This is a genomic window from Micromonospora craniellae (assembly GCF_014764405.1).
Classification (GTDB): domain Bacteria; phylum Actinomycetota; class Actinomycetes; order Mycobacteriales; family Micromonosporaceae; genus Micromonospora; species Micromonospora craniellae.
In genome coordinates, this window is sequence record NZ_CP061725.1 from 2,072,579 (window position 1) to 2,130,249 (window position 57,671).

At 69.0% G+C, this 57,671-nt stretch carries 40 protein-coding genes and 1 pseudogene (1 of these 41 cut by a window edge); 10 read left to right on the forward strand and 31 right to left on the reverse strand.

Annotated features, from left to right (window positions below; translation table 11 throughout):
* The 6 genes from ID554_RS09500 to ID554_RS09525 form a co-directional block, all read right to left on the reverse strand.
* Nucleotides 1-11,778, reverse strand: partial view of a hypothetical protein gene (locus tag ID554_RS09500; protein WP_147333546.1) — the 5' portion only. The gene continues 8,754 nt to the left of window position 1, outside the view; the window shows 11,778 of its 20,532 coding nt (coding positions 1-11,778); the start codon lies at nt 11,776-11,778; the stop codon falls past the left edge of the window.
* A gap of 164 nt (nt 11,779-11,942) precedes the next feature.
* Entirely contained in the window at nt 11,943-13,322 is a 1,380-nt protein-coding gene (locus ID554_RS09505; RefSeq protein ID WP_117230081.1) for an EsaB/YukD family protein, read from the reverse strand.
* A 25-nt stretch (nt 13,323-13,347) separates the two neighbouring features.
* A complete protein-coding gene (locus tag ID554_RS09510; protein ID WP_117230082.1) occupies nt 13,348-16,089 on the reverse strand; it encodes a right-handed parallel beta-helix repeat-containing protein in 2,742 nt (913 codons plus the stop codon).
* A 7-nt stretch (nt 16,090-16,096) separates the two neighbouring features.
* The gene (locus ID554_RS09515; RefSeq protein ID WP_223884505.1) at nt 16,097-17,743 is read right to left on the reverse strand and encodes a S8 family serine peptidase; all 1,647 of its coding nucleotides are present in this window, start codon (nt 17,741-17,743) and stop codon (nt 16,097-16,099) included.
* Nucleotides 17,744-17,801: 58 nt separating this feature from the next.
* Nucleotides 17,802-18,344, reverse strand: coding sequence for a sigma-70 family RNA polymerase sigma factor (locus tag ID554_RS09520; protein ID WP_223884506.1), 543 nt, complete (start codon nt 18,342-18,344; stop codon nt 17,802-17,804).
* A gap of 164 nt (nt 18,345-18,508) precedes the next feature.
* Nucleotides 18,509-21,574 carry a hypothetical protein gene (locus ID554_RS09525; protein ID WP_117230084.1) on the reverse strand — a complete coding sequence of 1,022 codons (3,066 nt, stop codon included), beginning with the start codon at nt 21,572-21,574 and terminating at the stop codon, nt 18,509-18,511.
* A gap of 163 nt (nt 21,575-21,737) precedes the next feature.
* Here ID554_RS09525 and ID554_RS09530 point away from each other — a divergent pair, with 163 nt between their 5' ends.
* Nucleotides 21,738-22,436 (forward strand): LuxR C-terminal-related transcriptional regulator, encoded by a 699-nt coding sequence (locus ID554_RS09530; protein WP_117230085.1) that lies wholly within the window; start codon nt 21,738-21,740, stop codon nt 22,434-22,436.
* 10 nt (nt 22,437-22,446) lie between these two features.
* Here ID554_RS09530 and ID554_RS09535 read toward each other — a convergent pair whose 3' ends face one another.
* The 21 genes and pseudogenes from ID554_RS09535 to ID554_RS09635 form a co-directional block, all read right to left on the reverse strand.
* Nucleotides 22,447-23,889, reverse strand: coding sequence for a hypothetical protein (locus ID554_RS09535; RefSeq protein WP_147333547.1), 1,443 nt, complete (start codon nt 23,887-23,889; stop codon nt 22,447-22,449).
* Nucleotides 23,890-23,929: 40 nt separating this feature from the next.
* On the reverse strand, nt 23,930-24,631 hold the full coding sequence (locus tag ID554_RS09540) for a golvesin C-terminal-like domain-containing protein (RefSeq protein ID WP_117230087.1): 702 nt from the start codon (nt 24,629-24,631) through the stop codon (nt 23,930-23,932).
* A gap of 9 nt (nt 24,632-24,640) precedes the next feature.
* A complete protein-coding gene (locus tag ID554_RS09545; RefSeq protein ID WP_147333548.1) occupies nt 24,641-24,955 on the reverse strand; it encodes a YbaB/EbfC family nucleoid-associated protein in 315 nt (104 codons plus the stop codon).
* Nucleotides 24,956-25,175: 220 nt separating this feature from the next.
* Nucleotides 25,176-25,409, reverse strand: coding sequence for an NUDIX domain-containing protein (locus ID554_RS09550; protein WP_223884507.1), 234 nt, complete (start codon nt 25,407-25,409; stop codon nt 25,176-25,178).
* Nucleotides 25,410-25,544: 135 nt separating this feature from the next.
* Nucleotides 25,545-25,988: a SitI3 family protein gene (locus ID554_RS09555; RefSeq protein ID WP_117230089.1), complete on the reverse strand. Its 444-nt coding sequence runs from the start codon at nt 25,986-25,988 to the stop codon at nt 25,545-25,547.
* Between the two features lie 234 nt (nt 25,989-26,222).
* Nucleotides 26,223-27,239: an IS3 family transposase gene (locus ID554_RS09560; protein WP_191088746.1), complete on the reverse strand. Its 1,017-nt coding sequence runs from the start codon at nt 27,237-27,239 to the stop codon at nt 26,223-26,225.
* A gap of 5 nt (nt 27,240-27,244) precedes the next feature.
* Entirely contained in the window at nt 27,245-27,676 is a 432-nt protein-coding gene (locus ID554_RS09565; protein ID WP_113974894.1) for a transposase, read from the reverse strand.
* A gap of 123 nt (nt 27,677-27,799) precedes the next feature.
* Entirely contained in the window at nt 27,800-29,260 is a 1,461-nt protein-coding gene (locus ID554_RS09570; protein WP_117231303.1) for a Gfo/Idh/MocA family oxidoreductase, read from the reverse strand.
* Nucleotides 29,154-30,536: a Rossmann-fold NAD(P)-binding domain-containing protein gene (locus ID554_RS09575; protein WP_117231304.1), complete on the reverse strand. Its 1,383-nt coding sequence runs from the start codon at nt 30,534-30,536 to the stop codon at nt 29,154-29,156. Before ID554_RS09575 ends, ID554_RS09570 begins: the two co-directional genes overlap by 107 nt.
* 35 nt (nt 30,537-30,571) lie before the next feature.
* Nucleotides 30,572-31,624, reverse strand: a complete 1,053-nt coding sequence (locus ID554_RS09580; protein WP_117231305.1) for a phosphotransferase enzyme family protein — start codon at nt 31,622-31,624, stop codon at nt 30,572-30,574.
* 178 nt (nt 31,625-31,802) lie between these two features.
* Nucleotides 31,803-32,606, reverse strand: a complete 804-nt coding sequence (locus ID554_RS09585; RefSeq protein ID WP_147333640.1) for an apurinic/apyrimidinic endonuclease family protein — start codon at nt 32,604-32,606, stop codon at nt 31,803-31,805.
* A complete protein-coding gene (locus ID554_RS09590) occupies nt 32,603-33,493 on the reverse strand; it encodes an MDR/zinc-dependent alcohol dehydrogenase-like family protein (protein ID WP_147333641.1) in 891 nt (296 codons plus the stop codon). The genes ID554_RS09585 and ID554_RS09590 overlap by 4 nt, the downstream gene beginning before the upstream one ends.
* On the reverse strand, nt 33,484-33,780 hold the full coding sequence (locus ID554_RS33005; protein ID WP_117231308.1) for an HAD family hydrolase: 297 nt from the start codon (nt 33,778-33,780) through the stop codon (nt 33,484-33,486). Before ID554_RS33005 ends, ID554_RS09590 begins: the two co-directional genes overlap by 10 nt.
* Nucleotides 33,781-33,834: 54 nt before the next feature.
* Nucleotides 33,835-35,535, reverse strand: coding sequence for an IS1634 family transposase (locus ID554_RS09600; RefSeq protein ID WP_117231419.1), 1,701 nt, complete (start codon nt 35,533-35,535; stop codon nt 33,835-33,837).
* A 128-nt stretch (nt 35,536-35,663) separates the two neighbouring features.
* The gene (locus tag ID554_RS09605) at nt 35,664-36,179 is read right to left on the reverse strand and encodes an HAD family hydrolase (protein ID WP_117231435.1); all 516 of its coding nucleotides are present in this window, start codon (nt 36,177-36,179) and stop codon (nt 35,664-35,666) included.
* Nucleotides 36,167-36,880, reverse strand: a complete 714-nt coding sequence (locus tag ID554_RS09610) for a hypothetical protein (protein ID WP_147333675.1) — start codon at nt 36,878-36,880, stop codon at nt 36,167-36,169. The genes ID554_RS09605 and ID554_RS09610 overlap by 13 nt, the downstream gene beginning before the upstream one ends.
* A gap of 120 nt (nt 36,881-37,000) precedes the next feature.
* Nucleotides 37,001-38,347 carry an IS701 family transposase gene (locus ID554_RS09615; protein ID WP_223884508.1) on the reverse strand — a complete coding sequence of 449 codons (1,347 nt, stop codon included), beginning with the start codon at nt 38,345-38,347 and terminating at the stop codon, nt 37,001-37,003.
* Between the two features lie 186 nt (nt 38,348-38,533).
* Nucleotides 38,534-39,277, reverse strand: coding sequence for a hypothetical protein (locus tag ID554_RS09620; protein WP_147333666.1), 744 nt, complete (start codon nt 39,275-39,277; stop codon nt 38,534-38,536).
* Nucleotides 39,278-40,719: 1,442 nt separating this feature from the next.
* Nucleotides 40,720-41,541, reverse strand: a pseudogene (locus tag ID554_RS09625) (IS5 family transposase); the annotation flags it as partial.
* Between the two features lie 25 nt (nt 41,542-41,566).
* Entirely contained in the window at nt 41,567-41,917 is a 351-nt protein-coding gene (locus ID554_RS09630; RefSeq protein ID WP_199489336.1) for a GNAT family N-acetyltransferase, read from the reverse strand.
* 10 nt (nt 41,918-41,927) lie between these two features.
* Nucleotides 41,928-43,058 (reverse strand): orotidine 5'-phosphate decarboxylase / HUMPS family protein, encoded by a 1,131-nt coding sequence (locus tag ID554_RS09635; protein ID WP_147333674.1) that lies wholly within the window; start codon nt 43,056-43,058, stop codon nt 41,928-41,930.
* An 83-nt stretch (nt 43,059-43,141) separates the two neighbouring features.
* Between ID554_RS09635 and ID554_RS09640 the strand changes: the two genes are divergently transcribed.
* Both ID554_RS09640 and ID554_RS09645 read left to right on the forward strand, forming a co-directional pair.
* Nucleotides 43,142-43,573, forward strand: a complete 432-nt coding sequence (locus ID554_RS09640) for a transposase (protein WP_113974894.1) — start codon at nt 43,142-43,144, stop codon at nt 43,571-43,573.
* Nucleotides 43,574-43,578: 5 nt separating this feature from the next.
* Complete coding sequence (locus ID554_RS09645; protein WP_113974893.1) at nt 43,579-44,595, forward strand: IS3 family transposase; 1,017 nt, start codon at nt 43,579-43,581, stop codon at nt 44,593-44,595.
* A 6-nt stretch (nt 44,596-44,601) separates the two neighbouring features.
* On the opposite strand, the gene ID554_RS09650 is transcribed toward ID554_RS09645, so the two are convergent.
* Nucleotides 44,602-45,540 carry a hypothetical protein gene (locus ID554_RS09650; RefSeq protein WP_147333664.1) on the reverse strand — a complete coding sequence of 313 codons (939 nt, stop codon included), beginning with the start codon at nt 45,538-45,540 and terminating at the stop codon, nt 44,602-44,604.
* 29 nt (nt 45,541-45,569) lie between these two features.
* On the opposite strand from ID554_RS09650, the gene ID554_RS09655 reads away from it, so the two are divergent.
* Nucleotides 45,570-46,970 (forward strand): IS701 family transposase, encoded by a 1,401-nt coding sequence (locus ID554_RS09655; RefSeq protein WP_449560072.1) that lies wholly within the window; start codon nt 45,570-45,572, stop codon nt 46,968-46,970.
* A gap of 173 nt (nt 46,971-47,143) precedes the next feature.
* Entirely contained in the window at nt 47,144-48,301 is a 1,158-nt protein-coding gene (locus tag ID554_RS09660) for an ISAs1 family transposase (RefSeq protein WP_117230052.1), read from the forward strand.
* Here ID554_RS09660 and ID554_RS09665 read toward each other — a convergent pair.
* Nucleotides 48,294-49,256, reverse strand: a complete 963-nt coding sequence (locus ID554_RS09665; RefSeq protein ID WP_147333637.1) for a hypothetical protein — start codon at nt 49,254-49,256, stop codon at nt 48,294-48,296. The two genes, ID554_RS09660 and ID554_RS09665, sit on opposite strands and share 8 nt — an antisense overlap.
* Before the next feature lie 744 nt (nt 49,257-50,000).
* Between ID554_RS09665 and ID554_RS09670 the strand changes: the two genes are divergently transcribed.
* Genes ID554_RS09670 through ID554_RS09685 form a run of 4 tightly spaced genes read left to right on the forward strand, consistent with a single transcriptional unit; the run spans nt 50,001 to nt 53,828 of the window.
* Nucleotides 50,001-50,903, forward strand: a complete 903-nt coding sequence (locus ID554_RS09670; RefSeq protein ID WP_158573883.1) for a phosphotransferase — start codon at nt 50,001-50,003, stop codon at nt 50,901-50,903.
* Nucleotides 50,900-52,027, forward strand: coding sequence for a glycosyltransferase family 4 protein (locus tag ID554_RS09675; RefSeq protein WP_117231290.1), 1,128 nt, complete (start codon nt 50,900-50,902; stop codon nt 52,025-52,027). Before ID554_RS09670 ends, ID554_RS09675 begins: the two co-directional genes overlap by 4 nt.
* A gap of 3 nt (nt 52,028-52,030) precedes the next feature.
* The gene (locus ID554_RS09680) at nt 52,031-53,143 is read left to right on the forward strand and encodes a glycosyltransferase family 4 protein (protein ID WP_117231289.1); all 1,113 of its coding nucleotides are present in this window, start codon (nt 52,031-52,033) and stop codon (nt 53,141-53,143) included.
* 16 nt (nt 53,144-53,159) lie between these two features.
* A complete protein-coding gene (locus tag ID554_RS09685) occupies nt 53,160-53,828 on the forward strand; it encodes a histidine phosphatase family protein (protein WP_158573882.1) in 669 nt (222 codons plus the stop codon).
* Nucleotides 53,829-53,945: 117 nt separating this feature from the next.
* Here ID554_RS09685 and ID554_RS09690 read toward each other — a convergent pair whose 3' ends face one another.
* Together ID554_RS09690 and ID554_RS09695 are read right to left on the reverse strand one after the other, a co-directional pair.
* Nucleotides 53,946-54,155, reverse strand: a complete 210-nt coding sequence (locus tag ID554_RS09690; RefSeq protein ID WP_117231287.1) for a DUF397 domain-containing protein — start codon at nt 54,153-54,155, stop codon at nt 53,946-53,948.
* A complete protein-coding gene (locus ID554_RS09695; RefSeq protein ID WP_117231286.1) occupies nt 54,148-55,050 on the reverse strand; it encodes a helix-turn-helix domain-containing protein in 903 nt (300 codons plus the stop codon). The genes ID554_RS09690 and ID554_RS09695 overlap by 8 nt, the downstream gene beginning before the upstream one ends.
* A gap of 477 nt (nt 55,051-55,527) precedes the next feature.
* On the opposite strand from ID554_RS09695, the gene ID554_RS09700 reads away from it, so the two are divergent.
* On the forward strand, nt 55,528-57,228 hold the full coding sequence (locus ID554_RS09700; protein WP_117231419.1) for an IS1634 family transposase: 1,701 nt from the start codon (nt 55,528-55,530) through the stop codon (nt 57,226-57,228).
* Nucleotides 57,229-57,671: the final 443 nt, after the last annotated feature.

The following is a 57,671-nucleotide window of genomic DNA, read 5'->3' on the forward strand; positions in this document are numbered from 1 at the left end:
CACCGCCCAGGCGACGAATCGCACCTGGGCCTCGGTCACGGCGAGTGCGTCCGGCAGATCGGACGTCGACGGCGAGGCGGCATCAGCCGCCCCACGGGGTGGCAGCGGGCCGGCATCGGCCACCACGCCGGGCGCCGCTTGGGATGCGCCCGTTCCGGCCGGTGCCGTGCCGGTCCGGCTCGCGGTCGGCGCCTCGACGGACGCATCACGGATCGCACCGGGTGCGCCACCACGCAGGCGGGGCAGCCACTGCCGGCTCGTGGTCAGGTAGTAGTCGGCGGTGAGTTCACCGGTTTCCGGATGCCGTCCGTGCACACCCGTGTCGTCGATCAGCACCGGCACGAGCAGCCACCGATCGGCGCCCGACACCGACTGCTCGACCCGGATGTGGCTGGTCAAGCCCTCCGGCGTCGCCTCGACCGGCTGGTGCCGGACGATCTCGCTCAGCTCGGCCACACGTTCCCGCAGCCGGTGGAGTTCCGTCTGCGCATGGAGGATCTTGTCCGACAGCTCGGCCATCTGCGCAGCGGCCGCCGTCGGTGTGAGTTCTCCCGAGTCGAGTTCATACTGAAGAGCCGCGTGGTCGGCGTTCAGATCCCTGAGCGCCCTCGCCCTGTCGACCATGGCACGCTGCATCTCACCGATGCGGATGCGACCGGTGCCCGTCGACTCAGCCGGGGTTACCGCGTCCGCGGCCACGAAGCGGTGCGGCACCGGCGCTTCCTCGGCCGTCGGTCGACCCGGTCGGGCCGCCAGGACGGTCGCCCCGACGTCGGGGAGCGGGAGGTTCACCACGATTCGCAACCCGAGCGAGTCCCCACCCACCGCGAGGTCGTCTCCGAGCGGCTCCGACCGGCCTCCGTCCGGCGGGAAGTAGCGGAACTCGCCAGGCTCCGTCCGAGTGCGGTCGACGGTTTGGTTCGGGGCGTAGACCACGGAGGCCGCCGAGACCTTTCCGTCGGCACCCAGGATGATGTCGACGGTGCTGGCGATCACCGGGGTGGCGAAACGGTCCCGGAAACGGCGGGCGAGCGCACCGTGCGGGCCGGACTCGTCGGCGGCCCCGCCCATGACCAGGAGCAGCGGCGGTGATTCTCCGGCGGATTGGACCGCCCAGCGGTCGATCAGTTCCTGGCCGGTGAGGTCGGCTGTCAGGTCGCTCAGGCGCCGGCCGTCCAATCCCGTCACCACGAGTGGCAGACGCGTCGAGTCGGTGGCCGCGTCGTACTCGCCGAAGATCACGTGCGCGGGTTCGATCGCGGTGAGTTGGGCCGGCACCGGGGCGGGGTGGTAGGCCCGGAACAGGTCCCGCTCGACGCGGAGCAGGTGGAGGGTGGAGTGACGTCCACCCGAGAACCGGCGGGCAACCTCGTCCTCCACCACGACCAGGTCGACACCCAGCGCGACGGCGATCGCACCGATGACCTCGTCGATCAGCGCGGAGTCCCACAGGGCCGGGTCACCGATCGCCTCGGGCAACAGGTGTGCGATGTGGCTGGCGCCCGTGGTGCCGTTCCCACCCACACGGCGCAGCATCCATGCCGCGCCGCTGCCCGGCACGGCGACGGCCGTGCCGAGAAGTCTCCGTAGACGCGGATCACGCTCGTTGACCAACTGGGAGATCCGCCGCCGAAGGACGGCCGAATCCAGAGGTCTCGTCGACGTGACCGGCAGTGCCTCGGCCAGGCCGAGGAGCGCCCGGTCGTCGAGGTCTTCGGCGACCAGCTCCCCAATGGTCCGCAACGGGAACCTGCTCGGGTCGTCCTGGACCACCTGCCGTACGTGCCGGATCAGGTCGTCCTCGTCGCGCACCTGCGACGGTAGCCGCAGCCCCTGGGCGCGGGCGCCGTCGAGAACGGCCCGGACCAGGCTGCCGGGTGCGTCGCCCACGTCGTTCGGCACCAGGTGGTGCTCATCGGCACCGACGGGTGCGGGATCCTCATCGTCGAGGAACCAGGTGAGGGTCGTACTCGGGCGGGCGGCGGCGACCAGGGACCCGGGCTGCCGCAGGCGCGCGATCGCCGCCGCCATGACGACGGCAGCGGTCGGCGGATGGCCGATCGACCGGAACGGGTCGACGCGCATCGGCTCGGGTCGGCTGACCCGACGATCCAGTCGCGTCGAGTCGTACGGGTCGACCTCGTACCCCAGATAGCCCAGCAGCTCGGTGCGCGTCGCCGGGCCGCCCGGGAGGAAGATCACCGCGAGCAACGCGCTGACGGCCAGCGGCGTCAGATCCAGTTCCGCGACCCGCGCGACCGGTTCGTAGAACTCGGAGCCGGAGACGGTCGCGGCACCGACACGTGCCCCGTCCCGTTGGAGCGCACGCAGGCCCTCCTCCATCTCCTTCCAGGTGTCGGGGTCATCGGTGAGGAACCATTCCCGCCGCGTCTCGAAACCCGCGAACGCGGCGAAGTCGGCGTCGACCGGTTGTGGCACGCGAACGTTCACGCGAACTGCGGAATCGAACTCAGCCCATTGGGGCATTGGCAGCTCGAGGCGGGCGCCGACGACCTCGTCGACGAATCCGGTCAGCGCCTGAAGCAGGTGTTCGATGTCGTGGCCGTGCCGCGACACGGTGTTGTGGTAGTCCCCGATGAGCCCCGCCTCCGAGGCGGACACCGCGAGGGCTTCCAGGACCTTCGCCCGTTCGTCTCCGGGCAGCGCCGACAGTTCGTCGAACGCCCAGCCGGCCCGCCGCGCCTGCGCGGTCAACGCAGGGTGGAGGCGTCCGGACGCCCAAGCGATTCCGCCGAGCCAGTCGACCCACTCCCTGACCATGCGTGGCAGCACCGCGAGGTCCCCGGTGCGGGCGGGCTCCTCGGCCTCCGGTCGGTCCTGAGGTGCGGGACGGGAGCCCGCCGTCAGTCCGATGGAGTCGGCGGTCAGCCAGAGGTCGACCTCGCCCGCCTGGTACGCCATCTCGACCAGGTCCGTCGCGGAGACGCCGGCCTGCTGCGCGAGAAGGCCCAGGTGTCGCGGTACGACGTCGTTCGAGGCCATCCCGATTCGGAGCAGTTTGCCGGTGAGGGACTCCCCGGGCGCCAGGTTCTGCCCCTTGGCCCGGATCCGCGCGATCGTCCGATCCACCACGACCTGCCGTGGCAGCGAACGCTCCATCATTTCGGTCAACTGCGTTCGGACGGGCTTCGGCACCTCACGCGAGTCCATCCGGAGTGCGTTGGCGAGCAGGAACAGGTAGCCGCCGTCGCGTTTCGTCGCCAGTTCCACCGGCACCCGGCCCACCCGAACGCTGTGGCCGGTGACCAGGTACCTGCTCAGACCGAGCGCGTCCGCCAGGGACTCGATGTCGTGTCGTGCCCAGTGGCCTTCGGGTTCCCGTGCGGCGAACTCGCGGCGTACCAGGTCGACGAGATCGAGAAGCGACCGGAGCGAGACCCCGTCGGCGCCGTCGAGATCCTCGGGGTCCATGCCGAGGATGTCGGCCTCCCACCGAAGAGCCCACCCGTCGAGTTGGCCGGGAGAGAGCTCGGCGAGGGCCGTCGTGCGCACGTCGACGTCGGTGAGGAAGGCGAGCCGACGCCGAGGTGACTTCGCGATCCGGTCGGGCAGCTCGATGCGTTCCAGGGAGCGCTTCACCTGCCGTGGATCCGTGGTCCGGGTCCGTGCGTTCAGCAGGGTCCGGAGCGGCGACAGCAACCGCACCGGCACCGACTCCTCGTTCGCCAGGCGGTAGATGTCCTTGGTTGTCCGTCCCAGGTTCCAGGTACCCAGCAGCTCCGGTGTGCGTTCGGAGAGGTATTCGTTGCGCCGGGTGTACTCGTAGAGCACGGTGGGCGGCACCTGGATCCGGCCAGCCATCTGGAGGACTGCCAGGTGGTCCAACCAGGGACGAAGGTATCTGTCTTCTTCGATCTCCCTCTCGGGTACGTCGATGAGCGTGGCCCAGGTCGGGGCGAGGACGATGTCCGCGCTCCGCTCGTCGGTCTCCGTCCGGCTTCGAGCCTCCGCCTGACCGTCGCTCACGGCTGCGGCCAGTTCGGCCGCGGAGAGGCCACCGGCCAGCCGGTCCCAGGCCGCCACGGTGGCGGCGAGCCGCGCAGCGGCCTCGACCGCCTGGGCCGCGACCGCGTTCGCGATCAACGCCGCCCCGGGCGCAGCGGTGGTGCCGGCTCCCACCACCAGACGGGCGATGTGCGTGGCCGCGACCTCGATCACCATGGCAGCCGTCCGATAGACGTGGCCCACCTCGGTCGTCCGAGTCAACGCGTGGAGTAGTGCGCGCACCCCGGTCAACATCGCGGCCAGGTCGTCCCGACCGGCGGACACCGGGGTCCGCACCCCGCTGGGTGACAGCGCCCGCACCAGGTCGGGAACCCGCACCGGCCGTGCCCGACCATCTCCGGCCGAGGGTATCGGCCGGTCGAGGTGCCGTTCTGTCCAGGCGCGTACGGCGTCGACCACCGCGTCGGTGGCCTGGACGGCTCCCCGAACCACCTCCGCCACGTCGGGTGAGGTGATGTCACGGGTCAGCGCGGGGACTGCCGCCGTCGCCGCCGACGCGACGATCGTCGCCTGCCGGGTCAGCGTTCCCAGGTCGGGGTCGGCGGCGACCTTCTCCGTGTCCTGCCACAGTTCCTCGGCCTCGACGAAACTGATCTCCGCCCACCGACGCAGCCTGTCACGACGATCGCGGACCGCCGTCGGCACGAACGTCCGGAGGCGGTCCAGGACCTCCAGCCCGGCCCCCTCCGGGCCTGAGCCGAGACCGGCTGCCCAGAACAGTGCGGAGGCGTTCCGACGACTCCGACCGGCACCGTCCGCCCTGGTCCAGGTCGAGCGACCGCTGTAGACGAGCGCGGCCAAGCTCGTGTGCTGTGCCTGCTGCTCGTCATCGTCCAGGATGGACAAAAGCGACTCGGACGACGAACTGCGGTCCGAGTCATCGTCGCTGTCAGTTGCGGTCCGGGTGTCGGCCCGGGGCCCGCGTACGCTGGCCGCCGTCTCCTCGGCGGTGGGCCACATCTGGAACTGGTCGTCGTTGTCGAAGTTGTCGTGCCGGTCGAGCAGCAGTCCGTCGGTGAGGTCGGCAGCGGGCTCTGCGTGGTACTCCGCGCCCGCGCGGCCCGGGTCCGCCCAGCGGCCGACCAGTTCCTCGATCTGCTGCATCGACGGTCGGCCCTGGGTGGGCATCTCCGTGATCCGTGCGAACAGCGGACGCAGCGGCATCAGCCTGCGCGGATGGATCTCCCAGTAGCTGGCGAGCCAGACCAGCAGATAGGGAGCCTCTGACACGCCCAGCCGATGGGCGAACATGAGCAGGTCGTCGGCCGACACCCGACCGGTGACCTCGACCAGCCGGACCAGAGCGGCGGCTTGGGCGGGGGGCAACGCGAGGCGGTCGGCCATCGCCGGCAGCGCTCGCCCGTCGACGCCGGGCATGACCAGCACCCGCCGCAGGTAGTAGTCGGGCACGCCGAGTCGCTCCGACCACGCGGCCACCTCGTCCGGGGTGGGCACGGCGGTGTGCTCGGGAGCGATCGGCGCCGGCGCTGCCGCCTCCGGCACCAACGGTAGGAGGACCTCGGCGACCCGGCCCCCGGGCACGTCACCCAGGGCCTCCCAGATGAGACCTTCGAGCATCGGAATCTCGGCCAGCGGGCGGAGCCGGTCCACCGGGAATCCGAGCCGCGCACTCCAGCGCACCCAGCGGTCGAGTCCGGGTCCGGTCGACTCGACCTGGGCCAGGAGGCGGTCGGCGGCCTGCTGTCCCTGCTCCCGGAGGCCGTCCGGTCCCGCGTCCGACAGCGGTGGCGCATCGGAGACGGCCGCCCGCAGCCGGTCGCCGAGGGCCAGGGCGAGGTCGACCGGGGGTACGCCAAGTCGCTCGGCCGCCGCCTGCAACGCGGCCGGGCCGCCCAAGCCGGTATCGGCGGCCAACTCCGTCAGGCCGGTGTCTGCCCGACGCCGGCCGTCGAGCGCGGCCCGGACGTACTCGTCGGGCATCTCGTGCAGCAGTTCCAGCGGTACCCCGACGTCGCGCAGCTCGCCCAACCACCTGCGGTCGGTGGGGGCCAGGTCCATCCGGCGGGTCAGCCGCATCAGCCACACCAGGTCGCTGTTGGTGCGGACCCCGGCGTCGGCCAGTGCCGGCCGGAGCCGGTCGACCCAGGTGCCCTCGTCCGGACCGACCTTGGACGAGCCGTCCGCAACCCGGGCCAGCACATCGCCGAGCGCCGCCGCGTCTGCGGGGGACACCGCCAGTTCACGGACCACACCGAACAGCGGACCGGGCCCGGCGAGCCCCGCCGCCTCGGATCGTTCCCGCAGGTCCAGCGGCACCGTGCCGAGGACCTCGACCAGGTCGACCAGTTTTCGGGCGTCTCCCCCCTCGCCCAGCATCCGCACCACCTGGTCGACCTGTCCCGGGTCGAAGCGCAGACGTCCGCCGGTCACCAGTCGCGCGACCTGGCGGGGTGGGATGGTGTTCGAGGTCAGCCACGTTCGCGTCGCCGGGTCGGCCACCAGGTCGGCGATGACGGGCGCCTTCTCGGACCGGGGTGGCACCAGTTCCACCGGGAAGGCCGGCACGGGCACCGCATCGACCGGCACGGTGCCGTCGTCGGCCGCGACGGAAGGTGGGCCGGGCGGTGCCAGATGCGGCAGGTCCAGCGCCGACGCCAACGCCGTCAGCCGGTCGTGCACGACGCGATAGGCGCTCGCCACCGCAGCAACGTCCCGCCGCGCGCTGTCGGGCTGTCGCTGATCCGGTGCGGTGGTCCCCGCCAACACCTCGCGGTACGTCTCCAGGTCGGCCAACGCCTCGCCGGCACCCGGACGGCCCTCGTCGGCCAACCGCCGCAGCTCGACGAGCCGGTCCGGCACCGCCCAACTGACCAGCCGTGCCTGCGCCCGGGTCACGACCAGCTCGTCCTCGACCCCGTTCGTCCGACCGGGAGCGGGCAGCGGGGCGATCGGTGCCGGACGAGACTCCTGGCTGGTTGCACCGATCGACACCGGCTCCTCAACGGGATCCACCGGACTACCGGTCCACTCCGGCGGATAGTCCGGAACCATCGATCCGTCCGGGGCTCGCCAGCCGTAAGGCTGCCCCACTGTGGACGTTGTCTCGTCGAGGCTCACCTGCGCGAGTGCCGCATCGAGGTCGTCGGCCGGCACCAGGACGACCGGCTCGGCCATCGTCACCCCGAAGGCCAGCCGATTCTCGAAGTCCGTCAGGTACGATCGCAGCCGGTGGCTCTCGACGGGCACGCTCGTCACCGGCACCAGCAGCACCGGTGTGTCCCGCTCCTGCTCGGGTAGCTGCCGCCGCAGCAGTTGGCCCACCCGCACCATCAGTGCGGCACCGCCGGGGATCGGCAGCCCCACCGGAAAAAGATCAGCATCCGCCTCGTACGCGAGCACGAGCGTGCCCTCGACCGGGGCGACGAGGTGCCGCTGCGCCACCGGCCCCAGCCACCAGACCCCGCTGCCGTCCCGCGTACGCCGCGACAGCGCGTGGTCGACCCAACGTCTGTCCTGCCCGAGGACCTGCTGCACGTACTCGGAGGTCAGTCCGTCGGAGGGCCAGGTCGTGTCCGGATGTGCGAGCCATTCCAGGAGTCGGGCCAGTTCCTGCTTGGCGCGACGCTCGTTGTCCTGCGGGACCAAGCGGCGGAAATCAGTGATGAGCCAGCTCATGATGGGCTCACCGGTGACCCCGGGGGCACCCGACTGGTAGTCGTCACCGAAATCGAGTTCGGGCCGATAGCCGGTCAGGGCCAGCAGAGCCCGCGTCACCACGGCCAGGCGTGGCACGGTGACGTGACCGATACCGAAGGCGTACGCCGTGGCGAAGCCCACCGGGAGCAGTTCCTCACGCGTGATGCCGAGCGTGTTGGTCAGGCCGTTGAGCACCTCGACGAGTTGGAACTCCGAGAGCCCTTCCGGTGCCGATTCCACCGCTCCTACCAGAGCGGCGGTCAGCATGAAGGGGTCGATGTCGAAGTCGTCCACGCCCGATGTGTGCTCAAGCTGCGAATCCTGGACGGCGTCCTCACCGAAGGCGCTGATCAGGAGTTGTCTGGTCCACGGCTCGGCGGTCTCATCAGGGGGCAGGTCGGTCAGCTCGGGTGGTTCGAGGACGGGCCGGTGGATCTGCACCAGGTCCGGGTCGACGCGACTGTCCGGGATGGCCATGAGCCGCTCGGCCAGCAACAGTCCGAGCTGCGCGATCTCCCACGGGGTGTCCCGGTCGGGAGCGCCGACAACGATCCTCGGCATGCCGCGATCGGACTCCACCGACGATGGCAGCGCTGTCGGGGACTCGTCGGCAGCGTGCACCCAGAGCGTCTGCCACACCGGCCTGATCCGCCAGTCCGTCTGGTTGATCCGCTGGAAGACCCCGCCTCCGAGGTTGACCAGACGCACGCCGCCGACCCCGAGGTCGAACATGGGCCATTGCGGCTTCGTGTGCACGGTGAAGTAGTCGGCGAAGAGGCTCATCGACTGTGTGTGCCACCGCGAGTACGGGACGAAATGATCGAACAGCGGATCGGCCGGGTCGATCTGGAAACCGGTCGGGAACGAGACCGCCAGCATCTGGCCCGCGCCGACTGTCGAAGCCAGCCCCACCGCCTCGGTCGGCGTCAGTGGATCACTTGTCACCACCTCTACCAGGGCGTTCGCCGGCAGTCGGTGCACGATGCCCGCAAGACGCGACGGGGCGTCTTCGGCTCGACCCAGCTCGAGCACCACGATGGGTCGGGAGTGGTGCACCAGTCGCGCGGAGTGGTCCTGCCGCTCACGCGACCGCCACAGATGTGTCCCGGCCGCGCTGCTCTTCGCCTGATAGCGGGAGAGCGACGGCACACTGGCGGCCGAGACCTCCCGCCAGTCCCGCACGGAGCCACCGGCCCGGAACTCCAGACTCGCACGATATGCCGGGCCTTCCAGACCGAGCCGAACCATCATGGTGTTGAGCACGGAGCTACGTGCCGATCGGCGCATCATCCGCGCTTCCAGCAGGTGCCGTACGGGCGGACCGAACTGCTCGATCTGTCTGACCTTGAGCACCTGGTCCGCGTTCCGGATGGCCAGCCCCTCTGCGTGATGCGCCATCCCCTTGATGTCCTCGTCGAGGGATGAATGGCGTAGCCACCACATGCGCAGTGCCAACGGATAGCGTGGATCGTCATGCGGAAGCGGCTGCGCCCACAGCACGTTCCGCACGTGATCGTTCGCGGTGATCAGGTGCATGGCATCGGGGTCGTTGGAGGCGCCGGCAACAAGCCGGCCCATCAGCACCCACTGCTCGGCATGGACCCCCTCATGCGCAAAGTCCGCGACCTTCTCGTCGACGGGGTCCGGCCTTCCGACCTGCACGGACCAACTCGCGCCCTGGAAGGCGGCTACGTAGGTCTCATCGCTCAGGTCCCTGACTTCAGTGAAGGCCGGCGGTATCCCGTAGCGGGTGCCGCTACCGAGGTACTCGAAGAGCAGGTCGCTCCTGCTCTGCCAGGCGCGGGTCTGGCCGCGCCTGGCACCCAGGGATTCGTACTCCTCCCGGGCTCGACGTCGTAGCTCCGTCCAGTAGGCCGGACTCACCGCCTGCAGCAACTCGTAGTCTTCGGCGACCTTGCTCGGCTTCCACTCCGCACCCCCGCGAACAAGCGTCGTGCCACGGCCCATCGCGAGGTCGACCAGCATGGCGGCGAGCGCACCGTCCAGGTCTGCCAGTCCGGGTGGGGTTACCCCTGGGAAGTACTCACCCTTCCGGCGTGCCGAGAAGTGGGGATTCACCGCCCCTTGACTCAAGATCGTTTCGCCGGTGTCCGGATCCACCGAGACCAGCCACCCTGCGATGACGGTGCTTCCCGGAAACTGCCCCAGGATGTCGGGTGCCGTCATCGGTGACGCCGCTGCCGTGGCCCGGCTCCCCCACACGTCGATACCACCGCGCGCCAGAACTGCGTACACCATCTCGCCGTCGGCGGGCATCCGGTGCAACCGGTCGACTCCGAAGGCCACCAGCCCGTTCGCCATGCCCGCGGTGCCATCGAACACCGGCTGGATACCGCCCGGATCGCCGTCCTGAGTCACGCGCTGCTGCAGGCCGGTGGTGAAGGCAAGCTCCGGCGGGATCGGCACGGAGGCCCAGAGCGTCTCCGTCTCCCAGCCCGGCCGCTGACTCTTGGAATACCAGTCGGGCCATTCCCGGCGTAGTTGTTTCTCGGTGAGCCCCGGGGGCACCACGATGATGGGAGCGTTCGGTGCCGAGCCGGACGCCGCCGTCCCCACCGACGACGATCCCGACCCGCTCCGCCGAGCTGACAACGACCCGGAGCCGCCCCTCCGTGCCGACGACGAGCCCGGCGCGCCACCCAGCACCCGAGGCGTCCACTCCCCGTTGACCAGGCGAAGGTCACCGGTGATCTCGCCCGTATCCGGGTGGATGCTGTGCACCCCCGCCTCGTCCACGACCACCGGGATCCGGACGTATCCGGTCCGGCCCTCCACCGCCTGCCGTACCCAGACGTGGCTGTGCGGAACGCCGTCCGGCGTCTCCTCGATCGGCTCGTGCTCAGTGATCTTGGTCAGCTCGGCGATTCGCGTCCGCTGACGATCGACCTCGGCAGCGATCTCCCACTCCCGTGCCGCCACGTCGGCAGTCCCGGCGGAGGCAGTCGGTTCCTCGGCGTCGCGGCCCCGGTCGACGGCGCTCGGCGCGGAGCGCAACTCCCGGAGCTCGGTGCCCGTCTCGATGAGTACGCGCCGCATCTCGGCCAGGCGTGCGTCCACCTCTGCGGAACGCTGTCCGACCACCGGCGGGTGATCCGCCCACGCTCCGGGCACCTCGGCGGACACGGCGGGTGCGGTCGGGGTGTCGTCGTCCACACTGACCGGTCGGCCGTCCACGCCGACCAGCAGCGCGGTGGTGGTGGCATCGCGCAGCGCCACCATCCGCCAGTCGTCGGTGAGCCGGGTGACGATCGGCGCTCCGTCCGACTCCGGCGACCCGATCCAGAGCACGTCCTCGCCGTCCGGCAGCAGCCACGCCACCGTCGGCCCGCCGCTGGGTGCCAGGAACGACACCAGCGCGGCCGAGTCCGGGGTGTCGCGCAGGGCATCGAGGAGCACGTCGGCGGCGATCGGCTCTGCGGTGCCGCCGACCAGATCCGGCAGGTCCGAGGCGGCGACCGGCAGCACCTTCCGGGCCAGGGTCTCCGCGTCGGCCTCGTTGCCCGCCCGGGCCAGGTGCACGGCAGCGGCCAGACTCCCGGGCGGAATCGTGTCCCGCAGCGCCAGTTGGATCTCTGCCAGGTCCGCCAACAGGGCGTCGACCCGCTGGCGGCCCGGCTTCTCCCCGGCCCTGATCCGTCCGTACGCACTCTGCAGCCCTGCCCGCCCGGCCACGTGTGACCACGGCAGCACCCGTACCGACGTGGCGTCGTCCCAGGACGTCTCGCGGCCACGCACGTCGACCGGTACCAGTTGCGGTGCGCGCGCCTCGCCCACCGGCACCTGCACCTGGAGGCGGTAGAGGTCGGCGAGGCCACCGAGGCCCGCCGGGTCGTCCGGGAGCGGCTGCCCTCCGCTGGCCCAGCGGTCGAGGTTCCCCGGCACCAGCACCAGGGCGTCGGGGAACGGCTGTGCGCGCAGGTAGTCCAGGCTGGCGGCGGAACGCGGCGTCTCCTCGATCAGGTGGACCAGCGTGCCGTCGTCAGGTGCCGGAGTGGTGACCGCGACCGCCTGGGCGACCAGGTTCGCCGTCTGGGTCATCGCGCCGGTGAGCACGAGTCGGCCGGGAACGGCCATGATCTCCTTGCAACCGTCCCCGCCGGGCACCTGATACCTCGCCTTGTCGCGACCTCATGCGGGTCGGCGCCACTGCGCCACGCCGCACCCGTCGTACACCATGGCACCCCGAAGCGGGATGCCCGAAAGTCCCCATTCGGGCCGTGGTCTCGTCCCCACGGGGGTCAGAAGATGCTGCGTCCCACCTCGACCATGTGCCGGAAGGCGCCGAGCACGCCCAGCGCCAACGGCACCATGAGCAGACTGGTGATCACCCCGAACACCTCGGCGCGGCTGCGGCGACGGGCCGAGGGGTGCACCATCGGCCCGTCGCGCGGCGGCTCGGGCGTCGAGGGACGCAACAGGCTCAGCGCCACCCCGGCTCCGGCGACGCCGAGCCCGGCCAGCACGAGCACGACCAGCGTCGCGCCGGGGCCCGCGCCGAGCATCCCGACGACCGCGAGGATCAGGCTGAAGCAGCCGACCAGTGCGGCGGTGCCGAGCAGGAGCAGTTCGGCGGAGAACGCCACCAGCCGGCAGCGGGCCATCAGGGCGATGCTGGCCACCGCGGTCAACGCGACCGCCCAGCCGCCGCCGTTCCAGGCCAGCACCGGGAGCGCTGCGGCCAGCGCGAGCGCCGGACCGACGAGCACCACCGAGAGCAGGCGGTGGGAACGGTCCACCAGGCCGACCGTGACCGGCAGGGCGGCCGTCTGGTCGGGTGGTCGGCGCTGTCCCCAGGACGCCACGGTGGCGGCGATCCGCCGGGCCACCGCGATGATCCCCATCGCCGTCACGGTGACCATCGCGGCGGCACCGGCGCGGTCGGTGTCCAGCGCCCGGATCAGGGACACCAGCGCCAGGCCGACGGTCAGGTGCAACTGCACCACGACCAACGCGGCGGTCGGGATGACCACCAGCGCCATCAGCGCGGCCAGGCAGGCGCCGAAGACCGCGCCGTCCCAGCGGTACGCCGTCACGCCCAGCACGCGGGTCACCAGCATGCCGGCCGCCGCCAGACACGGCACCGAGGTCAGCGCGACCGCCATCCGCAGCCAGTCCGGCACCACCTCGCGGTGCTGGGTGAGGCTCCACGCTCCGGCGAGCACACCCAACCCGGCCAGGACGAGCCCGGCGGCCGTGCCGGCACCGCCCTCGAACCGGAGTCCGGCCGTGATCGCGGCCACCGTCGTCCAGAGCAGACCCAGGCTGAGGACGATCGTCCCGCCCCGGAGCCGCTGCTGGCGATGCCGGTGGGTCTCGTCGGCGACGAGTTCCTCGATCTCCTCCACCAGTGGCGCGTCGTTCGGCTCCTGGGCGGCGTCGCGGAGGTACAGCACCTGGCCGTCGACCACGCCGACGTCGAGCAGGGTGGCGTCCAGCGGCAGCGGCGGGTGGCCGGCGGGGGCCAGGGACCAGGCCGGTGGAAGCACGTCGGCCCGGTCCTGGCCGCACATCTCGGCCAGGCGGGCCGAGTACTCGCCGACCGGTGCCCCGGAGGGCACCGACACGTCCAACCGGCGGCGGGTGCCGACCACCGTGATCCGGCTCCGTTCGCCGCTCATCGGTCCTCCCTGCACCCGAGCCGTGTCATCCGGCCACCTCCAGGTCGTCCACGTGCAGGTCGTCGGCCTCCAGGGTGCTCAGCTCGGCGGTGCTGGGCGCGTCCATCTCGGCGATCCGGGCGGCGTGCCGCTCGGTCATCATCTGGAAGACCTTGCGGGCGAACCGGCCGTTGCCGAAGCCCTCGCCCCGCAGAACGCCGTCGAAGTAGCTGAGCAGCGCGGCGCGACCGCCCTCCGCGACGTGGTACTGGTGCCGGCTCGCCTGCTTCTCCACGATCTGGACCAGTTCCACCGACGAGTAGTCCTCGAAGCTCAGCGTCCGGGAGAAGCGGGAGGAGAGGCCCGGGTTGGCGGCGACGAACTGCCGCATCTCGTCCGGGTAGCCGGCGACGATCACCACCACCTCGTCCCGGTGGTCCTCCATCAGCTTGACCAGCGTCGAGATCGCCTCCTGGCCGAAGTCGGTGCCGCCACCGGTGGGCACCAGGGCGTACGCCTCGTCGATGAAGAGCACGCCGCCGAGGGCCTTGCGGAAGGCCGCCTGGGTCTTCGGTGCGGTGTGTCCCACGTACTCGCCGACCAGCGTGCCCCGGTCGACCTCGATCAGATGGCCGCGTTCCAGCATGCCGAGCGCGGCGAGCAACTGCCCGTAGAGCCGGGCCACGGTGGTCTTGCCGGTGCCGGGATTGCCGGCGAAGACCAGGTGCCGGGACATCGGCGGCGGCGCGAGACCGGCCTCCCGACGACGTTTGACGGTCTGCACCAGCTTGACCATGGTGCCCACGTCCCGCTTGACCCGGGCCATCCCGACCAGGTCGTCGAGCTGCGCGAGCAGGTCGGCCAGCTCCGGCACCTTGCTGGAGGCACCGGCTCGCGTCGGGGCGGCGGGGCGGCGCGGACCGGCAGCGGCCGGCACCGCGCGGGCGGCGACGGGTTCGGTCGGCAGGGTCGCCTCGGCGACGTCGGTGCTCCAGCACTCCTCGAAGGTCGCCCGGCCCTGGTCGGTCTGGTCGACGTCGGCCCCGGCGTCGTGCACGTGGCAGCGCAGCAGCGCCGGATCGGCGTCCACGCCGACGTGTACGGCCGGGTAGTCGGTCCGGGAGATGTCGCAGTCGGTCAGGGTGCCGTGCGCGCCGTCACCCACGTACACGCCGTTCTTGCGGCACTCGCGCACGGTGAGGCTGCGGATCGTCGGCGCGGCGCCCTCCCAGAGCACCAGTCCGCTGCCGCCGATGTCGGTGATCTCGCACTCTTCGAGCGTCGGCGTGGCGTACGCGTCGACGAGCACCCCGGCCGCGCCACAGGAGGCGATCCGACAGTGCCGGGCCAGCAGCGCGGCATGCGGGGCGACCTCGATACCGGTCTGCTCGACGTCGCGGACCTCGCAGTCGGTCAGCAGCGGCCGGTGCGGGGTGTCCACGCGTACTCCGGCCCGGGAGTCGCTGACGGTCAAGCCGCGCAACTCGGCGTCGGCGCCGCCGTCGATCTGCACCCCGCCGAGTCCCGCGCCGGTGATCGTGCCGCCCTCCACCCGCAGCAGGGCACGGTCGGAGGCGCGTACCCCGAACTCGGGGGTGTCGGCGATCGTGCACTCGACCAGCGCGGCGCTGGCCGTGCCGGTGAGGTGCACCGCGCTGTACTCGGAGCGCCGCACCTCGCAGCCGTGCATCAGGATCCGCCCGTCGTCGGCGGCGTAGAGCCCGTTGGCGGCCGAATCGGCGAAGGCACCGTCGGTGAGGCGGACCTCGGCGCGTTCCCGGACGGCGAGCGCGGTCTGACCGGCCTGGTTGATCCGGCTGCCGGCCATCGAGAGTCGACTGTCGCCACCGGCCAGCACCCCGGGGCCCCGCGCGGCGTCCACGGTCGACTCGTCCAGGTGCAGGTGGCCGTACCCGGCGAGGAGCACCCCGGCGGAGGCCGCGCGGCTGATCGTGCACCGTCGGACGAGTACCCCACCGGTCTCGCCGGTCTCCCCGGCGCCCGGCGTTCCGGCGTGTTCCGGCCGCAGCGGCGGCCACCAGTCCGGGCCGAACGTCGCACTGCCGCTGATCCGGATGCCCTCGGCCGCCAGGTCGTGCAGTTGGCAGTCGGTCAGCCGGGCCTGCCCACCGCCGCTGACCTCGACGCCCACGCCGCCGCTGGGCCCGATCTCGCAGCGGGTGAGCGTCAGTGTGGCGTTCTCCGCCACCAGCGCGCCACCGCCGACGCTGCCCATCCGGCTGTCGACCAGGGTCACCTGGGCGCTGCCGGCGGCCTCGACGGCGGCGCCGCCGGTCTCCGTCACCTCGACCGAGGTGCCCTCCACCGTCGCCTGGTCGGCGACGATGAGCCCGGGCGCCGCCCCGGTACGCAGGATGGCGCAGTCCCGCAGCGTCGCCGACGCGTCCCCGCTGACCTGGACCGCGCCTCCGGTGACCGTGGTCGACTCCAACGCGATCCGGCCGGTGGCGGCGACCACCACGGCACCGGAGCCGCTCAACACGAACCCGCGGATCGTGGCCGACCCGGACCGTACGGCGAGCGCCGGCCCGTGCGGCGCGACCAGTTCGACCGCGCCGCCGTCGTTCTCGGCCACCAGCGTGACGGACTTGTCGACGGTCAACGACTCGCGGTACACCCCGGCCACCACCGACACCACCCCGCCGTCGCGGGCCGCCCGGATCGCCGAGGAGATGGTGCGGTGCCGACTCCACGGGCGGGTGGAGACCCGTTCGATCCGGCCGGACGGTGCGCTGGTCGGGGTGGAGACCGCGGGCTGCCCCGTCACTGGGCGATCACCTCAACCGCTGTGGATCGGAGTGGTCGGTCGGACGGTTCGCGGGCGGGTCGAACTCCGGTTCGGGATCCTTGCGGTCGTCGGAGCGCAGCACGGTACGCAGCCGGAACACCGACAGCGCCGTGACGGCCACCAGCACCAAGCCGATGAGCACGAAGATCGCCACCTGGCCACCGCTGGTCGACGATCCGCTGTCATCGGCGGACGGGCCGTTCGGGGCAGCCGCCCCTCCGTCGTTCTCCATCGCGGCGCTCACCGAGGTGAACGGGTCGATGACGCCGTCGCCGTAGGAGGCGGGGTCCTCCGGGGTGTCGGCGGTCCGGCTGGCCGTGCTCCGGATCCGTTCGGTCACCTGAGCGGCCGAGAGGTTCGGGTACGCGGACCGCACCAGGGCGGCCTGGCCGGCCGTGTAGGCGACCGCGTACTGGGTGCCGCTGCCGACGAAGTCACCCGCTCCGCCGATCCCGAGGCTGGCCACGTCCACGCCGGGGGCGACGACGTCCACCCCGCCGGCGCGGTAGCTGTCCGCCATCTTGCCGTCCCCGCCGATGCCACCGACCCGCAACATGCCCTGCTCCGGCAGCCCCGACTCCGGGTCGCTCGACTCCAGGTCGGCGGCGGAGACCACCACGATGTCGTGCTTGACCGCGGTGGCGATCGCCTCGGCGACCGCCGGGACGTTGGGGTCCACGTACGACCCGAGCGCGATCACGGTGGCACCGGCGGCCACCGCCACCTCGATGCCGGCCGCCTGGTCCGCCGGCTGCGCCTCGGCCTTGGTGGTGACCACCCGGATCGGCATCACGGTCGCCTCCGGAGCCACCCCCGTCACCTTGCGCTTCGAGCCGGACTGGGCGATGGCGATACCGGCCATCGCGGTGCCGGTGCCGAGGCAGTCGACGTCGCCCCGGCCGCTGCCGGCCACCACGTCCATGCCCTGGGTGACCCGGCCACGCAACTCGGCGAGGCTGCCGTCCACCCCGGAGTCCACGATCGCGATCATCTGGCCCTCACCGCGGCTGCGGGACCACGCCCGCTCCGGCGACATGCGCCGCTCCGCCCAGTCCGCACGGTCCTTGTCACCGCGCGATGCCGCCGATCCGCACTTGGCGCCCCCGGCACCGGAGTTCTTGGTGCCGCTCGGGCTCGGGCTGGGGCTGGGGCTGGCACCGATGGTGGGGCGGATCAACGGAGTACCGGCAGGTGGCGCGGCGGACGCTCCCGGTGAAGGTGAACGGGTGCTCGGGGGTGCCGGAGACGGTAGCGAGCCGTACTCGACCCCGCTGCCGACCGCGTCCCACGGCAGCACGAGACGCCAACCGGCGCGCAGCTGACTCGGGTCGGTGAGGGCGCCGCCGCCAGGCTGTGCCCGTCCGACGTTCAGGTTGAAGATCTCTTCCGCACGGTCCCGGCTGCCGAGGAAGCGCTCGGCGATGTCGCGCAGGCCCTCCGGCTTGCCTGCGTAGGCGGACTCCACCGTGTAGTACTTGACGTACGGTGCGGCCTGGGCGCGGGCCGGCAGGACGGGCAGCGCGGCCAGCAGTACGCCGAGCACCACCACCACGTACCGTCCCACCCGTGACGGGTACCGGCTGACCAACATCTCCCTCGCCCCCTCGTCGTGCCCGTCCCGGTGCGGACTCACGACTCCACGACGGTCCCGACCGCCGTGTCGTTCAGCCGCCGCGTCGGGAGTTTGGCGGTCACGCCGCCAGTTCGGCGGGCTCCCCGATGATGCCCCGGGCGGCGCGCAGAGCGTAGAACGACCGCGACCGCACGGTCCCCTCCGGGATGCCGATCCGGGCCGCCGCCTCGGCCACCGACACGTCGCCGTAGTAGAGCTCGACCAGCACCGCCCGGTGTTCCGGGGTGAGCTTGCGCAGCACGTCGGCCAGGGCGAACCGGTCGAGCAGGCCGTCGAACTCGTCGTCCGGCGAGTGGGCCCAGGTCACGTCCATCCCGTAGACCTCGGTCGGGCGGGCGGCCCGGGCGCGGGCCACGTCGATCGAGAGGTTCCGCGCCACGATGAACAGCCACCGGCGGATCGTGGCGTCGTCGGCGGGCAGTTCGCTCAGCCGGGACCAGGCCCGCAGCATGGTCTCCTGCAACAGGTCCTCGGCGAGTTGGCCCTGTCCCCGGGTCAGCCGGAGAAGGTAGTAGTACAACGGCTGGGCGTTCGCCGCGAAGACGCGACGCATCCGATCTTCGAGGTCGGCATCAGCCTCGACCCGCTCCTGCACACTCACGTTGGCACCCATCGTTGCAGCCCTCCCCAGGACCGGACCTTTCCCCAGCACCGCTCAAACGGGACGCTAGTGATCCGGGCCGCGGGCGGCGTGAGCCGAAGGACTCAGTGGGGCCCAGGTCTGGTCCCGGCAGCGCAGTCCGGCCGGGTCGGGACGGCGCTGCCCTACCGGGTCGGGGCGGTGCTGCCCGGCCGGGTCGTGGCATCCGCCCGGCTGGCGAGGAAGTCGGCCAGCGACATCTCCGGTTCACCCACCGTCCGCCAGCCGAGCCGGCCCGCCGAGAGCAGCCGTACGACCTCGACCTGCGCGTTGGCCTCGCGGGGCAGCAGCAGGCTCGCTCCGGCCTCCAGCATCGAGCCGGCCGCCGAGTGGATCTGCGGCAGGTCGCCGATCTGCGCCACGGTCGCCCGGACGTCGACGGCACACCGCCACGGCACCCGCAACTGCACCAGCATCCGGCCCTGACGGGCTCGTGGCCGGTTGCGCAGCAGCACCAGGCCCTGGTTCGGGGTCGCCGACCCGGGGTCGCGCACCAGCGCGTAGGCGAGCGCATCGGCGTCGTACGGCCAGCGCGGCAGGTCGGCCGGCAACCCCTCGATGCCGTGTGCCGCACCGGTGCAGCGCAGCGCCAGCGGAGGCGTGGACTCGGCGACCGCCTGGGGGGCGTACTGTCCCGACGCGTCGACACCGTAACCGGCGACGAGCCGGGTACGGCCCAGCAGACCGCCCGGGAGCAGGTACGACTCGTCCCGGTCGACGAGCAGCTCGTGCAGGGCCGGCGGCTCGTGCACGGTGATCGAGGACATGTCCACCGCGCCACCGGCGAGGACGCGTACCCTCAGCAGGTGCTCGTCCGCGCGCAGCGCGGCGGGCACCGGCGGACGGAGCGTGCCGACCAGGAACAGGTTCGAGGTGGGTACGCCGGTGCCGGTGGCGTCGGCCGGCGAACAGCCGGCGACCACGTACAGCTCGACCGGCTCGGCGTTCACCGTGGGCCGCTCGGCGATCCAGTAGCTCGCGTGCGAGACCGGCCGGCGGACGGTACCGAGCCGGGGGGCGGCACTGACCGGAAGTTCGAGCCCACCCGGCGGGGCGGGCCCGACGGGACGCCCGGGCACTGCCCCCGGACCGCGTTCCAGAGCCGGACCAGCAGCGGAAGGTAGCTCCTGGTCGTGGCCGACGCCGGGTCCGGCACTCGGCTGCGGCCCGATGCTCGGCGGCGACCCGGCGACCGCGCGCGGTCCCACCACCGGCCCGACCACCGGTCGCGGCGGGGCGATCTGCCGCTCGACGCGCCTCGGCTCGGTCCGGTGGGGCTGGGCCCAGCCGCCCGTCCGGTTCGGCGGCGGAGGTGCTGGTGGCGGCGGAGGTGGTGCGGCCGACGACAGCTCCGGGAACGAGTCGGCCGCAGCGGGCCCGGCGGGCGACGAGGGTGCCACAGCCGGTACGGGAAGCGGCGGCACGGGCGGCGGAAGGGCGGCGTGCACCGGGACCGGCGACACCGGGCCCGAGGTCACCACCGGCGTACGCCCCGCCGACGGCGGACCCGGGTACGCCCGGGCGTCGGAAGCCGGGGGCGCAGCGGACAGCCCGGGCTCGCCCGCCTGCTGCCGGTCGGCCGACGGCGTCGCCCCGGTCGCGGCGCTCCGCTGCCCGGCATCCGGGTCGGTGTCGGTCGGCTCCGGCATGCGTCCGCGCACCGGACGCCGGGGCCCGAGCTGCTCGGGCACCGGACGCCGCGCCGTCGACGACGTCGCCGGACGACCGGTGCCGGACGGACGATCGGCGGCTGCCGGTCGGCCGCTGCTCTCGGCCGTCACCAGCACACCGTCGTCGCTCTGCCAACGCCGCTGCGAGTCGTCCAGGTCGAGGCGCTGCCAGTCGACCGGACGGCCCCGGTCGTCGACCGCCCGGGCCGTACCGTCGACGGTGTCGAACGCGGCCTCCGGCGGCAGCACCCACACCTCGGCGCGAAGTCCCTCGACCAACCGGCTGCCGTAGCGGCGCACCCCGGCCTCGGCGGAGGCCGGGTAGCTGGCCAGCAGCAGCAGGTCCTCCCCCTGCCAACCGGCCGTACGGAGCATCCGTTGCAGTACCCGTGGCCCGAGCGCGTGCGGCCCGGAGTCGGCGTACTGCACCGCCCACCGGCCGTCGTTGAGAATGGTCAGGTCGATCCGGAACAGCCCGTGCTGGGCCCGCAGACTGCTGTACCGCGAGTTCATCGCCCGCTGCCGCGCAGGCGCGACGCTGACCAGCGGCGCACCCGGGTAGGGGGTGACGACCATCCGCCCGGCCGGTGACAGTCGGCCGTCCTGGTCCGGTTCGAAGCGCGGCGAGCCGGCCATCGGGGGCAGGTAGGTACGCCACTCGGCCGGCCCACCCGCCCGGTCCACCGCGCTCAGGTCCTGGCAGCTCTCCAGGATCTCCAGAGCAGAGGTACGCTCCGGTGCCCAGACGATCGCCCCGGTGTTCTTTGCGAACGCGGTCAGGTTGGCGTGCAGACGCTGCCGCTCCTCCGGGTCGGAGGGCCAGTGCAACCACATCCGGATCTCACTGCCGTAGAGCGGGACGTCGGAGAGGGCCGCGGCGAGCTGACGCCCACCGGTCACCTGGTAGGAGCCGGTGTAGTCGCCGACCACGAAGCCGCCGCCACGGACCGACACCCCGATCGTGGTCAGTTCCGGGTGCCCCGGGGCCAGGTCCACCGCAGCGGCCCGGCGGGCCACGAAATCGGCCCGGGTGGCCAACGTGAGCCCACCGGGCAGCGGCGCGGCGACGACACCGGACCGGGGACGCAGCACGCCGCCCGTCGTCTCGTACCAGCCGGGCAGGTCGGTGGCCATCGCCGGAGGTTGGACGACGAGCCATTCCGCCGGTCGCCCGGTACGGGCGTCGACCAGGCTGGGCTCCGGCTCGCGGTCGCCGTCGTAACGCAGCACACTGCCGATCGGGCTGATCAGCACGTCCCGACCGAGGATCCCCGCCAGCTCGGCGAAGATCTCCACGTGCGCCTCGGCGCCGTCCATCATGATCCGTACGTCGTCGCCGGCCCCACCGCCACGGCGGACCAGGTCGGCGAGATGTGCGGCGTCGAGCGGCGTCCCGCTGCCGCGCACGGCGACCGGCATGCCGTCCGGGCCGGTACGCAGCCAGATGTCGTAGAGCCCGTCGATCCGCCGGTGCTCCGGGCACCCCCGGGTAGCCGGTGTCGGCGGCAGCCTGCCGGTCATGACGCTCGTCCGTTCCTCGATGTCCCCCCTTGCACGTCCTCTCAACGGACGGCGGCACCTGGTTTTCTCAATCCGACGTCGGCGAGTCCGTGCCATCACCGCACTGAACACGGCGAGTCCCGCGTCCGTCGTGGGATGCACCGGGCAGAGAAGGGGAACGGCAATGGAACAGAATCTGGGTACGGTCGCGATCGTGTGCGACCAGCCGTTGTCGCGGGTCGGGATGGAGCGGCTGGTGCAGGACGAGCCGGGGCTCGCGCTCGGCCCCTCGGTCGCCTCGGTCGGCGAGTTGGAGCAGGCCGGACCGGCCGACTACCGGGTGATCTTCATCGACCTGCCGGCGCTGCCCGGCGGGACCGTGCTGGAGCTGATCGGGAAGCTGGCCACCCGTGGTGCGCCGCTGGTCTGCGCCACCTGGGAGCAGCCGCCGGGCCTGCTCTCCGCCGTCCGGGCCGGCGCCCGAGGCGTGATCACCCGGTACGCCGAGCAACCCGACGTACGCCTGGCGTTGCGGGTGGTCGCCACCGGCGGGCTGCACATCGGCGCGGAGCTGGCCGACCGGTTCGCGACGGACCTGTCGCGCCCGGCGGACGCCGACGAGAACGGCCTGGCCCCGCGCGAGGTGGAGACGCTGCGCTGGATCGCGCTCGGGCTCACCCACGCGCAGATCGCCACCCGGATGGGCCTGTCCCAGGCGACCGTGAACACGTACGCCAAGCGGATCCGGGCCAAGCTCAACGTGACCAACAAGGCGGAGCTGACCCGGATGGCGATCGAGCTGGGTCATGTGGCCCAGGGACGCGTCGCACACGGTCGGCTGTCCCACGGCCACCTGACCCACGGCTGGCGCGCCGCCTCGTAGCCCCCTCCACTCAGGACAGTTCGGCACCGGGCTCCTTCGTCGGCCGCACCGAGATCGACCAGCGGGACGGGGTCACCTCACCGAGAACCACCGGCACCTGCACACCGGCCGTCCGCAACTCGCGGGCCACCCGTCCATCTCCGTTGGCGAGCCGGGCGCACACCACGATGCCCGGAGTCGGCGACGGCTCCACGTCGGACAGTTGTTCCGCACGGTTGCACCCGTTCGGGAGGGAGTCGCCGAGGATGTCCCCGACCACCGTCACCTCGTTGCCGTCGGCCAGGGCCTGCCGGATCAGCCGTCGGGCGTACCGCTGCCCGTCGGGCAGGCTGCCGGCGACGGTCAGCACGTCCGGGCAACGGACCAGGTCGACGTAGAGCCGCCAGCCGTCGCGGTCGCCGAGTAGCAGCGGCAGGGTCGCCGCCGGTGGCGCCTCGCCGGGGCCGTACCAGCCGAACGGCGCCGCCGCAGCGTCCCGGGCCCCGTTCAGGGACACGCTCAGGTCGAGCCCCTCGGCTCGCAGGTCGGCGCTCAGCTCGGCGTCGCCGACCTCCGGCCGACTCCTACCGGCGGACGACTCCGGCAGGTGCGGCACCGGAGGTGACGGCGTCGGCGTCCGGCGCGGCAGTTCGAGGGAGGGCGGTCCCACCGGCCGCAGCCGATCGCCCAGCGACGGCCGCACCGGCCGCTCGGGCGGGGTGGGCCGGTCCGGCGCCGTCGGCCATTCCGGCCGCTCGGGCGTCGTCGGCGGGAGGTGCGGAGTCCGTGACGTGGCGGTCGCCGGGTACGGGTCCATCACCGGTGGCGCGGAGGAGTGTGCCCCGGCCAGGACGAGTTCGCGGTCGGCGTCGGCGGGCGGCAGGCCGGACCGCCCCGGGTGGCCGTGCACCGGTGGTACGTCCGACGGCGACGGCGGGTCCGACAGCGGCAGCGGGTCATTCACCTGCCGCGCCGTGTCCTGTCGCGCACCACGTCCACCGCGCAGCACTGCCACCGCCACCGCGAACAGCATGACGGCCGCGAACACCCCGATGGCCTCGAAGATGGGGGCGCCCTGCCGCCCCGGAGTAGCCAGGTCCCGAGTAGGCGGTGGTGCCGCCTGGGTCGCCACCGGGTACTCGTCGTACACGCCGGGGCCGCTGGCGTCGGCGGGCAGCGTCAGAATCCAGCCGGGTTTCAGGACCATCGGGTCGGTCAGCTGCCCACCGTCCGGCTGCGGACGGCCCCTGGTCAGCTCGAAGATCTCCAGGTGCCGCCGGCCGGTGCCGAGGGTACGGGCGGCGATCTCGTACAGCGACTCGCGCTGGCCGGCGACCGGTTCACCGACGACGTAGTACTTGGACCCGGCCGGGGCGGTCGGCGTGTCGGCCGGGGCGGCGTGGACCGGCCCGACCGGCCCGATCACGGCCAGGGCGGTGAGGCACACCACGACGATCCGGCGTAGCCCTCGCACTGTTCCCCTCCACTTCCGACTCACTGGCTGCCGACGGTCGTCACCGGCCGCAGGTGGCACGTACGGCGGAAACCGCGAGCCGGGCGTCTGCGGCTCCCGCCGCCCGCGCCGTCACCCGTACCGCCAACTCGTTGGTGCGCAGCGGGAACGCGCCGACATCCACCCAGCGCCCGGTGTTCTGCGCCTGGTTGACCTCGAACTCGGCGTACCCGACACCGCCGCGCCCGGCCAGCACCTCGTAGCGGACGCTGGTCACCCAGGTACCGGCAGCGGACGGATCGCGCGGCACGTACACCTCGACGCGGCACTGCCCGCCGGTGGACGGGACGAACCACCACTGGGCGTACTGGCCAGCGTCGTTGCTGATCGGCAGGGTCTGGAAGGTGCCCCTACAGCCGCCCTCGGCCCAACCGCCGCCGGCCACCGTACGCCACTGGTCGGTCCGTCCCTGCACGTCGAACCCGTGCTCGTTGGTGCCGTCGCAGCCCCAGCCCGCGACCGCCGTGTAGCCCGGGTCCGTCGCCCCGGCCTTGGAGCGCGGGCTGATGAGCTGCCAGAAGACGCCCACGACCAGTGAGAGCAGCACACACACCGCGGTCACCGTGATCAGCGTCGGCAGCCTGACCGACAACCGGTCACTGGCCGGCTTCGACCCGGCATGCTCGACGAACGCGGCGACGAAGTCCGACCGCCACCGCACCGCCCGCCGGGCCGGAGTCTGTGTCGCCTCGGTGGGGTCCACGATCGGTCGCTACCCGGCCAGCCTGTTGATCGACTCGGTCAGCAGCGTCATCCGCTCGGAAGCCTGTACGCGCAACTGCTCGGCCCCGTCCCGCAGCGCCGCCAACACCAGGTCGGCCAGCTCGTCCGCGTCACAGGACTCCATCAGCTGCGGGTCGATGTACACCGCCTGGTAATCGCTGTCGGCCACAGTGACCGTCACGCCCCCGCCGGCGGCGGACCCGACGACCTCGCTTTTGCTCATCGACTGCGCCAGTTCGGCGACCTCGTGCTCGATCGCCTGGGTCCGAGCCAACAGCCCGCTGAAATCCGCCTGCCCGCTCACCACACCAGCCCCTTCCTCACCGATCCGCGTCCACCCGGCCGCACACGGCCGTATGAACGATGGCCCCAGCCTCGCAGGCCGCACGGAGCACCCGGTAGTCCCTCATCCGGCCCCCAGTCCGGCAAGGCATGCCATCGCCTGCTTCCCCAGAGGACACGCCGACGTCCCGGAACGGGGACGTCACTCCTCCCCCCTCGCCCGAACCGTCGATCCGACACCTTCAGTACGCCTCCTGCCCGAGGTAGGCGCTGTAGTGCGTGTCGGTCAGGCCGGCTTCCTCAGCCACTTCCCGCCGGGCTGCCCGAAGTGGTGCCTCGTCTGGTTCGAGGCGACCCTTCGGAGCGACGGTCTGCCGCTCGCCGGTCCTACGGACCTGATCGAGCAACAGGAAGTCCGGCTTCCGCAGATCGCCGGCGGTGACGACGGCCCCAGCAGAGGCGTATCGACGGATCATGGCTGGGTGCCTCCCGCAGTCTCCGAAGAAGGACTCGGTGCCCCCGTCCGGGGTCGTCGATCACGACAAGTTGCCCGCTATCGGACTCAACTCGAACTCGGGTCTGAGGTACCGCCCGAGCGTGGTCGTCAGCGTTCAGATGCCGGTGATGCCGTAGTTGTCCCACCACGCGCGGCGGTGTGTGCGGAGAGTTCCGGCGAGTCGAGTCAACAGGAGCGAGTTGCCGTTCAGTACCAACGCGGCGTCCTCGGGTCGGCTGGCGAGCACGCGGGCTACGGCCGTGACCATGTGTGGTGTCGCGGTGCGCAGGGCGTCGTCCTTGGGCATGTGGAAGACGATGTTGACGTAGGTGTCGGGTTCCCACTCCCACTGGGAGCCGTCTTCGTCTTCGGCGTCGAAGTAGCCGTTGCTGCCTCCACAGATGCTGAGGCTGTACCCGGACGTGTCCGCCAAGTCCGCGCTCAGCAGGCGGGGATAGCCGGGTCGGAGCGACTCCTCGACGCCTTCTGGGGCGGCGAGTTCGGCCACCTGTTCCAGCGGTATGGCGCCTGCCAGTGTCAGTCGGTACTCGATAGCCACCTGCTGCCTGCCCTCTCAGTCTCGCCGGACGAGTTGAATGATCTCACCGCTGCGGGTCACCGCCGTAAGTTCCTTGAGCTGGTGAATCGGCCAGCCGTCGACTGCTTCTGCTGGGGGCGCCAGCAGAAATGTATCGACTCGGGTCTGAGGAGTTTGGCAGTGGGATGCAACATCGTTCGATAAGCTGACCGAGCGGAACCTGTCAAGTCAACTGAGACAATTTCTTGATTTTGTTTAGCTTTGTGCTGGTGGAAGAGGGGCTCCGGCCGAGGTCACGGCCTGTTCCGGGTGGCTGTTGTCGGGTTTGTTGATCCATGCCCGGTCCGGTAGCTGGGGTGGTTGGGGACGGCGGCGTCCGAACCGTTCGGGATGTGCGGCCCAGGCGGCGTCGAGGGTGCGTTGCCGCTGTTCACGGATCTGTCCGGCGGTGCCGTGGTGGACCGATGCCGGGGTGTGCAGGCCGATCCCGGAGTGCCGGTGTTCGTGGTTGTAGTAGCTGTAGAACGCTTCGCAGTGCTGTCGGGCGTGCTGGATCGATCCGAACCGCTCTGGGAACGTGGGGTCGTACTTGAGTGTCTTGAAGCTGGCCTCGATGTACGGGTTGTCGTTGGAGGTCTTGGGCCGGCTGTGGCTGCGGCCGATTTTGAGATCGGTCAGCAGCTGGGTGACGGTCTTGCTGGTCATCGCGGCGCCGCGGTCGGCGTGCACGGTCAGCTGATCGGGGTTCACGCGTTCGCGGGCGGCGGCGTCGGCGATCAGCGCTTCGGCGAGTTGGCCGTCCTCGTGGGCGGCGACCATGTGCCCGACGACGTAGCGGGACCAGATGTCGATCACCGTGTAAAGGTGGAACCAGACGCCCTTGACCGGGCCGCGCAGCTTCGTGATGTCCCACGACCACACCTGATTCGCGGCGTCGGCGACCAGTTCGGGTTTGGTCCGGGCCGGATGGGTGGCCTGGCTGCGGCGTTCGCCGGTCTGCCCGGCGGCCCGCAGAATCCGGTACATCGTGGACTCCGAGCACCACCAGCGGCCCTCGTCGAGTTCGCGGGCCCACACCTGCGCCGGGGCCAGATCCACGTATGGCGGGCTGTTGAGCAGGTCCAGGACCTGCCGGCGTTCAGGCTCGGTCAGCGCGGACGGCGGCGGCTTACGCGGTGCTCTCGGCCGGGAGACCAGCGGCGGGGCACTACGGCGATACAGCGTCGCCCTGGACAGGCCGGTCAGCCGGCACGCGGGCGCGATGCCCCACAACGGCGTCAGCGCCGCCTGCGCCTCGGCGAGGACGAGTTCGGCATCGCCACGGCATCCGCGCTCTCGGAGAGCAGTTCCAAGAGCGCGTGAGCTTTTCCCATGATCGACAACGCGGTCTGGGTCTTGTTCAACTCGGCCTGCAGGCGGGCGTTCTCCCGCTGAAGACGGGAAAGTTCAGCGTTCTCGGCCTTCTTCGCCGCCCGCGCAGCCGATTGCCGCCGGTCCGTCAGGCCGGCCGCGGCTCCGGCATCCCGCGCCTTGCGCCAGTCGAGAAGGTGTGAACCGTACAGCCGTTCCCGGCGCAGAATCGCCCCGCGAGCCGCCGCATCCGGCGCCGACTCGTACTCGTCCAGAATCCTCGCCTTGAACTCCGCGGTGAATGTCCGCCGCTGGGGCCGGGCGTCCGGATCCAGACTCTCATGGGGCCTCGACGTCATGCTGATGTGCTCTCCTCAGGGCCGTCCAGGAAGAGTATCCCCTGGTAGACGGGCTGTCTCACATCAGCGTGACAGGGAGGGGAGTCGAGGTTCTGGCGGCGCTGGTTCTGGCCTAGACAAGCCTCACATGACGTGGGCAAGTCCGGCCGGCCCGGCCTCGGTGGGCATGCGACCGTGATTGGGCTGCTGGACTCGAAGGAACTGGGCGAGATCAGCGATTCGCCGCAGTGGGTCGAGGTCCGGCGGCAGCAGGACGTCGTCACTGAGTAGCTGGGATACCGCGTTCCGGACGGCGGTGTGTAGCGGTGAGTCGTCAACGACTGTGTCGTGCACGAGGAGTCCGTCTCGGTGCGCCGTGACCCGGTGCTGGTTGCGATCGAGTTGCCAGCCATCGGGGGCGGTGACGGGATCGAGGTGTGCGACGAAGCGGGTTCGCCCGGCACGGACACTGATGTGGCGGTGCCTGTCGTCGGATGGCCTGCGGTTGCGCAACCATCGATCTTGGCCGCTTGGGCCAACTCTGGGGGTGCTTCCAAGGATCACGGTGGAGCCGGTGATGGTGGTGGCGAGCTCGAGGCCGATGTGACGGTTGTCGACGACGATGTTCGTTCTCTCGGTGAGTGCCGAGACGAACGTGTGCGGATCGTAGGTGGCGGTCAACTCGCTGCGGTGCGGGGCGCTGGCAAGGTAGGTTGCCCAGGCATTCGAGGGTAGGAGGTGGCGTAGTGCTGCGAGCATATGCAGCCACTCGTAGCCGAGTACTCCGTAGGAGCGGTCAACGAAGCGTCCGTGAGCTATGTCGACGGCGCGGTTCTTGCTGAACGTGATCCCGATATGGTCCAAGCTCGAGTGCGGCTCGAGTTCTCCGATGAGTCGTCGTAGCACTTCGATCGCTCGGCTGTACCGGTACTGGTCGACGACGACCAGCCGGGCGTTGCTGTGGCTGGACAGAAGAGCAGTCAGGTCGGCGATCTCGTGGCCTTGGCAGGCTGGCTTTTCGAGCAGAACTCGTGCCTGCGGGTCTCGCTCTAGGATCGCTCGAAGAACTGGAAGGTGGTCGGCTGTGGGGCAGCACACGGACCACAGCGCTACGGACGACCCCACGACGTCGGGCAGCTCGTCGACGCCGGCGGTAAAGCTCCGGAAACCTTTCGGGAGGTCTTGGTGCTTGGGATCGAGGATGGTCAGTGATGCCCCCGCCTCGGCGAGGATCTCCGCGTGAAGTCGTCCGGCAACGCCGTAGCCGATCACGCAGGCCCTCAGCCCGTTGACATCAGGGCTGTGCCGAGGACGGGGCTCGTCGGCGGTAGGCGATTCGTTGTTCGGTGTGGTGGCGAGGTAGGTGTCGTAGTACGCCTCATATAGGCCCGAGGCCCGAATGACGTGGTCGACAACCTCGACGTGTACGCCCGGTGCGAGTTGGCTGGCGTTCTGGCACAACCATCCAGCAGCGATGAGGGTGCCAGCCCGGTAGGCGTCATAGCCCTGGTTGGGAATGGCGTCGGCCTCGAACAGGTTGAGGGAGCGACCGTCCCCGAGGACGGTGTACGTGCCGTGCGCCGTCGAGACGGTAGCGGCGACCAACCCCGGGTACGAGCGTCGCGGTTCGGGCGTAGTGGGGTGCGGCGAGCAGGCTGAAATCCTTGGTGGCGAAGGGTGCAAAGAAGACATCGTCCGGCATGAGAGCCAGGTCATTGGCGGTGATGGCCTGGTCGCCGGTGGTACCGACGACCAGGAACGGCGGTGCGGCGCGTAGCGCGTCTGCTACGCAGCGGTGGGTTGGATATGCGCCTTCGGCAGCGGTGATGAGGGCGAGCGGGTCGGTGTCGGTCACGTGGACCTGGGCGCCTTGAGATCGGAGTGAGGCGGCGAGACGGGAGCCAAGCTCGCCGAACCCGACCATGAGCACAGTTCGTCCACTGAGTTTGTGGGCGGCGAGGAGCGCGCGGAGACGCCGGGCGCAGGAGTCGGCGATCTCTGGGTAGCCGAGCCGAGTCTTGAGTCCGGACCGGGCGAGGTTGAGAACCGGGATCGTCAGCGGTCCCGCGCTGGCGATGCGCTTGAGCCCGGACACGGTCAGTTCGATGACGGCGTCGACGCGCCGCAAGGTGTTGTCGCCGCCGTAGCCCTGTGCGATAAGGCCGCCGTCGTCGATGACGAGCACGCGGCGTCCCTCGTTGTGGGCGTCGTCGATGAAGGTGTCGAGACTGGCTCGCGCAGCCGCTAGTTCCTTCTCGTGGTCGGCGGATGCGTTGACTGCGGTGTTGTCCAAAGCGCCGCTGGCAATGCCATGGGCGAGCAGCGTTGCGTGGATGCGGTCGCGGCGGTGGGTGCGATCGCCCTTGTTGAGGGCGTAGATCCAGCGGGCGGGAATCCCGGCGTGGTGGATGCCGAGGATGAACCCAAGGGTGTTCTCGACGTAGTGGTCGCGGAAGATCATGGCCCAGCTCTCGACGCCGAGATTGCAGGTCGCATACCGGCTCACGAGAGGTAGATGGGCACGGATGCGGTCAAGTTCTCCGGTTGAGTGGCGACGCAGCCGCAATTTCAGGTCGTGGAGAAGTGCCGCCTCCGCAGGGTCGGCGGCGGTGGCATCGATCAGGATCTCCAGGTGCGTTTCGGGCTCTAGGTTGTGGGTCTGGGCATCCGGAGCGGGCGGGAGGTGGACGCGCCAGCGGACGTTGATGTCGCCGTGTCGGCCGGCGATGACGGCCATGTCGGGATGGAAATGGGTGAGGCGTAGGTCCCACCCGGCGGCGATCTGCTCCAGCGCCGAACGCAGATCGTTTGGGGTGAGTGGCCCGTACAGCACGTGCCAGCTCGGACCGTGCGGAGGGTTCTCGATGGTCGGGGCAGTCATGATTTCCCTCGCTCTTCGCGCGGAGATGCGTGGTGTCAGCGGCGGGTGATGAGGTCGTCGAGCATGGCGTCGGTGTCGGCCTGGTGGTCGAGCAGGACGCGCACCGCGTGGTGGCGTTGGAGCCAGAACTCATTGAGGGCGTCCTGGAACAGGCCGGGTTTGAGGTAGTGCTGCTTGACGCCGTACAGGCTCTTGAGTAGTTGGAGTAGTGCCACCTGGGCGCTGGCGCGGATGTCGTGGTCTGCGACCGTGGGGTTGGCTTGCACGTAGGCTTCGATCAGCGTGCGTGCGGTGGCGAGCCAGTCGGCGGTGGTGGCGACGGTGTTGGGGTAGAAGGCTATTCGCCCTACCTCGTATGCGATGAAGAATGGATCCGGTGGCCGGAAGTCGATCACGGCAGACAACCGGTCGGCGTTGAAGAGCACGTTCACGGGGCTGTAATCACCGTGCAGGACCTGGGTGGTTAGCGTTGGCAGGCCGTCCATGAGTTGGGGGATCTCCTTGACTGAGTCTCGCCGCTCGGCGAGCGTTCGCGCGGCCTGCACGTCGAACGGCTCCGCGATGCCTGCCGCGATGCGGGCCTCGGCCATCCCCGTGAGCCGGTCGATGGTTGCGGCCAGATCCGGTACGTTGACGCCGCGCCACCGCTGCTCCTGGGCTGAAGGTCCGGCGCTGGCCGGCAGTGCGGCGAAGGTGGCGTGGATACGGCCGAGCGCCGCGCCTGCCTCTCGGGCCTGGGCTGCGGTGAGATCAGCGGTGACAACGGCACCCGGCATCCATTCCCATACAGAGATCGCGTGCCGGGTGCTGGTGTCGACAGGCTCTCCGTCGCGATTGTGGAGGAGGCCGGCGACCGGTATGCCGTGAAGACCTGCGAGGGCCGACAGCTCGGTGGCGTCTGCTTCTCGGGCCAGATCAATGCCGGGAGGGTAGTTCTTGACGAACACCTCCCGGCCCGCGCATGTCGCCCGGTAGTTGGTCGTGCCCTGTCCGATGGGAATCTGCACGAGGGAGTCCGGCACGAGTCCGTAGCGGCGCGCGAGGACGCCGCCGATCGTCGCCGAGGGCTCCATCGTAAGGTCGGTCATCAAGATCGCTCTCCTGTCGTTTAGTTGATGAGCTGCTGGAACAGGGGGTGCAGTCGCGGCTACACGGCGACTGCTGGATGCGGACCCATGTGTGCTCCCCAGCACGCCTGGTTTCTCATCCCGCGGCCCCTCGAAGGCGGTTGGGGCAGCGGACGGTACGAGCAAGTCAGCTGGAACCTCATGGGCCAGCCTCCAGGCTTGAGCGCCACCACCTCACGGCGTAGCGATACCGGGACATACATTCCTGCACGCTGCGGTCGGCGCCGGTCCACTCGAATGCGACCTCGACGTGGCCGTCGTCGCCTGCGCGGCCGAATGTCTGCGCCACGATGCGGTGGCCGCCGCCGGTCAGGCCGTAGCCGTTATCGCTGATATGGACGACTCGAGTGTGTCTTTCGAGCGCGGCCAGGTCATCGCCGAGGCTGTTGAGGCTGCCGGCTCGCAGGTACGCGCTGTGGACCTGAGCTGTGTCGATCAACAGCGCGAGCCCCTCGACACGGTCGAGGTATGCCGCCATCGAGGCGAGCGGCTGTCCCGTAAACCACGCCGGATCATGTAGCTCGATCAGCGTCGTCATCCCATACTGGGCGAGGTTCGGCAGCGCGATGCCGGCCCACTCTCGCTGCTCGATGACACGCCGGGCGAGCAGACGGACAGAGTGCGTCCCCAGCAAGGCGGTGGCGTCGGCTAGGCGGTCAAGCTCGGCGTTGGCCCGCCGGTATGCCTGCGTACCCGGCCGGTTGAAGTCGGCTAAATCAAGATCAGCCGTGACCGCCGTAATCGGTGGGCTCGACTGGGCACGGCAGGCCCACCGATCGAGCGTGGTGGTGTCACGCCTGGCCAGGTCGAACCCGCGCTGGCCACCGCGCAGGTGCAGGAAGGGGATCTGGTACGCCGTCGAGAGCGCGAACAGGTCCTCCATCTCGATGCCGCGGATGCCGATGCTGTAGAGGCCCACCGCAGCCACGGTCCGTCTGGTCACGGCCACTCCAAGATCACAAAAGGCGGGGTGGGGCGTTGCCGGCTGGTCAGCGCCGCGTAGAACGGACCGGTCCGGTCGCCGGGGATGGTGTCGAACCAGCCCGGCATACCGTCAATGTCGACCGTGCGGGCGACCCAGCGAAGCACTGTCCGGAACATCTCCTGCCGTAACTCGTCGGGATGACCAGCGAGTTCGTGCATGCCAACTATGGCTACGCCCCGTCGATGGAATACCGCAGAAGGCAAACTCGTCTCGTCACGCGGCGTGCCCAGAAGGCCGACGGATCCGCCCGGTGCCACTACGTCCAACGCCTGCGCCGATCGCCCCGTGCAGTCGATGACCAGCTGAAACGTGCCATTGGGCGGCTGGCTAACCACGGTGACCTGCGGCAACTCCACCACAGCGGGTTGCGGATGCGAGGTCACGACCACCACCTGTGGGACACCGAGGCGTTTGAGCTCGAGCACACAGCCAACTGCGAGCGGACCGCCCCCAAACACGACGGCTTCCCGCAGACGACTCTGCGGCGGCCAACGGTGCAGGCCAAGGGCTGCCATCAGCTGGAAGCGGGCTACCGCAACATGTCCGGGTCTGGTGCCCGCCGGGATCGGCAGCGCACGGCGATCCTCGAACTGCGCAGCAGCCCCGTGGGGTACTGGCACAAGTCGTTGCTCACCCTCCGGCAGCCCGATCACGGTCATGTATCCGGCCGGGTGGTCATCACCCCGCTCGGATGCAGCCAGCCGGCGCAGCTCGGTGCCGGGGCTGACGACGCTGTATCGCGCGGCCATCCAGCCATTCGGAGCCGGCTTCGGCAAGACATGCGTGGCGGCACCTCGGCGGAAGATGATTCGGGCACCGACGTAATGGCGATCGGTCATGGCCATCTCTCCAGCAGCGGAGGCAGCCCGGCGACGTGGGTGATCACCGGGACGTCTTCGGGACATCCCTGCGGGGGCGGGCCAGCGTTCACCAGCACTGCACGCATGCCAGAGGCACGCGGGCCGGTGACATCCTTGGCGAGAGTGTCGCCGACGAAGACAATCTTCGCTGGTGCACTACCAGCGGCCTCCGCGACTTTCGCGTAGAAGCGGGGATTTGGCTTGACCGTACCGCCTGCGTTCCGCAGCTCGGCGTCGATATAGGCGGCGGATCTGGGCTGTGAGCTGGGCAAACAGCGGTGGGCCCGGTGACGGGGCGTGTCACTAGGCGGCTGTGTTGTCGCAGGTCAGGCGGTTGCGGGTGTGGCGTCGAAGATCCGGGGCGGCTCGGCGATCTTCAGCTTGGTGAGCAGGGCCTTCTGGGGTTGGGACAGCTCGGTGCGCTGGGCGAACGTGCCGGCGGGGCCGGTGAACACGCCCAGGTGCAGCCGGTCGATCTCGGTGCGGATCGCGGTCCAGGTGCGGCCGGTCTCGGTCTCGGCGACCCGGATCAGCAGCAGGGCCAGCCAGCAGAGCAGGATGTGAGCGCGGATGCGGTCCTCGCGGCGGTGGAACACCGGGCGCAGGTCGAGGGTGGTCTTCATGTCGCGCCAGCCGCGTTCGACTTCGAGGAGCTGCTTGTAGCCCAGGGCGATGTCCTCGGCCGACAGTGTCGGGTCGGAGCAGCGCAGCAGGTACTTGCCGTCCAGGCGCTGTTCGGCCTTGACCTTGGCCTGGTCGAGGCGCAGCAGGCCCTTGGGGGTGACGCGCAGGAACCGGTTCAGGCCGGGCTTGGTGGAGATCACGCCGCGTAGCTCGGCGCGTTTGGTGGCCGGCAGCCGGTCGGTGTCGTCGATCAGGTCCGTGAGCTGGGCGATCAGCCGTTGGCGGACAGCGGCGTCCCGGTCGGCGGCCTCGGGGTTGTAGCAGATGACGAACCGGTCGTCGGTGTCGATGTTGACTTCCTTGACCTGCAGGTTCTCCGCGACGGTGGCGTAGCGGCCCTGCCGGGCGAGCGCAGCGTCGGCTTCGCTGGTGCCGGCACGCAGCTTCTCACCCAGGATGTAGTGCCCGCCGCCCTGTTGCAGGAAGCGGCGGTTCTCGGCGGAGGCGAAGCCGCGGTCGGCGACCCAGACGACGCGAGCCAGGCTCCACTCGCGCATGTCGGTCTTGACCTGCCGGATCAGGGCGGAGTCGCTGGTGTTGCCGGGCCAGCACCACACCCGCACGGGAATGCCGGTGCGGGTGACGGCCATCCCGACCACGACCTGGGGCAGGTCGTCGCGGGAGTCCTTGCTCTTGCCATGGGTGCGGAACCCTGCCTGCTTGACCGCCGCCGGATCGTCCTCGGCCACGACCCGGCCCTGCTGGTCACGCCACAGCGGTTCGTCGGCCTCATCGAGTTCGAAGTAGGTGCTGGTGGTGTCGAAGAACAACAGGTCGACCTCAAGGTTGAGCAGGTCGGCGATCTGGTCGTAGACCCCGCGGGTCAACGCGGGCTCGACCTCGATCAACTGGTCCATCGCCCGGTAGCAGGTGTCGTCGGTGACGTGCGGCAGGTCGGGCAGGTACACGTCCTGGCAGACCCAGTCGGCGGCGGCCAGCTTGCTCGACGGGGCCAGGGCCCGGTTGGCGACCAGCGCGAACAGCACCCGTTCGACGTCGACCTCCCGGCGGGACGAGCCGACCAGCGGCCGCAGGACGGTGTCGATGCGCAGCCGGCGCCACAACCCGTCGAGCAGCCACGCCCCGCCCAGCGAACGGGACTCCACAAACGACAGGCCGGCCGGCGCGGCCGCGGCCAGGGCGTCGGCCGGGGCGAGCAACCGCGACAACGCGTCGACCAAGCGGCGGATACCGGCCACGTCGAGCTGGTCTTCGCGGCCGAACGAGTACAACACCCGGGTCTTGGACGCCTTCGCGGCCGGGTCCCACTCGTTGTGAGCCAGTTGCAGGTAGCGGATCGTCTGCCCGTCGCGGGTCTTGCGGGTCGACGCTTTCACGTACACGAGGCACGACCGTACACCGACTATGAGACCAGCAACAGATCAGCAGCTCAACAAAGTTATCCACAGGCAGGCGTGTCACTAGGCGTTTTCGCCGTTCCCGCCAGGCCGCAACGCCCTGAACTGCACCTTCACACCGCGACGCCGACTATATCGACGCTGAGCTGCGGAACGCAGGTACCGATCTCGCTGGAGAGCACGAGGGCGTCAAAGCAGTCCGCCAACTCAGCAGCCGCCAGCGTGCGTCGCCTATGGGCGATCGGGCGTTGGGTGTTGCAGGCCAAGACAAGCCTCCGTCCGCTGCGGCGAAGCTCACGAACCGCCTGCGCGGAACGCGGATCGATGACAGCGTCAGGAACCATCCGCCACAGGACCTCGGCCACGACGGCCATATCCGGCAAGACGGCATCCACCTGCAGCCAAGCGGCGGCGAGAATGGACTCCCACGGCGTGTGGACACCTCGCCGGTACGCCGACTGTGCATTGGTGCGAAGGCTGTCGACAGCGTCGTCGAGCCCTGTGGGACATGGCCAATCAAGGCACTCCAGCGCGGCAACCACATCGCGTCCGTGCGGTGATGCACCCGGACTGCTGCTGAGCGTGCCGCCGAAATCCAGCGCCACCGCCGACACCGTCAGTTCGCCCATCGCTGGTTCCCCTCGACTGTCATGCCATCGATTGCTTCCGCCATCTCGCCGGGCGTGCCCCGCAACCACCAACAACGAACTGCGGATGCGAGACGACGCACAAGGCGAAGTCGATGGCGCGCGAGCTCAGGAGCTTCCACTAGCGACAACGGCTCGGCCGCCACGTCGTCGAGGACCTTCGTAATCAGGTAGCCGCTCGCCCGGTACAGCGCGTTCACCGTCACCTGTTGGCCGCACCGCAAGGGCGGCGAGTCGCAATTGCTCCTATCGACAGTCACCATCACGATGCCGCACAACAGTGGTGCCCCTTCGACGTGAATCGGCATGCTCTCCGCGAGGTCTATCCGCTCGCCGCCCCCGATCGGTAGGGCGAGGGCGGGAAACCAATGAGCCACTGCGGAGCGGCGCATGACGAATGCGCGGGTGCCGCCTACCACATCGATCCGGCCGGTGGTGCCGAGCCTTACGAGAGTGGTGTCTCCCGCAATGGGGTGCCAACCCATCGAGGTGATCATCTTCAGGCCGGTAAGGCTCTTTCCCGCTCCGTGGTCCCCCACCAACAGCACCGCGCGGCCAGCCTTCGCGACTGCGACAGCATGCATGCTCAGGGTGTCGTTGCCGAGGTGCTCGGCGTGCAGCCTGGCGTTGACCAAGCGGCGAACGTCGGCGGGCGTCGTCAACGGGGTGAGCACGAGTGACACGGGTCGTCTGTCCTGACCGGCGGACACGCTTCGCACGGCGGGGATTTGGGCCGAGAGCGTCGGCCACCACTCGCCCAGGTATGGTGGCCCTTCCACTACTAGTACGGCAGCCGCCATTTGCTAGTTGACCAGGGTGTATTCGCGGTTGAGGCGGGTGCGTTGGTGGTGCCAGCGGGCGCGGGCTTGGTGGCGGCGTCGCCAGGTGAGCCAGTCGATGGCGTGGTCGGGTGGTGGTGGGTGGTGCAGGGCGTCGGCGAGGAGTCGTCCGATCTCGGGCACGGTCAGTGGGATCAGTCCGGGCTCGGCCGGTGGCGGCTGGTCGGGTGTGGTCGGTGGGGGCGCCTGGCTGTCGGTGCGGTGGCGTAACTGCGCGGCGGTGACCGCGCAGACCGCGAGGGCGGCCATGACCAGCACGGTGTGCCGGGCGATCGCTGTGTGCAGGCGGGCCTGACACTGGTCCAGGCCGAAGTGGTCCTTGCCGAACTCGAAGCATTCCTCGACCGGCCACCGCAGACCGGCGGCGCGGACCAGCCGCGACACGACCGCCGGCTGCCCCTCGGGCACGAAGCAGTAGTGGAACGCCAGTTCACCGGTGGCCAGGTGCCGGCGGACGAGGAGATGGCGCCGGGGTGAGGCGGTGCCGATCCACGCCCACGCGTACCAGCGGTGTCCCTTCGACCCCGTGCCGGCCGAGCGGACCTGCCAGCCCCGACCGGCCCCACCGACCAGCAGGCCGACGGCTTGCGCGCAGGTCAGCCGGTCACCGGACGGCGTCTGGATCATGAACGTCGAGGCGACCCGCAGCACGTACGCCTGCCCACGTTGTTCGAGGAACTCCCTCAGTTCGGTGCAGTTGCCGTACACCTCGTCACCGCAGATCACGTCGAAGGTCAGCCCGTCGGCGTACGCCTGGGTGCACAGGTCGATCGCGAGTTGCCCCTTCGTCCGGAACCCCAGCCCCGAGGGCAGCCCGGTGCGGGCGGCGGTGTCCGGGCCGGTGACCTGCTCGGCGGGGATCCACTGCCGGGCGGCGATCAGGGCATGGCCGGTCCCCTCCCGCACATAGGCCAGGTGCACCGTGTTGACGCCATTGGCGACCCGACCGGCGCAGCCCATGTACTGCCGTTTCACCCCGGCCGTCGCCGTACCCTGCTTCGGCTGTCCGGTCTCGTCCAACGCCCCGACCACCAGCCCACGCCGCCGCCGGACGGCCGCCGCGGTGTCCAACCCGGCGGCCACGAACCGCCGCACCTCGCCGGCCACGCCCTCGGTGTCCCACACCGCCCGGTTCAACAACCGCTGGGTCCGGTCCGGCGTGACATCCCCGACATGCTCGGCGATGGTCCACCCGTTGCGTTTCGGCAACCTGCTGACCAACGCCGACACGTACCGGCCCGCGTGCCGCCACGTCCGCGTCTGGACGAAACACGACCGCACCCGCTCCAACAGCTCGCCCTGCGCGCGCACCGCCCGGTCAGCCGCTACCCTGGCAGCAGCAGCCGCCTTCGATCTTGTCGTTCTCACAAACACATGATCAACAGGCGGCTGCGTCCACGTTGCACCACCCCTGCCCACGCGTCCTACCTGGTCAAAGCCCTAATGGCGGCTGCCGTACTAGACTTCGGTCGGCGCTGCGTAACAACCACATAGTGCTCACTGCTCTATCCGCGTGATCCAGGGGATGTGGACGCTGAGGGCGTCCCACACCGGCAGCAAGGGCAGCCGCGACATTTCCGGAACGCTCATCTCAACAGTCACGACGTCGCCGCTGGAAAGGCCAGCGATCAAGTCGTTCCGCTCACACCTCATGGACCAGGGTGAAGGTGCGCACGGCCCGGCGACACCGAGCACGTCGAGCATCATGAGCCGCTGCGCGGGAACCTGTGCGGCGAGCGTCAGTTCTGCCGCAACTCGCTTGTGATCGAGGTTGCCGTTGACGGCCAGCCCTCGTGTGGCGGAAGCGGCGTCCGTCCGGCTAGCGACGACGATCGCGCCCAACCTGGTCGGCCCGGATCGATCGACGCCGGACATGGCCGCGTACTCGGGCGGGCTCAGCACCAGCCTTCGGCGTCGACGACCACGCACAAGTGTCTCGACCATCGGCCCACCCGATGTGTTCTCGCGTACTGCGGCATCCAGCAACTCCGTTGGGACGCTCACTCTGGTCGGCCAGCCGATCGCAGCAATTCCGGCGGAAGAGACGCGCAATAACACTAGATCGTCTGCCAGGAGCCCGGCGCGCAGCTCAACACCGGCCCGGTGGGCAAGCGTCGACTTGCCGCCACAGGGCGCCGCGAGGAACAGCACAGCCCTCGGACCGTCGTCCGTATCGATGCTCACGGCGGATGCGTGCACCAGTTGCCAGCCGTCGGCTAGCAGCCGCGTGCCGAAGAACATCCGAGCAACCCAGTCCGGCCACCTCCGACTCTGCTCGTCGCCATGCGGCAAGAACACCCGAGTCTGCCGATTCTTGGTATCCACTTCGATGAGCGCTTCAGCGCAACCAACTCGGTAACGGCCGGCAAGGGCAAGAACTCCGTCTGAGGCTCCGAGGATCTCCAACCGACGGCCGATGTCGGACCATCCGAAGGCCGGCCGGCCGGGTCGACGACGACGCTCGGCCGCTGGCGACGAGAAAGCGATGTTTACGGACCAGTCCGGAGCTCCGGCCGTTTGCCTGTCCAAGACTGCGCACGGCGGGACCAGAACCGACAGGACATCGTCCAGGAGTTCCCGGGCTTCCGCTGTGAGTCGCAGACGATGCCCTGCAAGAAGCAGGCCAGTCTCCAGATCACCCATCGTTCATCACTGGTTTCTTGAGCGGCTGGCAACCCTGGCCGGGCTCCGGCGCCCCGCCGATCCTAGGCTGCGGTGACCAAGCTGACCAGGATTGCAATCGCCGGTGACATCCTTCCGGCACCGTCTGCCTCAATGACCGTCGATCCCGCCTTGCAGTTCGACGCCCGAGTCGAGCCCCCCTTGTCATGTACGAAATCGTGCCAACCAGGGGCATGGGCGGGAAGAAGATGCTGTACCAGTCCTGTAGCAGTGCTGTACCGCGCACGGCTGACCGAAGTCGCATTCGAGAACGTCACGAAAATCTACAGGCGATACAGCCATGCGAGGACGGTGGCTAGGTAGATGGCCCGGAAGTCTTGGTACTCCCACGGACAACGACGCATGAGCCATGGACATTCGCAACAACATCCCAAGCGCCTCGGCCAGCGAGGCGGCCACCACCTGGGAGTCAAGTTCGACGGCAGCATGTCCCGGCCGAAGCAGAGAACCAACAAATGCGGGGCAGCCATACAAATACCCATGCCACGACAACCAGGATCGAGGCGCCGCCACTCTATTCGCGTGTATAGCGACTCTGGCGAGCAGCTCCTCACGCAGGAGGGCATCGCACGTTGCGGTGCTTCGGCGCTGCCGACCGACACCTCAACGCGTCAGAACTGCGGCCGCTTGCACACTCTCGGTGCGCAGGCGACGGAACGTCCAGCCGGAAACCGGAAAGGCAAACGTTCAGAAAGAAACAGAGCCAGTTTCGTTTGGGCCAAGCGCTACGACAGAATCAGCTCGAAGACCGCCCTGTCTTTTCCCGGACCTTTGAAGCTACGAACAATCGATACACCATTGACGGCATAATCACCCGGGGCGTTCACAAAGCCCATTGAGGCCCACGCGCCGGAGGCCGCCGCGTTCCCAGGCTCCGACGTCAGGTAGATCCGCTTAGAGACCGTCGGGTAACCAGGTGACTACGTGGCGATAAGTCGTTCAGCGTTGATACGTCGGGCGGCTTCGCGTTCGGTAGTGTTGCTCCACCGGACCGCCTGCCCGGCCAGACGTATCGTCATGAGTCGAATCATCGCTACCTTGATCATGGCCTCAGAGTTGACGGTCAACCGCTCGTAGTCCCGGGCCAGACGCCGATTACGTACCAGCCAGCCGAACGTCCTCTCCACCACCCACCTACGCGGCAGGACCTTGAAGCCCTTGACATCGTCGGTGCGCTTGACGATCTCCAGCAGGATTCCGAGCTTGTCCTTTGCCCAGCTCAACAGGCTGGAGTCGATGCTGTTGGCGTAGCCGCCGTCGGCCCACACCAGCGCGACGGTGGCGAATGCCTCGGCCAGTCGTTGCAGGATCCGCCGGCCTCCAGGACGGTCGTTGACGGAGGCGGAGGTGACCATCACCACCAGGATCAACCCCATCGTGTCGACAACCAGATGCCGCTTACGGCCTGTCGTCTTCTTGCCCATATCGAACCCACGGCATTCGCCACCCTCGCTGGATTTGATCGACTGGGCGTCCAACACCGCCGCGGTCGGCTCCGGCCCACGACCCGCCGCCACCCGTACCTGCCGGCGAAGCTCGTCGTGGATCGCATCCCACGTCCCGTTTCTACGCCAAGCGGTGAACCAGCGATGCGCCGCATCCGGCGGCGCCAGATCACGCGGCATCATTCGCCACGCACAGCCCGACCGCAGCACGTAGAAGATCGAGTCGAGGATCAGCCGGTCGTCCCACTTACGGGGCCGGCCGCCTCTACGCAGGTCACGCACCGGCATGAGAGGGGCCAGGATCGCCCACATCGCGTCGGTCAAGCTCGACGGATAGCATGAGCGGGCGTCATCCCCGCCAAGGTCTACGTTGCACACACAACCCGATCATGGCGGGGATGACCTATTTGTCGAGCGTCCCGCATCGACGTGTCTCGCCGTCACACAACGCCCCGAGCCGGTTACCCGACGGTCTCTTACAGCCCCATCGCTCAGCGCGCGCACGGACACGTCCCACCAGTGCGACTGCAACGCCTTCGCGACGATGATCCGGATGCACCATCACATCCTGGATGTAAATCTCATTCGGATCCTCCTGGCTGCGCATGGCGATCACGGCACCCACGACCGATCCATCGGCAATAGCCACCGGACATGTCGATGAAAACAGTCGGGCATACAGCCAATAGTCGGACGCCGTTCGAGCCTTTACGTAGGGGGCACCTTGATCCATCAAGGCCAACACCGAATCCACCAGATCTTGACTAAGGCTGGTTATGCGCATTTTGCCTTTCCCGCTTCGATCGTATATTTGCGACAAGTTGCGCTGCGGCCGGCTTGGGTCTGACCGCTTCGGTGATGCTACGACCGACGATCAGGATGTCCCAGTCTTGACTACCGAGGACGGGCAGGTCGGTAGCGCTGAAGCCGCCGGAGACCGCGACCGGGAGCCGGGACCAGCTACGAATGGCGCGCGCCCGGGTTAGTGGGTGGCCGGCGCCGAAGCTGACGTCGATATTCGAGGTCACGGTGAATCCGTCAACGCCTGCTTGTTCCATGTCCTGCACCCAGTGCTGGGTGGCGTGGAGCGCGGGGACATCGAGCAGGATAGGAGTGCCGAGGCGTCGGCCGGCCTCCACTGCGGCCGCGACGCTGGCAGCTGTCGCTGGTCCGATCAGCTGGACGACATCCGCACCAGCCCCAGCTGCCAACTCGACCTGGTCGCGGCCCCAGTCTGCGGACATCATCTCCGCGACTACACGCGTCGCTCCAACGGCCTGCTTGATCTGTTCAATCGCGCGTACACCGACCTGTTTAATGAGGGGGTCGCCCACCTCAATGAGATCGACGTCTGCCTCCGCCAACGCCTCGGCGACCCGAAGCGCATGCTCGAGGTCATGCAGGTCAAGCGCCACCTGCACCGCCTGATGGCCGCGCAGGCGGCGAAATTCTCCACGTGTCATCCCGTGCGCAGGCTCAGGCGAGACGCCCACGGTGCGGTCACCTGCCTGGAGGATGGCGTCGGCTTCGCGGCGTACGGTCCATCTCGCGCTGGCCCTGCCCTCGCTCGCCAGTCGCCTGGCGACCGGCTCCGGCACGGTTGTCCAGCCGGTCCGAATCTCCCGTAACAGCCCGAACAATGCGCGGGCATGGGGAGATGTGTCGTCAGCCCCGCCGGTGCCGGCCAGCAGGAGCAACCTATGTCGGAGCAGCGCCGCGTCAGCTGGCGCTTCACGCCACTGCGGGGCATCAACAACAAGTCGACCCACGACCCCTACAACGAGATGCGGATCTCCTGTAGCGCTGAGCAGCCCACGCAGGAGACCGGCGCGCACATGCCAGTTCGGGTCACCGACCAGCAGTTCGGTCTCCTGCTTCCATACCGGCAGCGGCACTCCCCTCCCTGTCACGCTGATGTGAGACAGCCCGTCTACCAGGGGATACTCTTCCTGGACGGCCCTGAGGAGAGCACATCAGCATGACGTCGAGGCCCCATGAGAGTCTGGATCCGGACGCCCGGCCCCAGCGGCGGACATTCACCGCGGAGTTCAAGGCGAGGATTCTGGACGAGTACGAGTCGGCGCCGGATGCGGCGGCTCGCGGGGCGATTCTGCGCCGGGAACGGCTGTACGGTTCACACCTTCTCGACTGGCGCAAGGCGCGGGATGCCGGAGCCGCGGCCGGCCTGACGGACCGGCGGCAATCGGCTGCGCGGGCGGCGAAGAAGGCCGAGAACGCTGAACTTTCCCGTCTTCAGCGGGAGAACGCCCGCCTGCAGGCCGAGTTGAACAAGACCCAGACCGCGTTGTCGATCATGGGAAAAGCTCACGCGCTCTTGGAACTGCTCTCCGAGAGCGCGGATGCCGTGGCGATGCCGAACTCGTCCTCGCCGAGGCGCAGGCGGCGCTGACGCCGTTGTGGGGCATCGCGCCCGCGTGCCGGCTGACCGGCCTGTCGAGGGCGACGCTGTATCGCCGTAGTGCCCCGCCGCTGGTCTCCCGGCCACGGGCGCCGCGTAAGCCGCCGCCGTCCGCGCTGACCGAGCCTGAACGCCGGCAGGTCCTGGACCTGCTCAACAGCCCGCCATACGTGGATCTGGCCCCGGCGCAGGTGTGGGCCCGCGAACTCGACGAGGGCCGCTGGTGGTGCTCGGAGTCCACGATGTACCGGATCCTGCGGGCCGCCGGGCAGACCGGCGAACGCCGCAGCCAGGCCACCCATCCGGCCCGGACCAAACCCGAACTGGTCGCCGACGCCGCGAATCAGGTGTGGTCGTGGGACATCACGAAGCTGCGCGGCCCGGTCAAGGGCGTCTGGTTCCACCTTTACACGGTGATCGACATCTGGTCCCGCTACGTCGTCGGGCACATGGTCGCCGCCCACGAGGACGGCCAACTCGCCGAAGCGCTGATCGCCGACGCCGCCGCCCGCGAACGCGTGAACCCCGATCAGCTGACCGTGCACGCCGACCGCGGCGCCGCGATGACCAGCAAGACCGTCACCCAGCTGCTGACCGATCTCAAAATCGGCCGCAGCCACAGCCGGCCCAAGACCTCCAACGACAACCCGTACATCGAGGCCAGCTTCAAGACACTCAAGTACGACCCCACGTTCCCAGAGCGGTTCGGATCGATCCAGCACGCCCGACAGCACTGCGAAGCGTTCTACAGCTACTACAACCACGAACACCGGCACTCCGGGATCGGCCTGCACACCCCGGCATCGGTCCACCACGGCACCGCCGGACAGATCCGTGAACAGCGGCAACGCACCCTCGACGCCGCCTGGGCCGCACATCCCGAACGGTTCGGACGCCGCCGTCCCCAACCACCCCGGCTACCGGACCGGGCATGGATCAACAAACCCGACAACAGCCACCCGGAACAGGCCGTGACCTCGGCCGGAGCCCCTCTTCCACCAGCACAAAGCTAAACAAAATCAAGAAATTGTCTCAGTTGACTTGACAGGTTCCGCATCAAGAGTCTGCTCCAGATGAGACAGCATGTCGCGCCACACCGCCGCCCCGAACGTACGGAGCGTGGACAGCACCCACTCGCTGTAGGTCTCGCCGAGCGCCGCAGCAGGAGCCGGGCTCGAAAGCAGCGATCGAGTCAACTCCAGTGCGTTGGGCTGATGGCACCGTCTGGCGCACGACTGGACGACCTCCGGCGAGCGCATCGTCGGCGTGGCCACGCACAGCATGAGAGGCAAGGTGGTGTCAGGCCCTGCCATCGGCGACAAGGCAATCGCCGCCGCGAGGCTGGGATCGCGTTCATCGATGGCGCATACCACCAGCTCGAAGATCCCTCGGACACTGGCCGACGACACGGCCTGCTCCGCAAGATCGTTGAGCGCTTCAACGGCCGCAACCGACCGGCCCTTGTGAATGATCAGATCGGCGATGTGGATGGCGACGAAGTATTCACGAATCACCGCGTGACTGAACCTTGGGCCGGCCTGCTCAGGCAGCACCAGTGGCGTCAGGTCCGGCATCGGCGGCCAAGCCCCCCGGCTCGGCAGCTTCTCACTGAGTCCCAGGCTGGACGGAAGCAGCACGCCTGACTGGCGTATCGCGCTATCCGACAGCGCGATGATCATAGTGCTGACATCCGATCCCGCTCTGATAAGGATGCTCTGCACGCAGTGGTCCACGAGCTGATATGCCGTCGCAGGCCGGTCATCGATTCGTCCAGCAGAATGGAGCAGTGTCAGGTAGAGCGGCAGCGTCGCGAGCCGTTGCACCGACGAGGGCAAGTCCGCGAATGCGACGTGATCAGGGGTACGAGCGGTGTCCCATACACGGCGGGCCTGTTCTAGTACGGCAGCCGCCATTAGCAGTCTGACCTGCTGGGATGTGGCGGGGGTGGCATCCAACATGGACGCAGCCGCCTGTTGATCATGTGTTTGTGAAGACAACAAGATCGAAGGCGGCTGCTGCTGCCAGGATAGAGGCTGCCCGGACGGCCCGGACCGCGGGTGAGCTGCTGGAGCGGTTGCGGTCGTGTTTCGTGCGTACGCGGACCTGGCAGCACGCGGGCCGGTACGTGTCGGCGCTGGTCAGCGAGATCCCGAAGAGGAACGGGTGGACGATCGCGCAGCAGGCCGGGGACCGCACGCCGGATCGCACCCAGCGGCTGCTGAACCGGGCGGTGTGGGACGGCGCGGCCGCCATGAGTCAGGTGCGCCGGTTCGTCGTGACCGGCCTGGACGCGGTGGCCGGGCGTCGCACGCGGCGGGGGTTGCGGATCGCCGCGCTGGACGAGACCGGCCAGGCCAAACAGGGCACGGCGACGTGCGGGGTGAAACGCCAGTACATGGGCTGTGCCGGCCGGCTCGCGAACGGGATCAACACGGTGCACCTGGCGTATGCCCGTGAACGTGTCGGGCATGCGCTGATCGGGGCCCGGCAATGGATCCCGGCCGAGCACCTCACCGACCCGGACACCGCGGCGAGGATGGGCATCACAGACGGGCTGGCGTTCCGGACCAAAGGGCAGCTGGCCATTGACATCTGCACCGACGCATACGCTGACGGCGTCGTCTTCGACTTCGTCTGCGGCGACGAGGTCTACGGCAACTGCACCCAGCTACGCGAGTTCTTCGAGGACCGGCAGCAGGCCTACGTGCTCCGCGTCGCCTCGAGCTTCATGCTCACGCTGAACCCGGAAGCCCGCATGACCTGCGCCCAGGCCGTCGCCCTGCTCGCCAAGAACGAACGCCGGTGGCAGACCCGCTCGGCCGGCGCCGGTTCGAAGGGACAACGCTGGTACGCGTGGGCGTGGATCGCGACCGCCTCACCCCGGCACTACCTACTGGTACGCCGTCACCTGACAAGCGGTGACCTGGCCTTTCACTACTGCTACGTGCCGCACGGCCACCCGTTGACCCTGTCCAGGCTCGTACGGGCCGCCGGGCTGCGCTGGCCGGTCGAGGAAACGTTCGAGTTCGGCAAGGACTCCTTCGGCCTCGATCAATGCCAAGCCCGGCTACACACCGCGATCATCCGCCACACCGTGCTGGTCATGACCGCCCTGGCCATCTGCGCCATCGCCGCCGCCCGCCTCAAGACCCGCACCGACACCCAAGCCCCACCACCGAACACACCCGATCAGCGGCCGCCCTCCGAGCCCGGCATGATCCCGCTGACCATCCCCGAGACCGCACGCCTGCTCGCCATGACCTGGCACCAACCGAAACCCACCGACCACGACACCCACTGGCGCAACTGGCGACGCCGTCACCAAGCCCGAGCACGCTGGTTCCACCAACGCACCCGACTCAACCGAGAGTATTCCCTGGCCAACTAGCAAATGCAGGGCGTTCGCAAGGTAGTGAGATGACCGGATTGCCGATTGTGGGGTAGTCACGCCGGTTCCGGCGGGTACGTGAGAGAGCGCGGCCTTCTGGTGATCATTCAGGTGTCTAGACTGGATGATCGAGGAAGACCGCGCTCGTGGAAGCATCATTGTTGATCGGCGGGTTGTCCGCACGCCTGGGTGGCGTGTCGCCGTTGTCGGAGCGGGACACGCCGGGGTTGCTGCAGGTCCTTGCCGAGGTGCCGGACCCGCGTGATGCCCGGGGTCGGATCTATGCGCTGCCGGGGCTGCTCGCGATGGCGATCGCGGCGGTGCTCTCGGGATCCAGCCGGGTCGTGGAGATCGTCGAGTGGGCTGCGGATCTGCCGGACGCGGTGTGGGACCGTCTCGGCGCGGCCCGCGACGCCTTGACCGGGGCCCGGCGGGTGCCTGATGACGGCACGCTGGGCCGGGTGCTGGCCGGCATCGACGCCGACGCGTTGGATGCCGCGGTGTGTCGCTGGCTGCTCGGCCGGGCCGGTGTGACCGGGCGGGGTCGGCGGGTGATCGCCGTTGACGGCAAGACGCTGCGTGGCAGCGGCCCGGCCGGGTCTCAGGCGCACCTGCTGGCCGCGTTGGACCAGGCCGAGCAGATCGTCCTGGCGCAGATCGACGTTAATGGGAAGACGAATGAGATCAGCCGGTTCCAGCCGTTGCTCGACGGTCTGGACCTGGCCGGGGCGGTCATCACGGCGGACGCGCTGCACACCCAGCGCGAGCATGCCCGCTGGCTGGTCGAGGACAAACACGCCGGATACGTCTTCGTCGTCAAGCGCAATCAGCCACGGCTCTACCGACAGGTCAAGGCCCTGCCCTGGGGGAAGATCCCCGCCCTGGACGCCACCCGTGAGCGCGGGCACGGCCGCTACGACATCCGGGAGTTGCAGGCGGTCACCTGTCTGGGGCCGCTCGCGCTGGACTTCCCACACGCGGCCCAGGCCCTGCGTATCCGGCGCCGCCGACACAACCCGGCCACCGGACGTTGGTCCACCGTCACCGTGTACGCGATCACCAGCCTGACCGCAGCCGCGGCCGGTCCCGCTGACCTGGCCGACTGGCTACGCGGACACTGGGCCATCGAGGTCCTTCACCATATTCGCGACACCACCTACCGCGAGGACGCCAGCCGGCTACGCACAGGCAACGCGCCTCGCGCCCTGGCCACCCTTCGCAACACCGCGATCAGCCTCCTCCGCCTCAACGGCGCCACCTCGATCGCAGCAACCCTGCGCCGAAACAGCCGAGATCCATACCGATCCCTACAAATACTCGGACTCACCTAGAACGGACATACCTCGACCTTGCGAACGCCCTGCTAGCAAATGGCGGCTGCCGTACTAGAGGCCACGGGGTGAGACGGAACGAGACGCCCCGCTCTGGAGGATCCGGCTCATACACAGACGCGGCGAGCACTGGATAGGCCGTCAGTTCCAGGTCCGGCGGCGTCCGGATCACCAGGATAAAGCGCAATCTTGGATCGAGGACGTGCCGCAAGAGCAGGTCCAACTGCCGACCTACCGCGTGTACATGCTCGCGGGACCCGATGCCATCGATGATGACCAGCAGAGGGCGGTCGAGCTTTGCCGCCTGACCTTCCAAAATCAGTACCGGATCGTCACCGCAGGGGACGGATGCGTAGCGGAGGATCTGTGCGGCAACGTCGAGTTGACCGGACGGCCAGGTTTCCACCGAGAGGATCTGGCTGTCCACGTCACCGGCTAGCTCTACCGCAAGGTGACCCACCAGTGTCGTCTTGCCGGAGCCCGGCCCGCCCTTAAGCACGAAAACCCGGGCCGATGAGTCAAGGAAGCGCCGTACCCGTTCCTCTGCCCCATCCAGCTGGACAAAGGCGAGCGCCCCGCCGGAACGAATGGCATCGGCCAGGGCATTGGTCCGCTGCTTCGACTTGCCGCCGAGACCGCTTCGGCGGCCCGCGCCAACGGATTCACCCGCCGCCTCGGCACCACCCGGCTCTTTCGACGCCCGGTCTGCCGAGATCAACTCCTCCAAGGCCAACTGGAACCGGCGTTGAGCCGCAACATCCAGGCTCGAGAGAGCCGTGTCGAGCATTTGCTGAGTCTCGAATCGCAACTGAGAGTCAGCCCCTCGCCGCTCCCACGTCGATATCGAGTTGACGGCAACTCCGAGGTAACCCCCGAACTGGCGGAGGCTCATCCGCATCGCCTCTCGCAGCGCCTTGGCCTCCCGCCCTGACCAGCGCGCCACCACCCCACCCACGGACGTCGCCCTCCTCAGCGATGACACTCTCGGTCGCACCCGTACCCCTCGCGGCAGCGAGGAAAACGTGAGGCGCATCGAGGTGCCCGCATGTGACCATACCTTCCATCAAGGATGGTCTCGAGTGGTGTCAGCCCTCGGGCACCGAGACGACGTTGGCGAGATATCTGGGTTGGTCTCTTCAGGCAGCTGGCCCAGAAGCCGCGGCATGCCGATCCGCTGCCAGGTGAGGTGCGGTGCAAAGCGCTGGACAACTCGCGGGCGAGGGATCTGCTCGGCAGACATCCCATGACCCCGATTGCGTAAGGCATCCGGATTACCGTCCGGGCCAGTGGGGTGTTCCTGACGGATAGAACCCTCTGACCACACGATCCGTCTACGTACCGAGGTCACCGAGAGCCCCTCGATCACTGCCCGGAATTGCGTGCGGGAAGCCCTGGTCGACCTGCGAGCAGCGGCGACACCGTTGTCACACGCCTCCACGGTCATCGATGAGGCTCGCGTGATCCCCGTCGTCGGAGACAAGGTAAGCGGCAAGGCCTCCCTCGCGCTGAAGGCCGCTCTCCGGCGCGGATGCGAAATGCCTCCATGCATTGCCACTCGTTGGCGCGCCTGGCGGCCGGTCATGCGCTCAGCGGCAGTACTTTCAACGCTGCGTCGCAGAGATCACCGCGGTCTGGCACGGGGAGCGCTCCGAGACCGGCCTTCGCCAACGGATCATCGACTCGATCAAGGAGACCGCCGATGTCGCACACGCCGACTGATCTGCCTGGCTCCGCAGCCACGATCGGGCTGACTATCGACACCGTGCTACGCCGCACGGACAAGACCCTGCTGGCGCGAGGCTCGTTCCGCGGCGACCCGGCAGCGGTGAAGTATCTGATTGACCCAGATCCGTTCTGGGCAGCCAAGTGGCGACACGAGCTGGACGTCTACGAGGTCTTCGGTGACACCACCCCGCCTGTCCGCGTTCCTCGTCTGCTCCACACCGACCATGACCGGCTGCTGGTCCTGGAATGGGTCGACGCATCGCCCCTCGCGGCCGAACGCTACCCCCAGCGAGAGCTCGAGACCCGGGAGGTCGATGCCGTCCTGGACTGCATCACCGCCTTGAATCAGTGGACCCACCCCGCCGTCCGGTTCTCGCCCACCTTCGACTACTCCGAGCGCGTGGCTCGGTACCAGGCCAAGGGGTACCTCACTGAGGGCCAGCGAGAGGCTCTGGACAGTCTGCTGGCTCAATGCGACGCGCCGGCACAGCTCAATCACGGCGACCCACTGGCCAGCAACATCCTCCTCGATGCCAGCCGCTCCGACAGCGACGACGAGGCCGAGACCACGGCGGTTCTACTCGACTGGGAGTTCACCGGGCTGTTCCTTCCCGGCTTCGACCTTGCGATGCTCCACACCCAGGTCGGCGCACGAACGCCAGTGATCCGCGAGCGCATTGAGGCGATCGTGAGTGAGACGGGCATCGAGGCCGCATTCGTGCTCAACCTCGCTGTGGTTTTGACCCGCGAGCTACGCCTGCACCACGAACTGCCCGAGGACGACCCCGTCCGGACGCGGTGTCTGCCGATCATCGAGGTTGCCTGGAACTCGGCCAGCACCCGCCTCCAACGGCTCGCCACGGCGAGGCCAGCATGATCCACGTAGCCCTGGTCCACCGCGATCTTCACGAAGTGAGCCGCGGCGGCATCTGCACGCTCTACCGCTCCCTGGCCCGGCATCTCGCCAACCTGGGCGCATCGGTAACCATGATCACGCAGGAGTCACCCCACCCAATACAGGGAAGGGATGTCACCGTCGTCTCGCTTCCCCGCACCGAAGACCTGGTTCAACACCGCGAGGCCGTCGCCGACGCCCTCGACGCGGTCAGGCCCGATGTCGTCGACTGCTCCACCTGGGAGGCAGAGACCCTGCGGTATCTCGCCAAACCTCGCGAAGACCGAGCCCCGGTCCTCGTACGCGGCGAGTTCAGTGCCGCCCGCCTCGACGCGGGCGGCCTTGCTCGCGACGAACACCAACTCGTCCAGGCCGCCGACCAGGTCATCGCCGTCAGCCAGTACGCGGCCCAGGATCTCACGACGGAGTACGGCATCCCTCTGCCACTCGCGGTGGCCAACGGAGTCGACCGCAAACGGTTTCATCCTGGGAGGCCAACCACGCCCGCCAGCGGCTTCCACATCGACCTCGGGGCCGACGGCCACGTCGCAGGCCGCAGACCGATACCCGACCTCCTCGCGGCCGGAGAAACAGTCTCGCCATGGAAGCCTGATCCGGCGGGACGCCTCCGGCTCGTATGGGTCGGAAAGATCACGCCGATGAAGGGCTGGGACGTGCTCGAGACCGCCACGACCCGGCTTCGGGACATCGCCTCTGTTTCCGTGCTGCTCGGTCACTCACCAACGTTCGCGCCGGTCACATCAGCCAGCAGCGAACTCACCGTCCTTCAAGATCTGGACGACACCGACCTTCCGGGCCTCTACCGCGCGGCGGACTGGCTGCTGTCCACGTCGCGCTGGGAAGGCTTCGGCCTCGCCATCGCCGAGGCGCTCGCCTGCGGCACCCCGGTCCTGCTGCCAGAGCACCTCGGCACCGCACCAGAGCTGCTCGCCGCCAGTGGCGGCTACACGTACCGCGACCTCGATCACCTCGCGGACATCCTGACCCATGCCGAACGCCTGACCGGCCGCCTTCCCGACCACTTCGACTGGGCAGTCAACGCGGCCGAAAGCCTCCGGCTCTACCGAGCGCTCCTCGGCAGGTGACCCGTGCGAATCCTGCTGATCGGCCCACACCACACCGGCGGAAGCATCCCGCCCTACCTCGACGTCTTCACGGCCGCGCTGCGATTCCTCGGCGTGCAGGTCGAGCGCCTCGGCTCATCGGGCGTGCCCTACGACAAGGAGCAGGACCGGTTCTGGACGGCCGAGCGCGTCCGCCAGGAGGCCGAGAGCATGCTTGCCGACGTCGACGTGAACGCGTACGACCTGATCTCTATCCACTTCGGAAATCTCGACGTCGAACAACTGCTACCCCATCTGTGGCCGGCCCGCCGACCTCCGGCCGTCTACCACGTACACAGCCTCGACTGGGCCCTGTTCACCGACCACGTCCCCGAGCCGGACCTGCGCGAGGCGGTGAACAGAGGAGTCGCCGGAATGGACGCCTTCGTATGCTTCGGCGCCTACGGAGCCGAGCGCCTCGAAACCGTCGCTGGGCCCGACGCACCACGCCTTGTCTCCTGGCTGCCGACCACCATCCCATCGGGCACCTTGCCGAGATACCCGAAGTGTATTGCCGCAGACCTGGAACCTTCGGCCCGTCGGCCGCTTGGCAGCCTCTACGGCTACACCGCCCCATGGAAAGACACCGAGAACCTCATCGCCGCGTGTAAGCGGACGAAGGAACCCGGCCGCATCATCGTCGCGGGTCCGTTCTGGGACGACCCATCACAGGCAGGAATGGACCTCGCCGCCGAGGTCAGGGGCGCCACGCATGGATCAACACAGCTGCGTGTCGAACCGACGTACCTCGATGCTGCCGCGCGGTTGGCGCTCGTCACGGCGACGGACTTCGCGATCTTCCCGTACCGCGCCCAGCCGACCTTCCAGGGCAGCGGTGCCATCGCCGACTACCTCGCCCACGGTGTGCCCGTCCTCGCAACGGACGTCGCCAACATGGCCGAACTGATCGGCGATGCGGGAGTGATCATGGAGCCTGCGAATCCCCAGTCGTTGGCCGACGCAGTCGATCGCTTCATCCGCGATGTTCAACACCGTAAAGCCCTGGCCAGCGCTGCCCGATACCGCGCCCGCCGCTTCAGCGCCGTCCACCACGCCGCCCGGTGCCTTCAGTTCTACGACTCCCTCATCAGACGCTGAGACGGGACCAGCGACCATGACACTCCCCGCTGAACTAATCATCGCGCGCCACGGCGAGGCTCACTGCAACCGCGAACAGATCGTCGGAGGCTCACAAGGGTGTAGAGGACTGACCGACCGGGGCCGACGCCAGATCGAACGGCTAGCCCAACGACTCGGTCAAGAGCACCACGAGCGCCCGATTCACGCCATCTACACCACGCCGCTGCGCAGAGCCCAGGAAAGCGCCGCGATCATCGGTGCATACCTCAGCATGGACGCCGTAATCGTCGCCGACCTCGCCGAGCAGGATTACGGCGCTGCCGACGGCCGGCCGTGGACCGACGTCGTCGCTGAGTACGGCGACATCCCTGCCCTCGATGCGGACCGTCCGCTCGCAGCCGGTGGCGAGACCTGGCGGGAATACCTACATCGGGCCACCATCGCCATCGGCGAGATCACAACCCGGCATGTAGGTGAGCGCGTCCTCCTCGTCGGTCACGGCGAAACCATCGACGCCGCCTTCCAACATTTCCTAGCCGTGCCTATCGACGTTCGGGCCACCGCAGCCGTCGCTGCATACCACGCGAGCGTCACTGCCTGGGTGCAGCAACCGCTCTCGTGGACCCGACCCTCAGCCGGTTGGCGATGGACCCTGACCAGCCACAACGACACCCGGCATCTGTTCGCAGACGCAGAGACGTGAAACCGCCCCAGATCTGAACCGCGAGCCGAGGCCCCGCCTGGCGGCAGACCAGCGCTACGTCCGCTACGGGGCTGGTGCCTGGGAGCGCGGCGCTCCCAGGCAGCCTTTGCCGTTCGGTTACAGGCTGAGAGCGCCGTCTCGCACGGCGTCGGTGAAGGTCGTCCAACTCTTTGCCGTGACGGCGAGGTGGCCACCGTGTGGGTTCTTGCTGTCGCGCACAAGGACCGCGTCTTCGCGGCCCAGTAGGTTCGTCGCCACCTCGACGCAGTTTCCTCCGTTTCCGCTGCGGGTGCTCTTGCGCCAGATCGCGCCAGCCGAGTCAGCCACTGGTGTATCCCTTCTGTGCTTCCACGATCAGTCGTTTTGACGCCGTCTGGTTGAGGGCGCGTTTCTCCAGATCAGCCCACGCCAGCCGGTAGGCGGTGACCTCGTCGGGCTTGTTCAGGTACATCGCACCAGTCAGTGTCTCGGCGTACGCGAGCGGGGGTTCGAGCGGATCTCCGAACTCATTTGTGGGGAAGTCCAGGATGGTGAATGGCCCGCAGGCGGCCATGCCGCTGTGCACGCCCGCAGAGAACGGCACGATGCGCACGGTCACGTTCGCCTTGACCATCAGCTCCAGCAGGTGGGCCATCTGATCGGCCATGGCTCTCGGGCCGCCGACGGGTCGGTGGAGCACCGCCTGGTTGAGAATGACCCGGAGGTGCGGCGCGCGGGGGCGGGTGAGAAGCGACTGTCGCTCGACTCGTACCTGGACGCGGCGGATGATCTCGTCCTCTCCGAGGTAACCCGGTGGCACACGCGCGACCTGTTCGGCGTAGGTGGGGGTCTGGAGGAGGCCAGGGACCAGCTCTGACTCGTACTGGAGGATCGTCTCGGCGCTGTCCTCCAACGTGACGTACAGGCCGAACCAGGCCGGCAGCGCCGTCTCCGTGTAGTCATGCCACCAGCTCTTGCGCCGGCCGTTGCGGGTTTCGGCGGTCAGGGCTAGCAGGACTTTGGTGTCGTGCTCTCCCGCCCCGTAGATCTCTAGCAGCGCCTTGACGTCAATGTCGCGAAAGCGGACGTTCTCGTGGCCTTCTTCCCACCGGGCGATGGTCGTGCGGCCCTTCTGGAGTTGCTCGGCTGCCTGCTCTTGCGACAGCCCTGCGTGCTTCCGTAGCGCCTCCAGGCGACGCCCGATGTGGCGGCGTAGCAACGCCGAGCCCACTGCCTCAGACACCTAGCCCACCCTTTCGCTCACTTTGGGCGCGTGCTGCGCCCAATTAAAGCACGCATTTGAAGCGTGACCCTGAGGGGTGCACCCTCCATGACCTGCCCTTTTGCGGCCTAAAACAGAAGCGTCTCTCAAAACAGATACTCCTTCATGGGTAGTTGATTTCTGGGCATGCCCAAAGTGTAATGAGTTACAGAAGGGAGCTGACAGCCGCCGGATGGGTCATCACCTCAAGGCTGATCACGTCTGTCGGATCAAGCGGAACGCCACGAGCCGCAGGCTTCTTCGACCAGCTCAACGCCGAGTACCCTGCGTTCCGCAGCTCAGCGTCGATATAGTCGGCGTCGCGGTGTGAAGGTGCAGTTCAGGGCGTTGCGGCCTGGCGGGAACGGCGAAAACGCCTAGTGACACGCCTGCCTGTGGATAACTTTGTTGAGCTGCTGATCTGTTGCTGGTCTCATAGTCGGTGTACGGTCGTGCCTCGTGTACGTGAAAGCGTCGACCCGCAAGACCCGCGACGGGCAGACGATCCGCTACCTGCAACTGGCTCACAACGAGTGGGACCCGGCCGCGAAGGCGTCCAAGACCCGGGTGTTGTACTCGTTCGGCCGCGAAGACCAGCTCGACGTGGCCGGTATCCGCCGCTTGGTCGACGCGTTGTCGCGGTTGCTCGCCCCGGCCGACGCCCTGGCCGCGGCCGCGCCGGCCGGCCTGTCGTTTGTGGAGTCCCGTTCGCTGGGCGGGGCGTGGCTGCTCGACGGGTTGTGGCGCCGGCTGCGCATCGACACCGTCCTGCGGCCGCTGGTCGGCTCGTCCCGCCGGGAGGTCGACGTCGAACGGGTGCTGTTCGCGCTGGTCGCCAACCGGGCCCTGGCCCCGTCGAGCAAGCTGGCCGCCGCCGACTGGGTCTGCCAGGACGTGTACCTGCCCGACCTGCCGCACGTCACCGACGACACCTGCTACCGGGCGATGGACCAGTTGATCGAGGTCGAGCCCGCGTTGACCCGCGGGGTCTACGACCAGATCGCCGACCTGCTCAACCTTGAGGTCGACCTGTTGTTCTTCGACACCACCAGCACCTACTTCGAACTCGATGAGGCCGACGAACCGCTGTGGCGTGACCAGCAGGGCCGGGTCGTGGCCGAGGACGATCCGGCGGCGGTCAAGCAGGCAGGGTTCCGCACCCATGGCAAGAGCAAGGACTCCCGCGACGACCTGCCCCAGGTCGTGGTCGGGATGGCCGTCACCCGCACCGGCATTCCCGTGCGGGTGTGGTGCTGGCCCGGCAACACCAGCGACTCCGCCCTGATCCGGCAGGTCAAGACCGACATGCGCGAGTGGAGCCTGGCTCGCGTCGTCTGGGTCGCCGACCGCGGCTTCGCCTCCGCCGAGAACCGCCGCTTCCTGCAACAGGGCGGCGGGCACTACATCCTGGGTGAGAAGCTGCGTGCCGGCACCAGCGAAGCCGACGCTGCGCTCGCCCGGCAGGGCCGCTACGCCACCGTCGCGGAGAACCTGCAGGTCAAGGAAGTCAACATCGACACCGACGACCGGTTCGTCATCTGCTACAACCCCGAGGCCGCCGACCGGGACGCCGCTGTCCGCCAACGGCTGATCGCCCAGCTCACGGACCTGATCGACGACACCGACCGGCTGCCGGCCACCAAACGCGCCGAGCTACGCGGCGTGATCTCCACCAAGCCCGGCCTGAACCGGTTCCTGCGCGTCACCCCCAAGGGCCTGCTGCGCCTCGACCAGGCCAAGGTCAAGGCCGAACAGCGCCTGGACGGCAAGTACCTGCTGCGCTGCTCCGACCCGACACTGTCGGCCGAGGACATCGCCCTGGGCTACAAGCAGCTCCTCGAAGTCGAACGCGGCTGGCGCGACATGAAGACCACCCTCGACCTGCGCCCGGTGTTCCACCGCCGCGAGGACCGCATCCGCGCTCACATCCTGCTCTGCTGGCTGGCCCTGCTGCTGATCCGGGTCGCCGAGACCGAGACCGGCCGCACCTGGACCGCGATCCGCACCGAGATCGACCGGCTGCACCTGGGCGTGTTCACCGGCCCCGCCGGCACGTTCGCCCAGCGCACCGAGCTGTCCCAACCCCAGAAGGCCCTGCTCACCAAGCTGAAGATCGCCGAGCCGCCCCGGATCTTCGACGCCACACCCGCAACCGCCTGACCTGCGACAACACAGCCGCCTAGTGACACGCCCCGTCACCGGGCCCACCGCTGTTTGCCCAGCTCACAGCCCAGATCCGCCGCCTATATCGACGCCGAGCTGCGGAACGCAGGAGTACGTGCGGGAAACGGTCCCGTCCGTGAGCCCAGATGCAGGGTCCGTCGCGCTTCCGAACAGGATGCCGCCTGCGTCCGCTGATCGGCTTGTGCGGTCGATGTCGGGGAGTGCCCGACCGCGTATCTCACACAGGAAGAGGTGATGGCAGTGCGCGTCAAGTGGTTCGTCTCCACTGACGATGATCATTCGTTCAAGCCCTTCGGCATCGACAGCGCTGGCCCCGCCATGCTCTTCGGCCCCGAAAGTGGGGCCACGCACCCCGACGGCACTTCCGTGCCCGCCGATGTCGCCGGACACGATCACATGCACCGGCCGAGCCCCAGCCG

Bases quoted from the DNA above. Each gene is read 5' to 3' on its own strand.
- ID554_RS09505 (WP_117230081.1), bottom strand. From the start codon at position 13,322: ATGAGCGGCGAACGGAGCCGGATCACGGTGGTCGGCACCCGCCGCCGG.
- ID554_RS09525 (WP_117230084.1), bottom strand. From the start codon at position 21,574: ATGACCGGCAGGCTGCCGCCGACACCGGCTACCCGGGGGTGCCCGGAG.
- ID554_RS09530 (WP_117230085.1), top strand. From the start codon at position 21,738: ATGGAACAGAATCTGGGTACGGTCGCGATCGTGTGCGACCAGCCGTTG.
- ID554_RS09550 (WP_223884507.1), bottom strand. From the start codon at position 25,409: ATGATCCGTCGATACGCCTCTGCTGGGGCCGTCGTCACCGCCGGCGAT.
- ID554_RS09565 (WP_113974894.1), bottom strand. From the start codon at position 27,676: ATGACGTCGAGGCCCCATGAGAGTCTGGATCCGGACGCCCGGCCCCAG.
- ID554_RS09575 (WP_117231304.1), bottom strand. From the start codon at position 30,536: ATGACTGCCCCGACCATCGAGAACCCTCCGCACGGTCCGAGCTGGCAC.
- ID554_RS09580 (WP_117231305.1), bottom strand. From the start codon at position 31,624: ATGACCGACCTTACGATGGAGCCCTCGGCGACGATCGGCGGCGTCCTC.
- ID554_RS09590 (WP_147333641.1), bottom strand. From the start codon at position 33,493: ATGGCCATGACCGATCGCCATTACGTCGGTGCCCGAATCATCTTCCGC.
- ID554_RS09605 (WP_117231435.1), bottom strand. From the start codon at position 36,179: ATGGGCGAACTGACGGTGTCGGCGGTGGCGCTGGATTTCGGCGGCACG.
- ID554_RS09620 (WP_147333666.1), bottom strand. From the start codon at position 39,277: ATGTTCTTCGGCACGCGGCTGCTAGCCGACGGCTGGCAACTGGTGCAC.
- ID554_RS09640 (WP_113974894.1), top strand. From the start codon at position 43,142: ATGACGTCGAGGCCCCATGAGAGTCTGGATCCGGACGCCCGGCCCCAG.
- ID554_RS09650 (WP_147333664.1), bottom strand. From the start codon at position 45,540: ATGTTGGATGCCACCCCCGCCACATCCCAGCAGGTCAGACTGCTAATG.
- ID554_RS09670 (WP_158573883.1), top strand. From the start codon at position 50,001: ATGTCGCACACGCCGACTGATCTGCCTGGCTCCGCAGCCACGATCGGG.
- ID554_RS09675 (WP_117231290.1), top strand. From the start codon at position 50,900: ATGATCCACGTAGCCCTGGTCCACCGCGATCTTCACGAAGTGAGCCGC.
- ID554_RS09685 (WP_158573882.1), top strand. From the start codon at position 53,160: ATGACACTCCCCGCTGAACTAATCATCGCGCGCCACGGCGAGGCTCAC.